Source organism: Mycolicibacterium pallens, from assembly GCF_019456675.1.
In the GTDB taxonomy this organism is placed as follows: Bacteria; Actinomycetota; Actinomycetes; order Mycobacteriales; family Mycobacteriaceae; genus Mycobacterium; species Mycobacterium crocinum.
This window is the reverse complement of record NZ_CP080333.1, coordinates 5753643-5810604: the sequence shown is the minus strand read 5'-3', so window position 1 is coordinate 5810604 and position 56962 is coordinate 5753643. Positions and strand designations below refer to the sequence as shown.

The window sequence follows — 56962 nt, the reverse complement described above, 5'->3', positions numbered from 1 at the left end:
CCGAGCGTCGTGACCCGCCGACCCGACTGCTCAAGCTGGCGCTCGACATCGGCTGCGACTTCTCGATCGACACCGACGCCCACGCGCCGGGACAGCTAGACTTCCTCGGCTACGGCGCGCAGCGTGCGCTCGACAGCGATGTCCCCGTCGAACGGATCGTCAACACGTGGCCGGTCGAGAAGCTGTTGCGTTGGGCCGCAAGCTAGTTGCCGACCGGCACCAACTCGCGCTCCCGGCTCGGCCACGGTTGCGGCACCGGGCGCGGACGCACCCGCTGGGGCCACCAGAACCAGCGACCGAGCAGCGCCGCCAGCGACGGTGTCATCAATGATCGCACCACCAGGGTGTCGAACAGCAGGCCCAGACCGATCGTCGTGCCCACCTGACCGATCACGATCATGTCGCTGACCGCCATCGAGATCATCGTGAAGGCGAACACCAAGCCGGCCGATGTCACCACCGATCCGGTTCCGGCCATCGAGCGGATGATGCCGGTCTTGAGCCCGGCGTGGAACTCCTCCTTCATCCGGGACACCAGCAGCAGGTTGTAATCCGCGCCGACTGCGAGCAGCACGATCACCGACATCGGCAGCACCATCCAGTGCAGCGGGATGCCGATCAGGTGCTGCCACAGCAGCACTGAAAGGCCGAAAGAGGCACCAAGACTGAGCACGACGGTGCCGACGATCACCGCCGCGGCGGCGATCGCACGGGTCAGCACCACCATGATCAGGAAGATCAGGATCAACGAGGCGACCGCGGCGATGAGCAGGTCATAGTCGGCACCGAGCTGCATGTCCTTGTTCATCGATGCGCTGCCGCCGACGTATACCGTCGAACCCTCCAACGGCGTGCCCTTGATGGCGTCGACAGCGGCGGTGCGCAGCGGCTCGATGTGCGACGTACCCTGCTCGCTGAGCGGGTCGCCCTGGTGATTGACCGTGAACCGCACCGCGTGACCGTCGGGCGAGATGAACAGCTTCATACCGCGCTGAAAGTCGGCTGTTCCGAACGCCTCTGGCGGAAGGTAGAACGTGTCGTCGTTGCGGGCGGCGTCGAAGGCCTGACCCATCGCCGTCGCGTTCTCCTGCTGGGCGATGTTCTGATCCTGCTGAGCCTTCTGCGCTTGATACTGGTTGAGCATCATTTGCTTCTGGTTCTTCATCGTCTGGATCTGCGCCGGGAGCACCGCGGCCATCTGGGGCGTCAGGTCGGCCATACGCTCGATGTCGGGCACCAGGTCCTGGAAGTCGTCCGACATCTTGCCGATTCCGTCGAGGCTGTCGAAGACCGACCGCAGCGCCCAGCACATCGGGATGTCGAAGCAGTGCGGCTCCCAGTAGAAGTAGTTGCGCAGCGGGCGGAACTGATCGTCGAAGTCGGCAAGGTGATCCCGAACGTCGGCGATATCGGCAGACGTGCCCTTCATCTTGTCCGCCATCCGCCGCGTGACTGCGGCCAACTCCAGTGTGATGCTGTACATCTGGCTCATCGAGTCGATGGAGACCTGCATGTCGTTGGCTTGTTTGAGCGTGTTCTCCAGGACCGTCTGCTGGTAGTCGTTGTTCATGAGTTGCCCTGTGCCGCTTTGACTCATCGTGTACGCGAGCGAGGCGTGTTCGATCGGCTTGCCGTCAGGGCGGGTGATGGTGGTGACCTGCGCGATGCCGTTCACCCGGGCCATGGCTTTGGCGATCTTGTCGATAACCAGGAAGTCCGCGGGATTTCGCAGATCGTGGTCGGCCTCCACCATGACGAGCTCCGGATTCATCTTGGCTTCGGAGAAGTGCCGATCCGCGGCCGCCTGCCCGACGTTGGCCGGGATGTCGGCAGGCAGGTAGATGCGGTCGTTGTAAGTGGTGTGATACCCGGGAAGCGCGAGCAGGCCGATGAGGCACAGCACGATGGCGAAGACCAGCACGGCCCCCGGCCAGCGCACGGTTGCCGCGCCGACCCGGCGCCAGCCACGAGCTCTTCTGTTGCCCTTGGGTTCCAGCACGCGGCCGAATCGGGTGACGATCGAGATGACGGCGGGCCCCAGGGTCAGACCCGCGGCGACCACGACGGTCATGCCGACCGCCAGCGGGATGCCCATGGTCTGGAAGTACGGCAGCCTGGTGAAGTGCAGGCACAGGGTTGCACCGGCGATCGTCATACCCGAGGCCAGCACCACGTGCGCGGTGCCGTGGTACATGTCGTAGTACGCCGACTCGCGGTCTTTGCCTTTTCGTCGCGCTTCTTGATACCGCCCGATCAGGAAGATCGCATAGTCGGTGGCCGCGGCAATCGCAAGTGTGACAACCATATTCGTTGCGAACGTGGTCAGCCCGAACACATTGTGGTAGCCGAGGAAGGCGACAGCACCCGTTGACGCCGACAGGCCGACAACGACCATGCCCAGCGTGATCACCGTCGTGATGATCGACCGGTAGATGAGCAGCAGCATGATCGCGATGACACCGAACGTCAGCGCCTCGATGGTCTCCATGCTGGCGTCACCGACGGCGTTCTGGTCCGTCGTCGTCGCCGACGGTCCTGCGACGTACGCCTTGACGCCCGGCGGCGCCGGCACGCTGCTGACGATCGTGCGGACGGCCTCCACCGATTCATTGGCGAGCGCCTCACCCTGATCACCACTGATGTACACCTGAACGTAAGAGGCTTTACCGTCGATACTTTGGGCGCCGGCAGCGGTCAGCGTGTCGCCCCAGAAGTCTTGGACGTGCTGCACATGTGCGGTGTCGGCGCGCAACTGGCGCACCATCTCGTCGTAGAACGCGTGGGCATCAGGGCCCAGGGGCTTCTCGCCCTCCAGCACGATCATCACCGAGCTGCTGGTGTTGTATTCCTTGAACACCTCGCCGACCCGTTTGGTGGCGATGAGTGACGGTGCGTCGTTGGGGCTCATCGACACCGCGCGCATCTTGCCCACCTCGGCGAGCTGCGGCACGGTGGTGGTCAGGAACGCGATCAGGGCGATCCAGGCCAGCACGATCGGGATCGCGAACATGCGGATAAACCGCGGCAGTGCAGGACGTTTCGCGTGCCGGGGTGTCGGGATGGTGTCGGTCTTGGCGTCATCGAGGGTGGCGCTCATGCGGCCTTCACCAAGCAGTACGTCGCGGCGTTCACGCCTTGGGCCGTCCTTTCGTCCTTGACCTCGTCGTCGACGAGTACGCGACAGCCGATCGACTGACCGTCACCTTGTGCCAGCAGGTTCGGCATGACCGAGGGGACCGTCGTCTCGAGCCGCAATGACCACGGCAGGCTGACTTCGCCTGTGCGCTGGGGCAATCCGTTGAGATCGGTGTAGTTGACGACGGCGGTGCTGCCCGTCCCGAACACCTCGTAGACGACGACTTTGGGGTTGAATTTGGCCGCGGTGTCCGAACCCACCGGCGTGACGACGGCCCCGTCGGAACCGAACACCGACCGCAGCTGGCTCACGGTCGCGACGCCGATCACGACGGCTACCACCATGAGGGTGGGCAACCAGACCCGTTTGAGTATCGCCATCACGGCCCAGGCCTTCCTGTGACAGCCGCAGGTCATCCGACGGCCAGCGATCTAGGTAGGCAATCTAAGCGGATAAGTGGATAGAGTCAATCCGGTTATTGGCTTACGTTAGGCACATCACTAAACTCGAGCAGATGATTGACAAACCGTGCCGAGGGCTGCGCAAAGATGCGGAGCGCAATCGGCAGCGGATCATCGAGGCCGCACGCGAACTGTTCGCCGTGCGCGGTCTCGAGGCGACGCTCAACGACGTGGCGCATCACGCAGGCGTCGGCGTCGGCACGGTGTATCGGCGGTTTGCGACCAAAGAGGAACTGCTCGATGCGATCTTCGTAGACGGCATCGACCAGGTGGTCTGCCTCGCGGAATCAGCTGCGCAGCAGAATAATTCGTGGGACGGCTTCGTCTGGTTCGTCGAGCAGCTCTGCGAGTTGACAGCCACCGACCGCGGGTTGCGACAGATGGTCTACAGCTCCGCGTACGGCGGTTACGGGGTCGAGTGCGCGCGGCTGCGTCTCACGCCGCCCATCTCCAAACTCGTCGAGCGGGCTCGCGATGACGGCCATCTTCGCCGCGACGCCGAGCCCACGGACATGCCAATCCTCGGGATGCTCGCCGGCACGGTCAGTGAGTGGGCCGGCCACGTCGAGCCCGAACTGTGGCGGCGGTATGTGGCACTGCTGCTCGAGGGCATGCGCAACCGGGATGGCCAGCAGCCGTTGCCGGTCGGCGCACTCGAGGACGATCAAATGGATGCAGCGATGCGGGGCTGGCACCCTGCCGGTTAGTCCGGCAGATGGGGCATTTCCAGGCCGGTGTCCCGGCCTACCAGCACGCCGCGGGTGAGTACCGCATTGCCGTAGCGCCGCCGGACCCGGTCGACCGCGGTGTCGAGGTCGAGTGTCTCGGGGCGTGCGCCGTCGAGTGGTAACTCCAATTGCTGTGCCCCGCCGGGGTCGATGTTGGACACCGCGAATCCGATCAGCGTGATCCCGCGTTCGGCGATCAGCGGTTCGGCCGCGGCGACCAGGCCACGTGCGGCGGCCAGTATCGGCTCGGTGGATCCGGTGGCCCTGGGCATCGTGTGTGAGCGGGTGACGCGCGTGAAGTCGTCGAAACGCAAGCGCAGCACAACTGTTCGCCCGGTGCGTTGCGCCGAGCGCATCCGCCGGGTGATTCGGTCGACAAGGCCGATCACCACGGCGTCCAGCTCCGCGGGTGTGATCCCCCGACGACCGAGTGCTCGCTGGGCGCCGACCGAGCGGCGGCGACGGCCGGTGTCGACGCGCCGCCGATCGATGTTGCGCGACAACGAATACAGCTGCCGGCCCATCGCCGGGCCGACCATCGACGCCAACATCGACTCTCCGAGCTCAGCGACCTGCGCGACGGTCTCGATGCCGTGCGCGTGCAACTTGTCGGCGGTCTTCGGGCCCACACCCCACAGCCGGCGCACCGGCAGCGGATGCAGGAATGCCAACTCGCCCTCGGGCGGCACCAGCAGTAGGCCGTCGGGCTTGGCCTCCTGGCTGGCGACCTTCGCCAAGAACTTCGTGCGGGCGATCCCCACGGTGATGGGCAGCCCGACCCGGTCGCGAACCTCCTCACGCAAACGCGCCCCGATCTGGACCGGGTCGCCGGCCAGTCGCTGCAACCCGGATACGTCGAGGAATGCCTCGTCGACCGAGAGCGGCTCGACCAGCGGCGTGGTGTCGCGGAAGACGGCGAAGACGTCGTCGCTGGCCTGGCTGTAGGCCGACATCCGCGGAGGGACGACGATCGCCGCGGGGCACAGCCTGCGGGCCTGGTGGCCGCCCATCGCCGTGCGCACTCCGTAGGCCTTGGCCTCATAGCTGGCGGCCAGCACGACGCCGCCGCCCACGATCACGGGGCGGCCACGCAGCGTCGGGTCATCGCGCTGCTCGACCGAAGCGTAGAACGAGTCGAGATCAGCGTGCAGGATGGTCGCCCCGCCGCCGGACACGAACATACGTTCGCATGGCAGTCCGACAACTGCCTACGGCGGCGGAGGAGCGTCGGCCGGCGGCGGGGGCGGTGGCGGCTCGGGTGCCGGCGGCGGGGGTGGCGGCGGCGCGGGCGGAGGGAACATCGGCAGCGTGATCGGCGGCAGCCCGGGGATGTTGATGACGTTGACGTCGGGCGGCGGAGCATCCGGCGGCGGGGGCGGTGGTTCCGGCGCGAGATCAGGCGGGGGAGCCGGTGGGATTCCATTGCTGGTGTTGATCGTGATGATCGAGCCCGGAATGGTCTTGCCCGACGGCGTGGTGCCGACGACTGATCCTCTCGATGAGAAGCTGTTGATCGGGGTGGGCAGGTCGGCGACCTGGAATCCGGCTTCGCGCAAGCGTTTTCGTGCGGCGTCGAAGCTCAGGCCGGTCACGCTGGGCACGGTGCTGCCGGAGCCGCCGTCGACATAACGCTTGTCGGTGGGCGGCAAGGCAATGGGGCCAAAGTCCGTCGCGACCGGTTTCATCGCCAGGAACCATGTCCGGGCCGGCTCGTTGCCGCCGTACAGGTTGCCGTATCCGCATTTGCGCAATGGAAATGAGCACAGGCCGCCGGGGTTGGTGGAGTCGTCGAAGATGTAGTTGGCCGCGGCGTACTGGTTGGTGAAGCCCAAAAAGCCTGAGGAGCGGTGCGATTCGGTGGTACCGGTCTTGCCCGACATCGGTAGGGTCCAGCCGACCGAGCCGGCCGAACCGGCCGCCGTGCCGCCGGTGGAGTCCTTGGACAACGCGTTGGCCAGAGTATTGGCCAGCCCCTCGGGTACCACCTGCTCGCAGGCCTGGGTTTCGACGGCGACCTCACGGCCGTTCCGGTCGAAGATCTTGTCCACCGGGCTCGGCGGGCACCACATGCCACCCGATGCCAAAGTGGCTGCCACGTTGGACAATTCGAGCGCATTCAGCTCGAACGGTCCCAGAGTGAACGAACCGAGGTTCTGGCGCTTGACGAAGTCGGCCAGGCTTTCGTTGCTGTTGGGCTGGTAGGCGCGCGCGGTGCCAGGCTCGGCGTAGGAGCGCAGTCCCAGCCGGACGGCCATGTCCACTGCACGGGTGACACCGATCTGCTGGATCAGTTTGGCGAACGCGGTGTTGGGTGATTGCGCCAGCGCGTCCGTCACGCTCATCGGGCTACGGTAGTTTCCGGCGTTCTTCACACACCAGGTCTCCTTCGGGCAACCCGGTGTGCTGCTGCTACCCAAACCCTTGCCCTGAAACGAGCCAGGCACATCGAGCTGAGCGTTGATGCCCATCCCCATCTCGAGGGCGGCGGCGGTGGTGAAGATTTTGAAGATCGAGCCGGCGCCGTCACCGGCCAGTGAGAACGGCTGCGGCTGAACAGTCTGGCCGGCGTCGAGCTGCAGGCCGTACCCGCGGTTGTCGCCCATGGCGAGCAGTTTGTGGCTGGTCTTGCCGGGCTGGATGACACTCATCACGCTGGCCACGCCGTCGAGCTTCGGGCTGGCGACGGTGTCGATCGCCTTCTTCACGCTGTTCTGCACGTTCGGGTCCAGGGTCGTGCGGATCAGATAGCCGTTGCGTGCGACGTCGTCTTTGGACAGCCCCGCGCGGGCCAGATACTGCAGCACGTAGTCGCAGAAGAAGCCGCGGTCCCCGGCGGCGATGCAGCCCTGCGGCAGCGAGTTCGGCTGCGGCAGGATGCCCAGCGGCTGCTGGCGGGCGGCGCGCAGTTCGTCGGACCGGTCCGGCAGGTTCTCGATCATGGTGTCGAGGACGACGTTGCGACGCGCGAGCGCGGCCTCGGGGTTGGTGTACGGGTTCAGCGCGCTCGTCGACTGCACGATCCCGGCCAGCAGCGCGGCCTGCTGCCAGTTCAGGTCGGTCGAGTTGATGCCGAAGTATGTCTTCGCCGCGTCCTGCACCCCGTAGGCGCCGTTGCCGAAGTACACCAGGTTCAGATACCGGGTCAGGATCTCCGGTTTGGAGATCGCCTTGTCCAGCGCCAGGGCCATTCGGATCTCGCGCAGTTTGCGCGCCGGCGTCGTCTCGACGGCCGCCCGCCGTTCGGCGTCGGTCTGGGCGTTGACCAACAGGTTGTAGTTCTTGACGTACTGCTGCTCGATCGTCGAGCCGCCCCGGGTGTCGAGGTCGCCTCTGAGATAACCGATCAGGCCGGTCAGGGTGCCCTGTACGTCGACACCGTTGTGGTCGGCGAAGCGCTTGTCCTCGATCGAGACGATCGCCAGCTTCATCGTGTCGGCGATCCGGTCGCTGGGCACCGGCCAGCGGCGCTGCGCATAGATCCAGGCGATCGGGTTACCGGCGGTGTCCACCATCGTGGTGACGGTGGGCACCTCGCCCGTCATCAGGTCGGCGGAATCCTGCGCCGCCACGTCGGAGGCGTGGTTGACGACGATGCCCACCCCGCCGGCGAGCGGAAATAGCATGGCCGCCACCAGGACACCGGCCAGCAGGCAGTACAACGCAAGCTTGCCAACGGTGGCACCCCTCCGTGGGTGTGGCTCGGACACCCCGCAAGACTAGGGCCAGCCGCGCGGGCGGCGAATTCAATATGCCAAGCCGGAATCAAACCGACGCCGCGGCCGCGCCGTAAATGCTGGTGATCCAGATGTGGGCCAGCGCCTCGAGCGCGGCTTGCTCCGGCAGTGTGGGCTTCTGGGTGAGCTGGGCAGCGAACAGAACCCGCTCATTCATCAGGTTCAGTGCAGTTGCCAGATCGTGTGCCGGGATGGTGTCAGGGGCGGCACCGCGCTCCCGTTCCCGCAGGATCAACCCGGCCGTGTAGTCGACCCAACTCGACATGTACGCCGTCCACATCTGTCGCAATTCGGCATTGGTCGCCATGGCGCCCAGACCGGCGAGCAGTACCGTCCGGTGCGGCCGCAGTGCGTCGAAAAAGGCATAGATGCCGGCATGCCAGGCCGTCTGCGGGTCCTCGGGCACTTCGACGCTCTGCAGCTGTCCAGCGCCGGAGGCGGTGATGGCGCGGTCAAACAGGCGCACAAGCACCGCGTCTTTGGAGGCGAAGTAGAAGTAGAACGTCGGGCGTGACAGGCCGGCGCCCTTGGCGAGGTCGTCCACCGAGATGTCGGCGAACGGCCGCTCGGCGAGCATGTCCTCCAGCGTGCCTAGGATCGCCGCTTCACGATCGTCGCCGGACGGGCGGGTGGCGCGGCGCCCACGAACGCGGGCCGGACTGACAGCTGACACGGCCATTACTTTACAGCGCGTTGGATTATTCAACACTGTGTTGACCTATTCAACACAGTGTTGATAGCGTCGCCGCCATGACAGAACACGTCGATGTAGTGATCGTGGGAGCCGGCATCTCCGGCATCAGCGCCGCCTGGCACCTGCAGGACCGCTGCCCGTCGAAGAGCTTCCTGATGCTGGAGCGCCGCGAGAATCTCGGCGGCACCTGGGACCTGTTCAAGTACCCCGGTATCCGCTCGGACTCCGACATGTTCACTCTGGGGTTCCGGTTCAAGCCGTGGACGTCGGAGAAGGCGATCGCCGACGGGCCCTCGATCATGGCGTACCTCAAAGACACGGTGCGCGAGTACGGCATCGACAAGCACATCCGTTACGGCCACCGGGTGGTCCGCGCCGAGTGGTCGACCGTCGACAACCGGTGGACCGTCCGCGTCGAAGCCAACGGTGAGCAGAAGGACATCACCTGTTCATTCCTGTTCGCCTGCAGCGGTTACTACAACTACGACGAGGGCTACTCGCCGGATTTCCCCGGCGCCGACGACTTCACCGGCACAATCGTGCACCCGCAACACTGGCCGGAGGATCTGGACTACACCGGCAAGCGCGTCGTGGTCATCGGCAGCGGCGCGACGGCCGTGACTCTCATTCCCGCCCTGGCCAATTCGGGTGTTGGGCACGTCACGATGCTGCAGCGCTCACCGACCTACATCGGCTCGCTGCCCGACGTCGATCCGTTCGCGGTGCGGATGAACAAGCTCCTTCCCGCCAAACCGGCCTACGTGGCCAACCGGTGGAAGAGCATCATCTTCCAGTCCGCGCAGTACCGGCTGGCTCGGCGATTCCCCAACTTCATGCGAAAGCAGCTGATGACGATGGCGCAGCGCCGGCTGCCCGAGGGCTACGACGTCAACAAGCACTTCGGGCCGAGCTATCGGGTGTGGGACGAGCGACTGTGCCTGGCGCCCAACGGTGATCTGTTCCGCACGATTCGCAAGGGTCAGGCCGAGGTGGTCACCGACACCATCGAGCGCTTTACCGCGACGGGCATCAAACTCACCTCGGGCCGGGAGTTGGACGCCGACATCATCGTCACCGCAACGGGTTTGAACCTGCAACTGTTCGGTGGCGCAGAGATCGTCAAAGACGGTGAGCCGCTGGACCTGAACACCACGATGGCCTACAAGGGCATGATGCTCTCCGGTGTGCCGAACGTGGCGTTCACCATCGGCTACACCAACGCGTCGTGGACGTTGAAGGCCGACCTGGTGTCCGAATTCGTCTGCCGCGTCCTCAACTACATGGATGCCCGGGGCTACGACCGGGTCGCCCCCGGCCAGCCGTCGGCCGATATCGAGGAGCGCCCGCTGATGGACTTCACGCCCGGCTACGTGCTGCGGGCGCTGGACCGGCTGCCCAAAGCAGGCTCGCGGGCGCCGTGGCGGCTCAAGCAGAATTACCTGCTGGACCTACGGCTGATCCGGCACGGCAAGGTTGACGACGAAGCGCTGAGGTTCACGAAAAACCGTGTCACAGTGGGTGTTTAGTCCGCTGCGGTGACGACGATTCCGTCGTCGTCACTGTAGGCGATGTCGCCGGGCACGAAGGTGACGCCGCCGAAGCTGACCGGAACATCACGCTCGCCGTCGCCGGTCTTGGTGCTCTTGCGCGGATTGGTGCCCAGCGCCTTGATGCCAATCTCAAGGGTGCGCAGCGTCGATGCGTCGCGCACCGCGCCGTGCACGATGAGCCCCGCCCAGCCATTGGAGCGCCCCAGCTCGGCGATCACATCTCCGACCAGGGCGGTGTGCACCGAGGCGTCGCCATCGATCACCAAGACCCGACCGTCGCCGGGTTCGGAGAGCACCGACTTCAGCAGCGCGTTGTCTTCAAAACACCGCACGGTGCTGATCGGTCCGGCGAACTCGGTGCGGGCGCCGAACTGGCGGAACTGCACATCGCAACTGCGGACGTCGGCGCCGATGTCGTCGACCAGGTCGGCGGTGGGGCGGAACGTGACGGCCATGCTCACTCGGCGTTCCTGGCGCGCCACCGGCGCACCAGCAGAGCGATCAGCACGGTCGCGGCGAAGGCGATCGCGAACGGCAACGGGGAACGCGAGGGCTGCGGAGCCGGCACGATCGCCGGGGTGGAGACCGGATCGGCGGCCTGCTCGACCGAGGCCTTGGCGCTGGCCGCGGCCGCGCGGGCACCCTCGGCCACTGGCGGAGAGCCGTTGCCTGCGGCCAGTGTGGCGGGAGCGGCGGGCGGCGCCGGCGGGACCTTCTTGGCGGGCGCCTTCTTGGCCGGGGCCTTCTTCGCGGCCTCGCCGGCCTTCGCGGGGGCCTTCTTGGCGGGAGTCTTCTTTACAGCCTTTTTGGCCGGCGCCTTTTTGGCCGGCTGCTTCTTGGCAACGGCCTTCTCCGGAGGCGGCGGCCCCGGCGGCGTGGCATCGCGACCCTCGTCGGGCCGGTCCTGCTCATCTGCCATCAGCTGCGCTCCTTTGCAATCTCTCGTCGCCGGCAGTCGCACCCATCATGCCAGGGTCACGAACGGCGACGTCGCGACCAGAGGAGCCCGATGGCGATCACCGCTGCGGCGCCGACGATGAACGGCCACACCGGCAGCGCCCGCTCGGCGGCCGGGGCCGACGCCGAGGCCGACGGACCGGGTGTGCCGCTGCCCGCGGCGGTCATGGTGAACGCCCACGATCCGGACACGACGTGGCCGTCGGTCGATGTCACCCGGTAATTCACGGTGTACGACCCGGCCGGGCCGAGCGGACGCATGCCGACACTGACCACCGCGCCCTGGACCTGCGGTGCCCCGTCCGACCACAGATTTCCGTCGGGACCCACCACGGTCATCGCGGCGAAATCGGTCTGCAACTGCTCGTTGAATGTGGCGCTGACCCGCGACGGTGCAGTGCTCAGGGTCGCGTCGGGCGATGGGTCGGCGGCCACCCGCACCGCATGCGCCCAGGCCACAGCCGTCCCGCCCAGTGCCATCGCGCACATCAACAGCACCGTGGTCAGCAGCCGCCGCAGCGTGGTCATGTCCGCCGGCGGGCCAGCGCAACGCCGACGCCGATCGCGGCCACCAGGAGCGCACTGCCGGCCAGGGCTCGGGCGGTGTTGTCGGAGCCGCCGTTCGCGGGGGGCTGCGCGTCGGCCGTCGGCGCGGCGCTGACCGAGGGCGCCGCGGTTGCCGGCGGAGTCGCGTGGTGTTCTTCCGGCTCGTGCGGTCCGGCCGTCAGCGGCAACACCGGGGCCGGGTACTCGGGTTCGCCGCCGCCGGGCAGCGGCGGCTGGTCCCAGTTCACTTTCGTGCCGTCGGCGTAGGTCTGCGTCACCGGAAACGACACCGAATCGGCGTCGGGCAATTTGATCGACAGGGGGAACAACTCGAACTGGGTGGCGCCGATGCCGGCGTTGGGCATCGCGGTGAAGGTGACGGACCGATACGCACCGCTCGCCGGATCGCGGTCGAGGGCGGCGGTCCACCCGGCCATCACATCGGTGCTCGCGGACGCGACGTTGGGCAGCGTGATCGTGACTTTGGTTGTCGGAACGCCTTTTTCGCTCTCATTGGGCACCTGGAACGTGACCAGTGCATAGTCGCCGCGTACGGCGTGATCGGCGTTGACGTGGACGTGCGCGCCGGCCGTGGCCGCGACCGTCCAGGATCCCAGGGTGAGCAGCGCCGCCAGGCTCAGCGCACGAGCCGGTACGTGATGGCCGGGCATCACAGCACGCCGAGGCGCGCCATCAGATCGGCGTCGATTCCGTCGAGCTGCTCGGCGATCGCGGCGTGCGCGTCGCGGCGGCGTTGCCCCGGCATGTTCTCCGCGGCGGGGATGGCCGCCGACAGGGCGTTCAGTCGTTCGGTGATCGCGGCGACGAACTGCTTGGTCTCGGCATCCTTGGGTTTCTTCTCGGCCACCAGCCGCAGTGAGTTCTCCGCGCCGGCGATCCGCGCGGACAGCTGGCCGCCCTGACCGGAGAACTGCCCGAGCTGGCTCAGCGGCACGCCGAGACGGTCGGCACGCCGTTCGTCGATGATGCCGCGTGCTGCGATCGCGGCGCGGTACGCCACCGGGACCACAACCGGGGCCAGCAGCCGGGAGACGGTCAGGGCCCGCCGCACCCGGGTGGGTGACAGGAGTTTGCCCTCTCGGACCGCCTTCAGTTGCGCCTCGGCAACCTTGACCGCGGCCCGGTCGGACTCGCGGGCGGCCTTCAGCTGCGCCTTGAGCACCTTGTTCTCCGAGCGCTCGGCGGCCTTGATGCGCTTGACCTCGTTGCGGGCCGACAGCTTGGCCTCGAGCTTGGCGCGCGCCTTGATCGCCCGAGCCTCCGCGCGACGCGTCGCACGGCTTTTGCGCTTGGTGAACAGGCCCATACCTGATGCCTCCCGAGTAGGTCGTCGGCGATCGGCGAGACACGCTCGCGACCGGGTCAGCTAACCCTATCGCCCGGCTCAACGGGGCCTATCACGACCTGCGGATATGCCACAATGATCCCGAACCGTCCGATGCGGCACCGACCTGCGCCGCTAACTCGAGGAACGTCGTGAACCGCTCGCCGATGAGTGCCGCAGCGATTAGCTGGGTGATCGCGTGTGGTTTGCTCTGCGGCGGCGCGACCATGCTCGTGGCCGCGCCGGCCGATGCCAGTCCCGGCACGATTGGTAACCGCGACGGCGGGCAGGAGGCGCACGGCGACCCGGGCAGCAACGACTCGCCGAATGACAAGCGGGAAGGCAGACGACGCCACAACGGCCCGCACAAGCCCCGCACCGAGGACACCTCCCCGGGCACGACCCGGCCGGATAGCGGTGTGGCGAGCGGCCCGCGCCGGTCGGCCGACTCGGCTGACGAAATGCCCTCCGGCGCTTGGCATCCCAGTTATCCCGACTGGCCGGATCCGGGCGGGGAGGATCCGGCGTGGCCGTGTCTGCCGTTACCGCACTTCCCGCCGATCGTGCTGCCGCCGCTACCGCCACTGCCACCGTTGCATTGGCCGCGGGCCGCGATCGGTGATGGTGTCGGCGTGCCCGCGCCGCCACAGACCGCGCGGATCGCCCCTCCACCGGAGGTGGCCGGTGGCGGAGGCGGCAGTGGCGGACTCATCGACGCTGCGCCGCGGACGGTTCCGCCGCCCGGTGAGCCGGGTGAGCCGGGTGAGCCACCGGTGGTCGGTGCGTCGACCGGCGCGGTCGGTCCCACCGGCATCGTGGCGCCGCCGATCACGATGCCGCCCCTGATCGGGCTGCCACCGGTCGAGGCGCCGATGCGCCCGCTCGGTCCGGGTGCCGAGCCGGGGCCGCGAAACGGACCCGGCCGGGAATCGTCACCGACGCGCGAACGTCCGCCGGCGACGTCCGCCGGAGCCGGTACAGAAGTGCCGCCGTCGTCTAGGGTGGGCTATCCGAAATACCTCCAAGATGCCAAGATCGGCGAGGTCGCGGCGGTGGCCCTACCTGGTTTTGCCGGCCTCCTCGCCCTGACCGGTCTCGGAGGATTTCTCGGGTACCGCCAAGCGAAGGCCGGCCACCTCGTGCGCGCCGCCGGGACGACGCGGTTCATGCAGTAGCGCAGTTCGCATCGCCACCGGCCGTCGGGGAAGGGGACAAGATGTCGGCCAGCCGTCGGGTCACGACTGCGGTCAACGACGTGCTCGACCTTGCGCCCCGTCACGGAGAGATCTCCCTGACCCGGCTGGTGGCCGCCGTCAGCGCGGACCGGGACCGCCCGATCGAGGTCACGATGGCCGACCTGCCCGCCGGCGTGTGCGGCCAGTGGCGCCAATACGAAGACCACGACGTCTTTCTCATCCAGAACGGCCTGCCGACCTGGGACCGCACGCTGGCCCACGAGCTCGGCCATCTGGTGCTCGGTCATTACGGCATTCCGGTCGCCGAGGCTGCGCGTGACGTCGCCGAGCTGGCGAGCGACGACCTGATCGGCTACATGCTCAATCAGCGCACCGGATGTATGGGTCCCGGGGGAGAGGACATCGAGCAGGAGGCCGAGGACTTCGCCGCACTGCTGCTGTACCGGCTCGGCCGCTCGCCGTCGGATCGGTCGTCGATCGTGCAAGTCCGCCTCGGAGAGGCGTTTGGTTGATCGTCTGGGTGATCGCCGGTCTGCTGGGAATGGCCACCGGGCTGCGCATCGGGTGGGCGTTGGTCAACAAGCAGTCGGTGGTCAGCTCGGCGATGATCCTCGCCCTGGGCAGCCTGGCCGCGGTCGCCGCGCTGAACTGGCCGCCGCTGACCCTGTTGATCGACAGCGCGCTGCACTGGTCGAACATCTCGATCGGGCTGAGCCAGGTGGCTCTGATCGGCTGCGCGGCAGGCAGCTGCGTGATGATCACCAGCGTCGCGTCGACCCGCAGTCCCGCCGCCATCCGCCGGATCGCCGCGGCCCAGTACACCGTTGCCGCGGTGATCGGAGTCGGCAGCCTGGTCTTGTTCTTCCTGTCCGGTCAGCAGCCGGAGATGTCGCCCGAGGAGTATCTGCGCCGCAACCTCGGCTCGACCAACACGTCGCTGCCGTGGTTGCTGCCGCTGCTCTACGTGATGCTGGCCTTCACATTGGTGCTGTGGGCGGGCATGCGCCATTCCAACCGGACCCGCCGTGGGCGCGCGCTGTTCGTGTTCACCCTCGGCGTCGCACTGTTGGTCGCCGCCACGGCCTTCTTCCTGATCCGCGCCGTGGGCACCTCGCATCTGGTGGGGGTGGGTACAGCGGCGACGCTGCTGGGCGCGGCGATGGCGATCGTCGCGGCGGGATCGCTGCTGCCCGCGATCGAGGACTGGTTCGGCGGGCGACGCGAACTGCGTCTCATCGACCCGCTGCTGACCGAACTCGAGCGGCGTCAGCCGGAAGTCGGGATCGGCGAACGGCCTCGCGGCCCGTTGGTTTTCCGGGTCGCCGAGCGGTTGTCCCTGATCTCTGACGCGTTGTACATGGAGGCCACGATGGCCGAGCATCTACGCGCCGGCGGGGCCGACGGCACCGCGGTGGACGTGCTGCCCGACCTTCAGCGCACTGGCGTCAGCCCCGACGCCCAGGCGATGGCGATCGCGAAGTGGATCCACGCCGGGAGGCGCACCCCGCGCGTGGCGCAGCCGGCCGGTCAGGGGCAGTTCCCCGGCATGAGCTGGCTCGGGCAGCCCGAAAGCTATTCGGACCGGGAATGGATCCTCGAAATCGCACGGCAGTACCGCGCGTTGGATCAGCGCAAGCCATCCGTTGCGCTGTGAAACAAATCTAACGTTGCCGAAAGGCCTGCGCCGGAGCCGGCGGGCTAATCGTCGAGGTGTTCCCGACGACGCAGCTCGTCGACCTTGGTGACGATGTCCTGCTGGGCTTCCGGCGAAAGCCCCACGGTGCGCGCGGCAATGCGGCGCACACCCTCGTCGCGCATGTTGGCGAGCCAGGTGAGTTCCTTGTCGAGCTTCTCGTAGTACTCGTCGTCGGTGAAGTAGGCCGGCTTGATCCGGAAGAAGTTGGCAAGCGCCGTCATGGTGGTGGCTGACGGGTTCGTCCGGTTGCCTGAACGCAGCTGAGACAGATACGGAGCCGACATGGTGATGCCCTCAGACTTCAACGCGGCGATCACTTCCGCGGAGGTATGAGGACCCCGGCCTGGCGGATACACCGTGTCGAACAGGCGATTCAGTCGCGCCGAGAACGTCGTGCTCATCTTCTTGACCTCCACATGCGGAAGAGCGGTCGTTTGCGTTGGCTTATTTGCTGATCATCGTAGCGACACATCCCCCGACAACCAAGTGCAAACTACTAGATAATTGATGCACGCGTGGTTTTTCGCGGAATTGGCAAACAATGGTGCGGATGATTCCCGAGGTGGGGACCCGCCCGGAGCATGCGCTGAGGCAAAGAAACACATGGTCGGACCCATCTTGGCACAGAGCGTGATCGATAATCGCTCGGTCAAGAACCTGGGATTACCCTGAGCAACCGAGCCTGTGGCGGCGGCTTGCCAAAATCTACTTTGCTGTAAGTGCGGTTATGTCGGCTCGCCGGGCGGTTGCGGCGTCGATCCGGGGCCGCGTTCGGCGCCGACCACCGATGACGCCGCCGTGGGGGAGCCGTCGGGCGCAGGTGTGGCCGCCGGTGTCGGACGCAGGACCGCCGGTCGCAGGCGGGGCGGCAGCGCCCGCAGGAGTGCTGCAATCAGCGCGACGACTGCGAGCGAGACTGCGCCGATGACGACGGCCGACGCGGCGGGGAAGGCACCTTCGATGAGCATCGACACACCGAACACCAGGAACAGTGCGGCGGCAGCCACCTGGATGAACCGCTCCGGAAGGTGCTTGCCTGCCAGTGCGCCCACCGCGATCGCCAGCGCGTCGGCGGCCACCATGCCGATGGTGGATCCGATCCAGACCCCGACCCAGTCATTGTCGGCAGCCAGCGTGATCGTCGCGAGCATCGTCTTGTCACCGAGCTCAGCCAGGAGGAACGCCGAGGTCACGGCGAAGAACGCCGGTGCCGTGTTGCGCTGCGCCTTGCTGGCCTCGTCATCGGACAGGGAGTCGCCGCGCAGCGTCCACAGGCCGAACAAGACGAAGGCGACGCCGGCCAGGATGCCCAGCAGGTGTGTCGGCAGCGCCGCGCCGAGGTAGTGGCCGACGGCGACCGAGATGAGGTGTACCGCCGTTGTTGCGAAGGTGATGCCGCTCAGCACGACCCACCAGCGGTGGCGCAGTGCGAACGTCATCGCCATCAGCTGTGACTTGTCGCCCAGCTCGGCGACGAAGATGACGGCGAAACTCAGGATCAGCGCGGCGAGCACCCGAAACTCCTCGATCGGGTGGCTGTCGTCAGGGGCGGTACAGATGCCTCCGGCCGACAACCACTAACGGTCTAACGGCCGAAGGTCTCGCCCACCGGAATCACGCCGGCCGGACAACCGGGCCCCGCAACGTGCACCAGGCCAGTATGTCGATTGTCCGATTGGGGGCTACTCCCCTTCGCTGGCGCCTACTCTACGTGCACCTTCGCGACGCCCGCAACTCGTGATCAGCGAAAGTCGAACCGCAGCAATAACTTTGGGACACCATTGCCGAAAGTTCGGGCACCCTCACAATCGCTAGGCGGCCAGCAGCATCGCCAGGATCGCGGTGTCGGGATGGCTGATCGGGTCGACGCCGACCCGGCTGACCATGCCCGTGATCGTGCCATCCGATTCCGCCTCGACCCACGCGGCGCGGTGCTCCAGTCCCAGATGCGGAATGCCCGGCAGCAGAACGCAACCCGAGGCGGCGCCGGAGCATTCCGGCAGTGACGGGGTGGTTTCCGACGGTGGGTGCAGCATCAGAAGTGCCGGCGGCTGCCGGTCGGCGAAATGCCCCGGCGGCACGGCTGATTCACCGACCACGGTGCCCTCGGCGAGGACGAGGCCGACCGTCCCCGGCTGCGGCTTGTCAGGCAGTTCTTCCCGAACACCGAAAATGGTTGTGGTGGAGAGCAATCCGGGCAGCGATGCGACGCGCACCGCGACCATCAGAAGCTGGGCCCACTCTTTTGTCGAGTTAGGCCAGCGGCCGGAGACCACGAAGCCCTTGAGGGCACCACGAGAATGAAAGGGAGCGATCTCGACCGAACGCCCGGAACCAGTTTCCATCTCGCCTCCACGACACTCGGTATGCCCGTGCGACTCGACAGTGGGTCGGTTCGATTCAGGATGCGGCACCCCATAGGTGGCACGCAAGAGGACACGAGTGCTAACGCGAGGGAAATCGGAGGGGTCGAGCGAACTACCGACGAACTCAGAACAGAACGATCAGCGCGAGGATGCCCAGCAGGACCAGGGCGATGACACCGGCCCTCAAGGCGGCCAGCATGTACGACCGGTTACACGTCGCAGATGTGGCATACCAATGCGACGGCTGCGACGCGGATCGCGCCCGGAATGACTAAGATGCCATCACACCGTCCTGACCAGCATGTTCAACTACCGCCCCCAGTGAAAATCGTCACAGGCCAACTGTGAGCGCGATCATAACCCCTTGGATAGCGCGAGGAAAATCGGCCCACCGCCTCGACCAGCCCGCAAAAAAACTTGTGTTTGGTGTTTCGCGTTCCGGGGTATTGAAGATCACAGTCGGCTCGGGGGTGTCGGCGTGTCGCTCGGCGCGTCGCCCGGGTCTTTCGGACGGTTAGCAATGCAACGGATTTCGCTCGCCGGCCATCAACTTGTTGATCAGCCCGCTCTGCGGCCGCGCGGTTATCCACAGATACGGCCCGTCTCCATGGCGAGATGGTGCGCTCAATGGCCATCCACCGGCGCAGACCCCTGTGGATAAACCTGTGGAAACTGTGGATAGCCGAGTCATTGCTGCATGTCCCGGATCGTCGAAGATGCACTGCGTGCCACAATCCGCGCCGGGTGGAGCAGTCGCGCATCGCGCCGAGCGGCGCGCGCGCTCGCTAGGCTGGTCCGCGTGATTCAGGTGTGCTCCCAATGTGGGACGCGGTGGAACGTGCGCGACCGCCAGCGCGCCTGGTGCCCCCGTTGCAACGGCGCCCTGATGGCACCCACCGGTCCGCCGGACCCGCGCTGGAGTCCCGGCGCCACCACGCATCCACCCACGCGTCCCGCTGCCCAGCAGGGCGCCGCGCCTCGACTGCCGTCCGGATTCCGCTGGATCGCCGTCCGGCCCGGGCCGCCCCCACCGCCGCGCCGCAAGCGTCGTCACCTGGGACCGACACCCCGCTATGCCTACATTCCGCGCTGGGGGCTTGGTGACAACCTCCCGCCCGCCCCGCCGGAAACCGAGGCAGCGGCCAAAGCAGGCCCGGCGCTCGTCACGGTCCGGGCCGCGCTGGTGTCGGCGATCGCCATCTTCGGGATCGCCGCGGCGATCCACATCGTTCGCTACGTGTTGCTGTTGATCAATCGGACGACACTGCTGCCGCCGCTGGTGGCCGGCGCGGCGCTCTGGCTCGGCGTGTTGGCCAGTTTGGCCGCCATCGTGTCGGTGATCCTGACTGCCGCCGTCGTCACCTGGTGGTTGATCACGCGCCGAGCGGCAGTCTTCGCACACCTCGGGCAGGACGACCCACGGCCGGCCTGGGCGCTCTGGGCCGGCTGCCTGGTACCGGTCGTCAACCTGGTGTGGGCCCCGGTGTACGTCGTCGAACTCGCCCATGCCGAGCAGTCGCAAGCCCGCCTGCGCGGACCGATCACCGCCTGGTGGATCGCCTGGGTCCTGTCGACCGCGGTCTCGATCTTCGCGATAGCCACCAGCTTCACCACCAAACCGCAGGGCATCGCCGACAACACCGTGACCGTGATCATCGCCTACCTGTTGGGCGCGGCGGTGCTCGTGCTGTTGTGGCAGGTCTTCACCGCGTTCGTTCGCAAGCCGGTGGAGCGCCCGCTGCACCGGTGGGTGATGGTCGGACAGGACGAGCCGAAGCCGGATCACCCGGAGCCCGCCGAATCCGAAACGCCGCCAGCGGTTGAGCCGGACCAACGGGAACCGGCAGCATAGGCGTATGCACTCGGCCGGCGAACCGCACGGCGGGCACCCCTTCGTGGTCGCCCACCGCGGTGCGTCGGCCGACCGCCCCGAGCACACCCTGGCCGCCTATGACCTCGCGCTGCGCGAAGGTGCAGACGGAGTCGAGTGCGATGTCCGCCTGACCCGCGACGGCCACCTCGTCTGCGTGCACGACCGCCGGGTCGACCGCACATCGACCGGCACCGGTCTGGTCAGCGAGATGACGCTGGCTGAACTCGAAAGGCTGGATTGGGGGGCGTGGCACAGCAGCGCAGGCGCCGAGAACCCGGCCGAGGGCACCGGCGTGCTCACCCTCGACGACCTGGTCCGCCTGGTTCTGGACTGGAACCGGCCGGTGAAGATGTTCATCGAGACCAAGCATCCGGTCCGCTACGGGGGCCTCGTGGAAAGCAAGGTGCTGGCCCTGCTGCACCGGTACGGCATCGCCGCGCCGGCGTCGGCTGATCTGTCCCGCGCGGTCGTGATGTCGTTCTCGGCCGCGGCGGTCTGGCGGATCCGGCGTGCCGCGCCGCTGCTGCCGACCGTCCTGCTCGGCGAGACATCGCGCTACCTCGGTGGCAGCGCCGCCACGACCGTCGGGGCCACGGCCGTCGGCCCGTCGATCACCACCCTGCGCGAACATCCCGAACTCGTCGACCGGGCCGCCGCGCAGGGCCGCGCCATGTACTGCTGGACCGTCGACCACTACGAGGACGTCGGATACTGCCGCGATCTCGGGGTCGGCTGGATCGCCACCAACCATCCGAAACGGACCAAGGCCTGGCTGGAGAACCCTCTGGCGGTCCCGGGCGACTGAGGCGCGCTAAGGCTGCGCGTCGATCACCGACTTCGGGATCGCGGAGTCGGTGCGCAGAGCCTGGAACAGTTGGTCGGCGGCCTCGGAATCCCACACCACCACCGAGCCCGAGTCGCTGCCGGTGAACTCACCGATCGGCACCGTGATCGCGGTGGTCGATCCGTGCAGTGCCCATCCCAGCTGCGCCAGGTCCCAGACATGGTCACCGCTGTCGACGGTCAGAGAGCCGACGGCGGCGTGGGGCACCGAGTACCAGCGCCACGGATTGACCCACACCAGGGGACTGCTGGCCCTGTGCATCACCGCGGCCATGAACTCGCGCTGATGGACCATGCGGTCCAGGTCGGCGCGCGGCGTGGCGCGGCTGCGCACATAGCCCAGTGCGGTGCGCCCGTCGAGGGTCTGGCAGCCCGCGGGAATGTTGATCCCGGCCAGCGGGTCGTCGATGGCGTCGGCCGGGCACACGTCGACCCCGCCGAGCGCGTCGACCACCACCGCGAAGCCGTCGAAACCCACTTCGGCGTAGTGGTCGAGGTGCAGACCCGTCGCCTCCTCGACGGTCTGGGCCAGCAGTGGCGCGCCGCCCTCCGCGAAGGCGGCGTTGATCTTGTCCTTACCGTGGCCGGGGATGTTCACATAGGAGTCGCGCGGCAGCGAGACCATCGTGGTCGGACCGCCGGAACCCAAGCCGGGGATGTGGACCACCAGGATCGTGTCGGTGCGGCCGTTGCCGAGGTCGCCGCCGGTCGTCAGCTCGGCCTGTTGCTCGGGGGTCAGTCCGGCCCTGCTGTCGGAGCCGACCAGCAGCCAGGTGGTGCCTGCACTCGCGGCCGGACGGCCGGAGTAGTCGAACACCGCAACCCGGTGCAGCGAGGTGTCGATCCAGACGGCGCCGCCGACCAACCCGCCGACCACCAGCAGGACGAGGATGACCAGGGTGGCGAAAATCCTTCGCCCCCAACGCTTTTTACGCTTCGGTGGGACCGTCGCGGACGGCGGCGGGGCCGGCCGCCGTGGCGGCGGTGGCGGCGGAGCCTGGCGCTGAGGTGGCGGAGGCGGTGGCGTCGGTGGAGCCTGGCGCTGAGGTGGCTGCCGAGGTGGCGCCTGCCTCGGCGGCGATGGTGGTGGGGGTGGCGGCGGCCGGTAACCGGGCTCGCGGCGGATCACCTGCGACGGCTCACGCCGAGGCGGCGGCGCGGAACGCGGTATCCGCTCGGTCGGCGGATCCGGCGCGGGTCGCCGCTGCCAGTCGTCGCTCACCAGGTCAATTTACGTGCCAGGCTCACTTGAGCCAGCCAAGATGACCGGCGAGTGCGACGTAACCCACGAATGCCACGGTGTCGATGACGCCGTGTGCGATCACCAGCGGCCACAACCGCCCAGTGCGGCACCAGGCGTACCCGAACACCAGCCCCATCGCGAGGTTGCCCAGCCCCGCTCCGAAGCCCTGATAGAGGTGGTACAGCCCGCGCAGCGCGCTGGACGCCAGGATCGCCCGGTTCTGGCTCAGCCCCAATTGCTTCAACCGGGTGATCAGATAGCCCACGACCACGACCTCCTCGGCGAAGCCGTTGGCGAACGCGGAGAAGATCAGCACCGGGATGCGCCACCAACTGTCGTGCAGTGCCGTGGGTTCGACTTGGGCGTTCATCCCCAGCCAGCGGGCTGCCAGGTATAGCAGCAGGCCCGGGATCCCGATCAGTGCCGCCAGTCCCAGGCCGCCGAGTACGTCGGCGCGCCACCGCATCCGGCCGAGCCCGAGCCGCGTCGGGCTGGTTCCACTGCGCCACAACAGATACAGGCCGAGGGCACCCCAGGCCACCAGCTGCGCCACCGAGGCCAGATTCAGGCCGAGGTTGATGAGGTCATAGCGAGATAGGTTGGGATTCAACCGAACTCGACGCCCGGCCAATCCGGACAGCACGCCGTCGATGAGTTGCAGGACCGCGGTGACGGCACTGACGCCGAAGGTGACCGCGAGCATGACACCGATTTCGATGCGCAGTCCCCGCCGATCGGTGGCGAGGAAATCGTCGCGGGACGCGGTCACCCCGACACGGTAACGGCCCTACATGCGCCGTGCGCGCAGCCCGTTGACGAAGGGACAGCCCATCAGCACCCGGATCGCACGGCCCAGCGCGGGGACGTCGTGAACCGGAGCGCCGAACGGCAGCCGCACGTCGTGATCGCCGTCGGTGCTCTCCACCCGCAACCGCACTCCGTAGCGGTCCAGGCCCAGCGGGCGCACGCGGCCCCGTCGCAACGGAGCGGGCAGCTTGCCGGCCAACCGTGCGAGGACCTCGGGATGATCGTTGTCCAGGTGACGCAGCCAGGCCGACTCGAACTCGCAGAACGGGTCCGGCTGGGCGGTCAGCAGTTCATGCACTCCGACGGTCTCGGCGCCTGCGGCGTCGGCCACGACGACGGACTCGACCTCGAGCAGGAACAGCTCTTGCCCCGACCCTATGTCCAGCAGGGCCGGGTTCGGATGGTCGGTCGCGATCATGTCGGCCATCGTCCGCACCGCGTGGTCGGGCACGCACTGGACCCGGCCGCGGATCCAGACCAGCGACCGCACGGGTTCCCGCAGGGGCAGTGGGGCGTAGTCGGTGAGCTCGAGGACCCCGGCGATGCCGTCGGTGCCGGCTGCCCGGGCCCGCACGGCCAGCGCTGATTCGCTGGCCAGGCTGACGGCGAAGGATCCGCCGGGCAACAGGTGGTGCAGCGGAGTGGTGACCGGGGCGACGTCGTCGGCGACCAGCATCGCGCCGGCCGCCCGCGCACAGGCACTGCGGACGCGTTCGGCGGTGGTCGGCGTTTCGAGCGTCGTGGGTGTCATCGCGCACCTTCCGGGTTAGTGAGGTAAGCCTAAGTTAACTAGGCGTGGAAGGTCGCGCAAGGCTTTCCGGTGGCGGTGACCCGATAGGGTTGAACCGTGGCCCGCATCGCCTACCTCGGTCCCGAGGGCACGTTCACCGAAGCGGCACTGCTCAAGATGTGCGCTGCCGGTGTGATTCCGGGTGACGGCGGCATCCATCCCGAGCCGACGGACAGCACTCCGGCGGCCCTGGCCGCCGTCCGGGACGGCACGGCCGACTTCGCGTGCGTTCCGATCGAAAACTCCATCGAGGGAAGCGTTCTACCCACCCTCGACAGCCTGGCCAGCGGCGACCCCCTGCAGATCTACGCCGAGCTGACCCTCGACGTCGCGTTCAGCATCGTCGTGCGCGACGGCACCAACGGCGAAGCGGTACGCACGGTCGCGGCGTTTCCGATCGCCGCGGCGCAGGTGCGCCGATGGCTGGCCGAGCACCTGCCCGACGCGGGACTGGTGCCGGCCAACTCGAATGCCGCTGCCGCTCAGGAGGTGGCCGCCGGACGCGCCGATGCCGGCGTCAGCACGGCCCTGGCCGCCCAGCGGTACGGACTGGCGACCCTAGCCGACGGGGTGGTCGACGAGGCCAACGCCCGGACACGGTTCGTCCTCGTCGGCAAGCCCGGCCCACCGCCGGCGCGCACCGGGGCCGACCGCACCTCGGTGGTGCTGCGGCTGGACAACACTCCCGGCGCGCTGGTGTCGGCGATGACCGAGTTCAGCATTCGTGACATCGACCTGACCCGCATCGAATCCCGGCCCACCCGAATCGAATTGGGCACGTACGTGTTCTTCCTGGATTGCGTCGGCCACATCGACGACTCCGCGGTTGCCGAGGCTCTCAAGGCCTTGCACCGCCGCTGCACCGACGTGCGGTACCTGGGTTCGTGGCCGACCGAATCCGCGACCGGTGCGACACCGCCGCAGCCCGATGAAGCCGACCACTGGCTGATGCGACTCAAAGGCGACCCGGCATGAGCGGACGGCTGATTCTGCTGCGCCACGGGCAGTCGCACGGCAACGTCGAGCGCCGCCTCGACACCCGTCCGCCCGGCGCGGACCTGACCGATCTCGGCCGCGAACAGGCGCGCGGTTTCGCGCTGTCCCGCACCCGCCGGCCCGGGCTCCTGGTGCACTCGATCGCCCGGCGCGCCGCCCAGACCGCCGAAGAGATCGGCGCCCAATTGCGGCTGCCCGCGGAGGAATTCGAGGGCATCCACGAGGTGCAGGCCGGCGAATTGGAAAACCGCAACGACGACGACGCGATCGCCGAGTTCAACGCGATCTACCAGCGCTGGCACCAGGGCGAGTTGAAGCTGCCCATGCCCGGTGGGGAGAGCGCCGACGACGTGCTGGAGCGCTACCTGCCGACGATCACCGATCTACGGCTGCGCTACCTGGACAATCACGCGTGGACCGACGACATCGTCGTGGTCAGTCACGGCGCCGCGATCCGGTTGATCGCGGCCACCCTCGCCGGCGTGGAAAGCAGTTTCGTGCTCGACCATCATCTGGCCAACACCGAGTCGGTGATTTTGGCACCGATCACTGACGGCCGGTGGAGTTGCGTGCAGTGGGGATCGCTCAGCCCACCGTTCTATCCCGAACCCGACGCCCACCCGGTCGAGGACGCGCTGGAATCCGTCGACCCGATGGGGTGAGAAGACCTCACACAGCCAACGAGTGAGTCGTTTGCTGAGAGCAGGCACATCCGACGGCTTCGCAATCGATCACCAACGTGTGAAGTACCAGCTCGGGACCTTCGCAGTCCGGCTCCGTGCACTCGCCGCGATGCAGCGCGTGGAGGATCAGGGTACCGTGGCAATGTGCCAGGCCAGCGGTGCATTCTCGGCAGCTCGGTTCCATGGTTCGTTCATAGCACTACGGCCCGACGGAGTGCCGTTGCCACGCTGGCGCCAGCAAGCTCATTTTCGCCCGTCGCGAAATTAGCTATGCAATAGCTGGTGTGGTGAGATATCTTGAGTGTCCTCGGCCCTTCGGGGGTGGGCTGGTTAACTGCCGGGCCAGCCAGCAATTCAGGAATCAACCCCGGCATACGAAGTAAGGACTGATCATGATGTCAGGTCGTTTGACTCGGCAGATTGCGCTTTTTGCTGGCGGCCTCGCGATTGTCGGTATGGGCACGCTGACCGCCTGCGGTAAGTCGAAGGAAAAGGCACCGGAGAGCACCACGCCGACCACGACGACGAGCGCTCCCGCTCCGTCGCCGACTGAGAAGGCCGTGTCGCCCGGTGGCCCCAACTCCTTCACGCCGACGGTCAAGGCTCCGCCGGCTCCGACCGCGCTGCCCGGCAACGTCATCACCGGCGGCAACTAAGCCGCTCGGTCAGCATCCGTCCACAGCCCGCCACCGACAGTGATCGGGGTTCAACGCCTCCGCGTGCTGTCCGCGGTCGGGCTGTCGGCGATGCTGACCGCCGCTGTACTATTGGTCGCTGATCTGCACCGTTCGCCGGCACCCGCCGCCGACGGTGCGATCAGCGGCCCGTATGCGTCTCTACTGGCGAGCTCCGTCGACCTCGGTCCGGCACGCACCGATCACGTTCAGCTGACTGCTGCGCTGCGTGACGATTCGCGTCCGGACCTTCTGATGGGATGGGCTGTCCAACAAGGTCTTTCCGTGCGATGGCGTCCGGGCGACAGCTGGGCGATCCTGGAAGGTGCGCCCAGCGCGGTGTCCGGCGCCTTCGATGTGGATGTTCACGACTACCGCGGTAAGCGCGGCCAGGTGTTCTACGCCTCGCCCCAACAGCCGTCGGTCCCGCAGTCGCTCAACGTCGAGGTGGCCGGCCTCGGCCGCATCCTCGGCTACACCCCGCACCGCGAATCCAAGACCTGGATGCTGCCGCTGGAGGTGCCCGATCAAGGGCTGAGCCCCAGCGCGCTCCTGCGCACCTACAACGCAATGCCGTTGCACGACAAGGGTTATAAGGGCAAGGGCACGACGGTCGTCGTCTTCGCGTTCGACGGATTCGATCAGGCCGACCTCGACACCTTCGCCACGAGCTTCACCCTGCCGAAATTCACGCCCGACGTCGTCGGCGGCATGCCACCCGCGCGCCGCGGCGAGGCGACCATGGACCTCGAGGCCATTCACGCGATCGCCCCCGACGCCAAGAAGGTCCTCGTCAACGCGCGGTCCACGGTCGAGGGCGACGGCTCGTACGAGAAGATCGCCAAGCTGATGGAGGACACCGAACGCACGTATCCGGGTGCGGTGTGGAGCTTTTCGATCGGCTGGGGATGCGACAAACTCATCACCGCCGCCGACCTGGTGCCGGTGCGGGCGGCGCTGTCGGCCGCGCACCGCTCGGGGACGACGGCGTACGACGCGAGCGGCGACCTGGCCGGGCTCGACTGCAAGGGCGGCGACGAATGGTCGGCTCCACCCAGCGACAACGACGTCGGGCTGGACGCGGTGGCCTCGATGCCGGAGATGACGGACGTCGGCGGCACGACGGTGTCCACCGACGACAAGGGCGACTGGCTGGCCGAGCAGTCCTGGTTCGATCCGCCGCTGTCGCAGGGCACCGGCGGGGGTGTGTCAGCCCTCTTCGAGCGCCCCGACTGGCAGCAGCACCTCACCGCCCCCAAGGGTGACGGCAAGCGGTTGACCCCGGATATCGCGGCGGTCGCCGACCCGTTCACCGGTGTGCAGATCGTGTTCAACCAGCAGGTCATCGTCGGGGGCGGCACCTCGCTGGCCGCACCCATCTGGGCCGGACTGACCGCGTTGATGAACCAGTACGTGGTCGACAAGGGCGGCTCGCTGATCGGCAACATCAACCCGGTGCTGTACACCATCGCCCAGGGCACGCCGTTGCCCGCGTTTCGCGATGTCGTCCTCGGCGGTAACGCCGTGGCCAACGCCGCACCCGGGTACGACCTGGTGACGGGGCTGGGTACTCCGAATGTGGAGAACCTCGCGCAGAATATTCTCGTGACCCAGAAGGTGGCCGGATGAGCTCGCCGGAAAACGGGACCGATGAAGTCCCGACGATGGAGTGCTCGGTCTGCCAAATCGACGTCCCGGCCGGAGCGTTCTGCGGCTACTGCGGTGCACACGCCACCGACGAACACCGGCGGGGACCCAACTGGCTGGCGCGGCTGCGCGGCGACACATTCGGCGCCTCGCCCGGCGAAAGCGTGTTGCTACCGGCGGTCGCCAGCTCGCTGTTCCCGCATCTGCCGCAGCGTTCGCGCACCCCGTTCCGGATAGGGCTGGCGCTCATCCTTCTCGGCCTCGTCGTCTTCGCCCTCGTGAAGATGCCTGCCGCGCTGATCACCGTTGCGGCCCTGGGCCTGCCGCTGCTGTTCGTGCTGTATCTCGCCGAATCGGCGGTCTATCGCGACATGTCCCCGTGGTCTTTGGTGTTGGCCGGCACGCTGGGCGCGGCCCTGGGTGTGGGTTGGACGTTGTTGACCGGCCAGATGGTCGCCCGCGCCTACGGCGTCCCGATGGCCGCGGGTATGGCGATTCATCACCTCCTGCGTGAAGGCATCATCATTCCGGCCGGCGGCATGGTGCTCATGCTGGTGCCCATCGTCCTCGTGCGCCTGTTGCGGCCCAACTCGCGAGAGTCGTTGGACGGCTTCGTCGTTGGTGCGCTGACGGCGCTGACGTTCGCCGCCGGTGCCACGTTGACCCGGCTGGCGCCGCAGTTCGCCACCGGACTCTTGGCGCGCAGCCGACCCATCAAGGGCCTGATCGTCGAGGCGCTGCTGTGCGGGGTGACGATTCCACTCACCGCCGCGGCGGCCGGCGGCATGATCGGTATCGCCCTGTGGTTCAAGGGCCAAGACACCAACCCCCACGAGCGTCCGCGCCGGATCCGCACCATGCTGTTTGTGCTGGCGGTCGTGGTGGTGCTCATCCACACCGGGGTCGCGGTCACCGACATCATGGGGATGCCGCAACTTCGGATGCTCACGGTCCATCTCGTCATGACCGCGGTGGTGCTGGTGCTGTTGCGAATCGGGTTGCAACTGGCGCTGCTTCACGAGGCGCACGATCCGGTCGAGCAACACGAGCCGATACTGTGCATCCACTGCCAGCATGTGGTGCCCGACATGGCGTTCTGTCCGGCCTGCGGTGTGGCGACCAGGGCGTCGTCGCGAGCGTCACGACATGAGCGGCGTGAGGTGCGCCCGGTGCGGCAGGTCGCCACGGAGGGGTCGTGACCACACCCTCGGCTGCTTCCGACGCGGAGCAGTTCGTCGGCTACGCACTGCCGGCGGGCATGTATGTCGCCCCGGAAGTGCGGCGTCCGCGGCTGCGCCGCACGATCGGGTTGTGGATGGCCGGCATCGTCGCCGTCGCCCTGATTCTGGTCGGGGTGTCGTTGACGGTCACCAAGAAGGTCCCGCGTTACATGTGCCCCCCGGAATGCGGCGCGCCGCCGATGGGCACACCGGTGACGGGCCTGCCCCGCTTCACCGCGGCCGACGGCTCGTTCTCGGTGTCGTATCCGACCGCCGGCTCGGCCTACGAGGTCTCCACCCAGGGCAACGGGGTGACCGCGAAGTTCACCGGCGGCGATACCGGTGTGCTGCAACTGTTTTCCGAGCCGGCCAGAGGCCGCGACCCGCAGACCATCGCCCGCGACCTGCTGAAGCAGAAGTTCCCCGACGCCAAGATCGCCTACGAGATTCCCAATGCGATGGTCGGCTACCAGCCCGGGTACGGCGAGGTTGCCGACACCTGGCCGCAGGGCACGTCGAACAGCTACATCCGTCTTCGCACCGTGCTGTTGGTGGCGGTCAAGAACGATCTGGCGTTGGTCGCCGGCGCGGTCGGCCCATACCACGCCTTCGGTCCGGATTTCGGTCCAGGACTGCCGTCGGGCGCCAACCTGCAGATCGCCCAGGACATGGGCAAGTACGTCAACAGCTTCACCTGGCAGGGTGACCCGCCGCGCTGACGTCGTTCAGCCCCAACCCAATTCGTGCAGTCGATCGTCGTCGATGCCGAAATGATGTGCGATCTCGTGGATTACGGTGATCGCGACCTCCTCGACCACCTCGGTTTCGGTGTCGCACATGTCGAGCAGCGGCTCTCGATAGATCGTGACGGTATCGGGCAGTGATCCGGCATAGCTCGAATCACGCTCGGTGAGCGCGACTCCCTCGTAGAGACCCAGCAGATCCGGATCCTCCGGGTGATGATCCTCGACCATGATCACGACGTTGTCGATCGCTTTGGCCAGCCCGGGCGGAATGAGATCCAGTGCGTCGCCGACCAATTCCTCGAACCGCGCCGGGTCCATCCGGACGGGCACTAGGCGGGCGGCGGAACGGGTGCGTCGGCCGGCCCGGGCGGCGGGCCCGCGGGCGGCGGAGAGTCCATGGGCGGCGCATCGGATGCCGGCGGCGGGCCGGCGGGCACCGGCTGCCCGTTGACGACGTTGCCGTCGGCCGGCGGCACCGCGGCGGCCGTGGTGGGTGCCGCGGTCGACGTCGGCGCCTGCGTCTGCTGCGTCTGCTGCTGCGGCAGGTGCTGAGTCTGGGTCGAATCGGTGGACTGGCTCGACCCACTGCCGCTGCTGCTGTCGGTCGACGGCGAGTATTGCGTCGTCGGCATCGATGGCAGCAGCGGGATCGAGGGCAGGCTCAACCTCTCCTGGGGGATGTCAGGCGGCGGGACCGGGGGCATGCCGTTGATCAGCAGCGCACCCTTGGCCGGGTTGATCAGCGTCGCCCAGCCGCCGTTGCCGAGGGTGGCGCCGATGCTGCAGGCCACCTGGTGGCTGCCTGCGGTCCAGCTGGGCAGCGAGATCGTGCTGTAGATGAGAGTCAGCGTCGTCGACCGGAGTTGCAGCGGCGTCAGGTAGGCGTCGGTCATCCGGGTGCAGGCGTCCTTGATGAAAGCGTCCTGATCGGCATCCGAGGGCAACCCGGCGGAGAACTTCTCCTCCAGGTTCACCGCACCGGTGACCTCCATGGCGTGCGGGGCGCCGCAGTCGACCGGGATGTCGGTCGGCTGGTTGGTCGGCGGATCGATGCCGAGGCAGGTGCCGGCCGGCCAGACCTTGGACTGGTCGATCTCGGCCACCCGGCCCTTGAAGGCCGTCTGCTGGTTGTCGGTGCCTGGCAGTTGCAGGCCGCACAGCATGCGCCGCTCGCCGTCCTGCTTCCACGCCTTGTCACCGGACCACAGCATGCTGATCGAGAACTTGCTGTTCGGGTCGTACTTGGCGCCGAGGTACCGCTCGACGGCCGGCTGGCACTGCTCCAGGCTGATCTGCTGGATGCGCGCGGCGCTCGGCGGGGCGGCGTTGGGGCCGTATTCGGTTCCCGGATAGGTGCGCATGTCGACGGATTCAGCGACCTCGAACTTGTGGTCACCCTTGCAGTCCACGATGGTGGCCGCGTCGGGGCTCTTGTCCGGCCAGTTCAGGCAGCTACCCGATTTGGCGTTGGCGAACGCCGCCGTTCCCTTTGCTCCCGACAGCGGATCGGAGCCGGCGTACCCCGCGAGCCGATTGTTGTAGCCGATCGGCAGGGCGGTGACGACACCGGCGATCAACAGGCCGCCGAGCGCGGTCAGCAACAGGGCCCGCCGGGTCGACGTGGCCTGGAAAGTGCCTAGGAACGTCCGCCTCGGTGCGCCCGATTGGGGCAGCTCAGGCGTGACGTCCTCGTGCTCGGATAACTGCAGCATCGCCTCTATTGTGGCAGCCGCGCCGAGGCGTGTGACAAGTGATGCAGTTGTAATGTTATGGGGTTGTGCTGTGCCGTCGGCCGGAGGGGCCGACGCGGTGGCTGGGGCCAGTGGCTAGGGTTGCGGGCGTGATCGACCTGAAACTGCTGCGCGACGACCCCGATGCGGTGCGGCGGTCCCAGCTCAGCCGTGGTGAGGACCCGGGCCTCGTCGACGCCCTTCTGGACGCCGACAGCGCACGCCGGGCGGCCATCTCGAAGGCCGATTCACTGCGGGCCGAGCAGAAGGCCGCCAGTAAGAAGGTCGGTTCGGCGTCCCCCGACGAGCGGCCCGCGCTGCTCGAACACGCCAAAGAGCTTGCTGCGCAGGTCAAATCGGCCGAGGCCGAGCAGGCCCAGGCCGAAGCGGCGTTCACCAGCGCGCACATGGCCATTCAGAACGTCATCATCCCCGGTGTTCCCTCCGGCGGCGAGGACGATTTCGTCGTGCTCGACGTGGTGGGCCAGCCGCGGGAGATCGAGAACCCGAAGGATCACCTCGAACTCGGCGAGTCGCTCGGCCTGATCGACATGGAGCGCGGCGCCAAGGTGTCCGGCTCGCGGTTCTACTTCCTGACCGGCCGCGGTGCCCTCCTGCAACTCGGTCTGCTGCAACTGGCGGTTCGGGTGGCGACCGACAACGGTTTCACGCTGATGATCCCGCCGGTCCTGGTGCGCCCCGAGGTGATGGCCGGCACCGGATTCCTCGGTGCCCATGCTGACGAGATCTATCACCTGGAGGACGACGACCTCTATCTGGTCGGTACCTCCGAGGTGCCCCTGGCCGGCTATCACTCCGACGAGATCCTCGACCTCTCGAGCGGCCCGCTGCGCTACGCCGGGTGGTCGTCCTGCTTCCGGCGCGAGGCCGGCAGTTACGGCAAGGACACCCGGGGCATCATCCGCGTGCACCAGTTCGACAAGGTGGAGGGCTTCGTCTACTGCCGTCCCGAGGACGCCGAGGCCGAACATCAGCGGCTGCTCGGCTGGCAGCGGCAGATGCTCGAGCTCATCGACGTGCCGTACCGGGTGATCGATGTGGCCGCCGGTGACCTCGGCTCGTCCGCGGCGCGCAAGTTCGATTGTGAGGCATGGGTTCCCACCCAGCAGGCCTACCGCGAGCTGACCTCGACGTCGAATTGCACGACGTTCCAGGCCCGCCGGCTGGCCACCCGCTATCGCGACGAGAACGGCAAGCCGCAGATCGCGGCGACGCTCAACGGGACGCTTGCTACGACGCGGTGGCTGGTCGCGATCCTGGAAAACCATCAGCAGCCTGACGGCAGTGTGCGTATTCCCGCCGCCCTGGTGCCTTATGTGGGGACGGAGGTCCTGCAACCGTGATCGAACTCGACCTCGATGAAGTCAAAAGCTGGTTCGGCTTCGGTGTGGCCGGAAACTTCGCCGGCCACCTCGAACAGGCCGGTGAGGCAGTTGATTTCGTCAACGTCGCCAGCGAGGGTGTCGCACCCAAGGGGATCTTTCCGTGGTATGCGCCCGGACACGACAGCTTCCTGGGGGAGTTCCCACTGTCCCACGACGCGCTGATGGTGCCGGAGACGACGGAGGCCGACGGGCCGCTGAATCTGCAGATCGAGCCCGAGGTCGGGTTGGCCTGCGACGTCGTCTGGGAGGGCGACACCGTGGTCACGTTGCGGCCGTTTGCGCTTGGCGCGTTCAACGACTGCTCGATCCGTCGCCCCAACGCAGCCAAGATCAGTCACAAGAAGAACTGGGGGCCCTCCTCGAAAGGCGTTGCGCACCAGTTCTTCGACATCAGCGACCTCACCCCGGACGGCCCGACAGCAACCCTGCGACTGCTGTGCCATCTGCGCACCGCCGACGGTAAGCACCACGAGTACGGGGTGGACAGTCCGCTGCTGGGCTACTCGTACTACGGCGAGGTGCTGCTGGACTGGATCGTCGAACGGCTGGCCAACCAAAAGGGTTCTCCCGACACGCCTTTGGAGGATGTCGGCGCACTGATGGTGGCGTCGGGACGCCCGGAGCGAGTGCTCATCGGCATCGGCGCGACGCGTTACACCAAGCTGGGGGAGTCGACCTACCTGCAGCCGGGTGACGAGGCCATCGTGCGGGTCTACGACACCGAGAGCGATGCCGCATCCGAACTGCGCCAGCTGGTCTGGCAGCCTTAAATTCTGCGCCCAAACCGACATTTGGCCGCGAAAGTGCGAGTAGATCGCAGCATTTCGTCGATCTCGGCGTGGGATCTTGAGCGGACTCAGCGCGCAATGCGGGTAGGGCGGGGATTGACCAGTCGTCCGCGGGAAACCACCGATCCGTGTTGTTTGAGGCGTTGAGTGCGGATGTTCACCTCGTAGCCGAGGACCTCCTCTATCTTGCCGAGTTGCTCACTGAGATAACGGTATAGATCGCCGGCGTCTCGGCAGATGGCGATCGCCACCACGTTCCTTGACCCACTCGTAGCGCCGGCGAAGGCGATCTGGTCGTGCGCTGCGATGCCTTCGCCTACCCGGTGTACGTCCTTGGGTGCGACTGTCAGCCACAGCATCGCGCTGAGGTGGTGGCCGAGTCGCTCGGGTAGCACATCGACGTCGTAGTACAACGCGCCGCAGGCTTCCAACGCCGCGAGCCGCCGGCCCACTCGTGCCACCGACCAGCCCGAGAGGGCTGCGAGTTTCGACTGTGGCGTGCGCCCGTCTTCGGCCAGCGCCTCCAAGACGGGCGCGTCCTCTGGGCTGACCTTGCACGGTCGGTCCCATGATTCCGGGACTGCCCGTTCGGCCACGATCTCTTCAGCCTGCTGGGCGTTGAGTGCATGCCCGTAGCCCGTCCACGGCGCTCGGGCGGGGTCGCCGAACGTGTGCAGCAGCAGGTCGATGGTGATATCGGTGACCGACGTCGTTCGTGGCAGCAGCTGCAGAAGATCCTCGCGACCTTCGATCAGCGGGGCGCGGATGACGCAGACCAGATCAGTCCATCCCGCCAACACGTTGGCGTGGGACACATCCGGTCTGCGGATTAGTGCGTCGGCGATCTTCGGTATGTGCTCGGGGGCGGCGCGCATTCGGCACAACCAGCTCGCTTCACCGTCCACCCAGCGGTTCTGTATCCCGACAACACGCACCACCCCGTCTCGGCGCAAGCGATGGTAGCGCCGGGCGACGGTCGCCTCGGTGGACTCGACGACGGCGGCGATCCGGCGAAACGACACCCGAGGCGCCAACTGAAGGGCATGCAGAATCTGTGCATCCAGATCGTCGATCACAGCGAATACTATGCGCCTGAGCCGCCTTAGCTGACGACTTCTTATCAATTCGGCCTGAGCAATCATCATTTCGATGGCATCGCTGTCAGCCTGGAACGCGTCGAACTGACGGGCGCCCTCGCGACGCGCCGCCCAGGACGGCCAGTACGACGACATGTTCGCAGCAGTAACCGTTGAGGAGACTTCACCATGGACATCGGTATCGGACTGCCCAGCCACATCGCGCACGTGCGGGGGACGCTGACCGCCCAGTGGGCGCATCACGCCGAACGGCGCGGCTTCGCTGAACTCGCGGTGATCGACCGACTGGTCTATGAAAGCCTCGACTCCCTCGTTGCGTTATCGGTGGCCGCGGGCGCCACCACCACCATCGGCTTGATGACGAATGTGCTGCTGGCTCCGCTGTATCCGGCGGTGCTGCTGGCCAAGCAGGCCACCACACTCGCCGCGGCATCTGGCGGCCGACTCACGCTGGGCCTGGGTGTCGGAAGCCGACCCGACGACTACACCGCCGTCGCGGTGGACTATCGGCGCCGCGGCCGCATCCTCGACCAGACCGTGTCCGTGCTACGCGATACGTGCGATGGCCAGGTTGTCGGCGGCGACAAGGCGATCTGTGCTGCCCCAGTGAGGATTCCGCTGCTTTTTGGTGGACGGGCCGACGTGACGTTCCACCGCGCCGCGACGATCGGCGATGGCTGGACGGCAGGCGCAGTCCGCCAGTACGCCGAACAATCTATGAGCGCCGACCGAGTGCGCGCGGCGTGGGCAGAGGCGAATCGCGCGGGGCGCCCCCGGCTCCAGGCCAGCGTCAACTTCACATTCGGCGACGCCCAAACTGTCGCCGCCGGTCGCGCCCACCTGCAGAGCTACTACGGATTCAAACCCGATTACGCCGCCATCAATGTCGCCGACATGGTCACCTCGCCCGACGAGGCAGCGGCGACCGTACGCGCCTATGAGGACCTGGGCTTCGACGGTCTCGTGTTCTACCCATGCGTCGCTGACATCGACCAAGTCGACCGCCTAGCCGACGCGGTCCTGTGACGACTGCTGACTAGTCGACCTTGAGTAGCTCGTCCAACACCTTCATGAACTCCCGCGGCTTGACCGGGGTAAACGCCGGGCTGGGATTTGTGCCTGGCACGTCGAGCGTGACCAGGGTCGACTTGATCGGACGGTAGATGTCCAGTGGCAGCCAGCGCCGCAGATCCGAACTTCCCCACAGTCGGAACCGTTGCATCCACATACCCAGCGGCTCCGCCTTGTATCCCCGGATAGACTGCAGCGGAATGACTTTGGAGGTTCCCGACGGAAAGTGATAGCGCCGCAAGGTCAACGCGTAACGGTCCAGTTGCACCAGGCCGTCGTCGTAGTGCTGCTGCGGCGGGGCGCTCATTGTTTCGAACACCGCAACTCGTGGCCCTTGGTGGTCAGGCATCGTCCGTTCTCCAGATTCCATTGCCAGCCGTGCAGATTGCACGTCAAGGTCGAGCCTTCCACCACACCGAATTTCGACAGGTCGGCCTTCAGGTGGGGACAGCGGCGCTGAATCGTGTAGCCACCCAACTCCACGTCGCTGGTGTCGTCGTGTGTCTCGGCGAACCAGCCGTCCGCGTAGGCGATCCGCTCGTCGGTGAGGCACTTGAAGAAGGTGTACAGGTACTCGTTGTAGCCACCGACCCGCCACGCCCGGAACCGGGTGGACAGGAAGATCGTGTTGACCCAGTCCGGCTCGTTGTCCCGCAACACCGTCCGGACCAACTCCGGAGCGATCTCGAATCCGTACCGGAACTTCTCGTCAGCAATCGGCTCGCGCACAGCACGTTTCGGGAAATCCAGCACGACCGTCTCTGGCCCGACGCGCAGCTCCACCGCATAGCCGATGCCATCACAGATCTGATCGCTCTGCAGCATGATCGGCTCGAACTTCGCGCGCAGCGGTTCCAGCAGCGACTCACCTGTCGCCGGCGCCCACCGTGCCTTCTCGGCGGCGAGCACCGGTGCCATCCGTTCGGCGTACTCGGCGATGTAGTCGGCCTTGCCGGTGGTGAAGATCGCCTCGACCTCAGCTGTCGGAACCGGATGGGTAAGCGAATTCAGTTGCTTCCCAGTGAAATCGGCGACCGAACCGGGGATCATCAGCAGGCCGCCGTCGTTGCCGTTCTGACGCATCTGGTCGAGGAACACCATCTGGTCGGGGAAGATGTTGGCTGGGTCACCGTGGTCGTCGTTGAGGTAACGCAGGTCGGGATCCAGGAAGCACGGCGGCCCGGCCGACGGGATCACCCACGTCGCATCGACATCGGCGATGAACTGCCGACAGCGGTCCATTCCACGCTGACGTTTCTGGGTGCCGAAGGACTGCTTGGCGCGCTCGGGCATGTCGTAGACCATCGGGTACCAGATCGCGCCCGAGTACTGCAGCATGTGCACGTCGATGTGGCCGAACGCATCGGCCAGCACGTCCACCGCCAGCGGCCGCGAGTCGTTCATGTTGAACACCGTGGTGGTGCCGTCGGAGACGATCAGCCCGGAGTCGCCGATCGGCCCGTCGGCCGGGGCGCGCAGCGACACGATCATCACGTCGAGCTCGCCCTTGGGCCCGCTGATGCGGTGCTTGACGGAGTCGGTGGTCTCGTAGAAGCGGTGGAAGCCGAGCGCCTCGAGTTCGCGCTTGAGGTCGGGCACCGGGAAGTCCGGCAGCAGGACCATCGCGTCCTTGTTGACGTACTCGGTGAGCAGCTGGGGGTCGAAGTGGTCCTTGTGCAGGTGCGAGACGTAGAGATAGTCGCAGTCACCCAGGGCGGCCCAGTCCAGGCCGCTGTTGTCGGGGAAGACGAACCACGAGCCGAAGTAGGCAGGGTTCAGCCAGGGGTCGCACAGGATGCTTCCCGCCTGGGTGTCGATCCGAAAACCGGCGTGGCCGATGCTTGTGACCTGCACAAATCCCCTTTTCCGTGGTAGCTGCACCCTCCACGAGCTTAGCTGCCGGCGGTTCGCGAGATAGGCTGACCGCTGTGGAACCGGTATACGGCACAGTCATTCAGCTCGCCCGCCTGACGTGGCGTGCGCAGGGCTTGAAGTTCACCGTCACCGGCGTCGAGAACCTGCCCACGACCGGCGGGGCGGTCGTGGCGATCAACCACACCAGCTACTTCGACTTCACCTTTGCCGGGCTGCCCGCCTATCTGCAGGGCCGCGGCCGCAAGGTCCGTTTCATGGCCAAACAAGAGGTCTTCGACTCTCACGTCACCGGCCCGATCATGCGCAGCCTGCGTCACATTCCGGTGGACCGGGCCAGCGGCGCCGCCTCGTTCGACGCGGCGTGCCTGGCGCTGAAGGCCGGCGAGCTGGTCGGTGTGTACCCCGAGGCGACGATCAGCCGCAGCTTCGAGCTCAAGGAGTTCAAGTCGGGTGCGGCGCGCATGGCCATCGCCGCCGACGTGCCGATCATCCCGCACATCGTGTGGGGCGCTCAGCGCATCTGGACCAAGGGGCACCCACGCAAGATGTGGCGTCCCAAGGTGCCGATCGCGATCGCGGTCGGCGAGCCCATCGAGCCGACGCTGCCTGCCAACGAGTTGACCGCGTTGCTGCACTCGCGCATGCAGCATCTGCTCGAACAGGTGCAGGACGCCTACGGCCCTCACCCGGCCGGAGAATTCTGGGTTCCCCGCCGACTCGGCGGGAGTGCCCCGACGCTGGCCGAGGCATCCGCGATGGACGCCGCCGAGGCCGCCGAGAAAGCCGCGAGGCGGGCCGAGCGCCCAGACCCGCCAGGGTCGCCGGGGTAGCCCGTATGGAACCCGTTTTCCGCACCCTGGAGATCGTCGCCTCGATCGTGGTCCGGGCGGCGGGGACCAAGATCACGTTCGAAGGTCTCGACAACATCCCTGCCGACGGCGGTGCCGTGGTCGCGATCAACCACACCAGCTACGTCGACTTCCTCCCCGCCGCGTTGGGCACCCGCCGCCGCAGGCGCCGCATCCGGTTCATGATCAAGGCCGAGATGCAGAACGTGCGGGTGGTCAACTTCCTGATCAGACACACGGGCACCATCCCGGTGAACCGGCAGGCCGGCGCGAACGCCTACGCCGAAGCGGTGCGTCAGCTCAAGGCCGGTGAGCTGGTTGGTGTCTATCCCGAGGCCACGATCAGCCGGGCCTTCGTTCTGAAGGACTTCAAGAGCGGCGCGGCACGCATGGCGCTGGAGGCTCAGGTTCCGATCGTGCCCTGCATCGTCTGGGGTGCCCATCGGGTGTGGACCAAGGACCACCCGAAACAGTTGCGCCGCAACAAGATCCCGTTCGCCGTGCGCTACGGTCGGCCACTGCCGCCGGCGGGGACGGCCGTCGAGCTGGAAGACCGGCTCAGGACCCAGATGAGCACGATCCTGCGGGAGGTGCAGACGGCGTATCCGCATCCGCCGGGCGAGCACTGGGTGCCCGCGGAGCTCGGCGGTGCCGCCCCGACCCTGGAGCAGGCCAAGAAGCTCGACGAGGCCGAGTTGGCCGAACGTGCCCGTCGCGCAACGGAACACCGTTGATGTTGCCCCTGATGATCGCCACCGATGTGGATGGCACCCTTCTCGACGAGGACGAGCACGTCACACCGCGCACCCGCAGCGCGGTGCAGGCCGCAGTGGCCTCCGGCGTTCAGTTCGTGCTGGCGACGGGCCGCCCGCCGCGATGGATTACGCCGGTCGTCGATGAACTGGGGTTCGCGCCGATGGCGGTGTGTGCCAACGGAGCCGTGATCTACGACCCCGAACAGGACCGCATCATCTCCGCGCGCACGTTGAGCGTTGACGTCCTCACCGAACTCGCCGATATCGCCACCCGGGTGATCCCGGGTGCCGGCCTGGCCGTCGAGCGGGTGGGTCGCAGCGCGCACGACTCGGCGACACCACAGTTCGTCAGCTCACCGGGTTACGAGCACGCCTGGCTCAACCCGGACAACACCGAGGTCGCGATCGAGGACCTGCTCAGCGCGCCCGCAGTGAAGCTGCTGATCCGCAAGGCCGGTGCCCGCAGTTCGCAGATGGCCGCCGAACTCGCCAAACATCTTGGCTCACAGGGAGATATCACCTACTCCACCAACAACGGCCTGATCGAGATCAACCCGACCGGGACCAGCAAGGCGACGGGCGTCGAACACCTCGCCCGGCCGCTGGGGATCGCCGCCGAGGACGTCATCGCGTTCGGCGACATGCCCAACGACGTGCCGATGCTGCGCTGGGCCGGCCTGGGTGTCGCGATGGGCAACGCTCACCCGGAGGCGGTCGCTGCTGCCAATGAGGTGACCGGGCCGAACTCCGACGACGGCTTGGCCCGGGTGCTCGAACGCTGGTGGCTCTAGTCAGGTCACCGGATTGGTGATGCGGCTGAACCGCTCCAGCTGCACCGGCGGCCCGTCGGCAGGAGGCGGTGGCATCACCAGGGTCAGCCCGTCGACCACCCGCAGGACGTTGTGGGTCTGCCGGTCGAAGTTGAGGGTGCCGTGCTGGAAGTTCTGCACGATCCACTCGGGTTCCTGGATCTCGCCGCTGGTCGGCAGGCCCAGCGCGCCGCGCTCATAACCCAGCGATGCCCAGGCTTCGTAGATCGCACCGGTGAGCGGCTGCGCGTCGGTGGTCGGCGACCAGTAGATGGCGCCGTGCTCGAACGTCACGTACCGCGCATTGCCGTCGGCGGCCGCCTCCGGCGTGATCGGCATGCCGAGCGGACTGTCCTTGCCGCCCATGGCTTCCCACTTGGTCAGGATCGCGCCGCCGCGCAGCGAGTCCATCAGGTCCGGTGGCCGGTTGAATCGCGATGCGATGTCCCGGATCTGGTTCAGCGCCGCATAACCGGCGTTGCCCGGGCATGCGGTGTTGCCGACGTCGCGGTGGGCGAAGATCGTCGGCAGCGTGGGCGTCGCCCCGGCGGGGAAGAAGGTGTAGTCGCCGCCGGCCGACCGCAGCATCACGGTGCCCGTTGGGTTGACGTGGTCCAAGCCCAGCCGCCAGCCGAGCAGCCTGCCGACGGTGCGGACCAGGATGTCGGTGGGTGGCACGTCCTCGAAGTCACCGATCATGGACACGCCCCACACGTCCGTGTTGAAACCGCCTGTGTGCGAGCCCAATACGTCCTTGGTGATGCCGCCGGCGCGGCCCTCGAAGACCTGGCCGTACTTGTCCACCAGTGCGTTGTAGGCGATGTCGCACCAGCCCAGAGTGCGGGTGTGATAGGCGTAGATCGAGCGCACGATCTCCGCCGAGTCCTCGGGCGCGTAGTCGTTGCTGCCCGCGGTGTGGTGGACCACTGCGGCTCGAATCCCGTTGCCATACGCGGTGTTACCGCAACGGATGTGCTCATCGGCACCCCACTGGGCGCGGCTGATGATGTTAGGTGGCTGACCCGGTCCCAGCGCTGCCGTCGGCGGCTGCCACTGTGAATCGACCGGCGCCTTGGGCGGGGTGATCAACACCGCCGAAATGTTCTGCGCGAAGGTGTGTTCGGCGGTCGCGGGCACATAGCCGAGTTCCTTGCCGGCATCCAGGCCGGTCTCGGGTGGGGCGGTGGTGACCGGGGCGTTGGGCGGCCGGGTCACCGCGATCTGTACCGACGTGGTGGTGCCGACGAACACCGGGTCGGTGCCGCGCGGACCGCCGTGCTGGCTGTCGTCGGCGTTGGACTCCAGGGTGTCGGCGTCGTACCACGGGCCCCACGAGCCGTCCGGTCGCTTCGCGCGCACCCGTGCCGAGGTCCCGGTGAGGTCAGTACCTGTCAGCGCGACCAAGGAGAACGGCGTCGGCTGGCTGATCTCGCGGACCGTCACCCCGCCGCCGACTCCGGTGAGCGGTTGCTGGGCGAGAACGGTGTCAGCGGCCTTCGGCCCGTCCGGACGCTCGGACCCCGGCACGCCGGTGATCGCCCACGGCAGGATGACGACGGTCGTCGCGATCGCGGTGAACACAAGCGTCGGCGCAGGTCGGCGGGACAGCACAAGGCGATGTTACGTATGTGCCCTCTGATACCAGTGTTTCGACACGGACCAGTGTGAAGAAAGTGATACTGGAAGCCTGCAACGGCACCGCAGGGGCCTCTCCGGGTTCACTGACCTAGCGGCCTGACCCACCCTGCGGTGCCGTTCCGACGCAGGCTTCCTATTAACCGGCCGGAGCTGGGGCTGCCGCCGGCGCGGCGGCAGCGGCGGCCGATGCACCCTGCATGGCCTGGGTGATCGACGGCATGACGACTCCCTTGAGCAGGTCGATCGCCTGGCCGACGCCGAGCTGGTTGGCGGCGCTGCTCAGATCGCTGATGATCCCGCCGGACTGTGCGGGCGCTGCGCTGGGCATCGCCAGCGAGGGATCACCGAGGATCGGATAGGTGCCGTTGACCGGGCCCAGCGGAGCGCTGATCGGCTGCTCGTTGGGCAGGCCGAGGCCGGTCGCGGACGGGCTGGTCAAGCCGGGCGTCGCCAGCGACGGCGTGCCTGCGCCGAGCTGAGGGGTCGTGAGCGCCGGGTTGGTCAGCCCGGGATCGGTCAGCGACGCCGACGCCGAGGGCACGGTGGCCCCGGGCGTGGTCAGGCTCGGCGTGGTCAAGCCGGGCGTGGTCAGACTCGGCGTGGTGAGACCCGGCGTGCTGACGCTCGGTGTGGTCAGACCGGGAGTGGTCAGACCCGGCGTGGTGAGCCCCGGTGTGGTCAGGCTCGGCGTCGTCAGTCCGGGCGTGGTCAGGCTCGGAGTGGTGAGACCGGGCGTGGTGAGGCTGGGCGTGGTCAACCCCGGTGCGGTCAGGCTCGGGGTGGTGAGGCCGGGCGTGCCCAGACTCGGGGTGGTGAGCGTCGGTCCCGCCTGCGCCGGCTGGGCGCCGGCCGGGCTCAAGCCCGTCGGCAGCGGGGGCAGGTTGATCCCGAACTGCGACAGACCCTGCTGCAGCGCAGACATCAACTCGTTGGGCAGATCGGTCACCACCGCGGCGCGGACGAACTCGCGCTGCTCGGGGGCCTTCTGCGGGGTAGCGGTCAGTTCGACCACACCAATAGCGGCAATAGGACTTGCGACGGCCAATGCGGCGACTGCGCTCATGGCTGTCGAGAGCTTGCGTCGACGGCTGTTAGGCACGGAAGTCTCCTCAATATCTAGACAACGTTCGTGTCTGAATTACTTCGTGAGCCCCGAAAGCGGCCGTGCGCCGCGATTGAAGCCAACGTGATCGATGTTAAGGGTGTGACTGCTGTGTCTAGAGTGACGATGCGGAATCGTGAGCCAATTGCGACCTTGAATCGTTAGGAGCGCACGTGAATTCCTGTCGGCGCCCGGGCTTGCGATGCGGGTCACACCGCCAGGGTCCGATAACCTAGGCGCCGATGAGCTCTTCTAATTCCGGGATCGTCTCAGGCCCCTTCGACCTCTTCGTCGTCGGTTCCGGCTTCTTCGGCCTGACCGTCGCCGAGCGGGTGGCCAGCCAGCTCGGCAAGCGGGTGCTGGTCGTCGAACGCCGGTCGCACATCGGTGGCAATGCCTACTCCGAGCCCGAGCCGCAGACCGGCATCGAGATCCACAAGTACGGCGCGCACCTGTTCCACACCTCCAACAAGCGGGTGTGGGATTACGTCCGGCAGTTCACCGACTTCACCGGATACCAGCACCGGGTGTTCGCGATGCACGCCGGGCAGGCCTACCAGTTCCCGATGGGGCTGGGTTTGGTGGCGCAGTTCTTCGGCAAGTACTTCACCCCCGACGAGGCCCGCCAGCTGATTCAGGAGCAGGCCGCCGAGTTCAAGACCGAGGAGGCTGCCAACCTCGAGGAGAAGGCCATCTCACTGATCGGCCGCCCGCTCTACGAAGCGTTCGTCAAGGGCTACACCGCCAAGCAGTGGCAGACCGACCCCGTCGAACTACCGGCAGCCGTCATCAGCCGCCTGCCGGTGCGCTACACCTTCGACAACCGCTACTTCAACGACACCTACGAGGGCCTGCCCGTCGACGGCTATACGAAGTGGCTGGAGAACATGGCCGCCGACGACCGGATCGAGGTCCGGCTCGACACCGATTGGTTCGAGGTTCGCGACGAACTTCGGGCCGCCAGCCCCGACGCCCCCGTGGTGTACACCGGGCCGCTGGACCGCTACTTCGACTACGCCGACGGCCGGCTGGGCTGGCGCACGCTGGACTTCGAGCTGGAAGTGCTCCCGACGGGCGACTTCCAGGGCACCCCGGTGATGAACTACAACGACCTCGACGTGCCCTACACCCGCATCCACGAGTTCCGGCACTTCCACCCCGAGCGCGACTACCCGACCGACAAGACGGTCATCATGCGCGAGTACTCCCGGTTCGCCGCCGACGAGGACGAGCCGTACTACCCGATCAACACCGACGCCGACCGCGCACTGCTCGCCTCCTACCGGGAACGAGCCCGGCAGGAGACGTCCGCGGAGAAGGTGCTCTTCGGTGGCAGGCTGGGCACGTACCAATACCTCGACATGCACATGGCGATCGCCAGCGCGCTGAACATGTACGACAACATCCTGGCGCCACACCTGCGCGACGGGACTCCGCTGACCGAAAGCAGCACAGAATGAGCGAGATTCCGTCCGGCCCGATCGAGGCCGGCGAAACCAAGGCCGTCAGCCTCCTGTCCCGGGTGATACTCCCGCGCCCCGGCGAACCGCTCGACGTCCGCAAGCTGTATATCGAAGAGTCCGATACCAACGCACGCCGGGCGCACGCGCCCACCCGGACCACGCTGGAGATCGGCGCGGAATCCGAGGTCTCGTTCGCGACCTACTTCAACGCGTTCCCGGCCAGCTATTGGCGCCGCTGGTCGACGCTCGAGTCGGTGGTGCTGCGCGTGGAGATCACCGGCTCGGCCCGCGTCGACGTCTACCGCTCCAAGGCCACCGGAGCCCGAATCACCGTGGGCGGCACCGAGATCAGCAGCCCCGATGCGACGACGCCGACCGCCGCGGAGTTCGAGATCGGCTTGGACCCGTTCGAAGACGGTGGGTGGATCTGGTTCGACATCACCACCGACAGCAAGACGACCGTGCACAGCGCAGGCTGGTACGCCTCGATGCCCGCGCCGGGCCGGGCCAGCGTTGCCGTCGGTATCCCGACGTTCAACCGGCCCGCGGACTGCGTCAACGCGCTTGCGGCGCTGACCTCGGATCCGTTGGTGGACAACGTGATCACCGCGGTCATCGTCACCGACCAGGGCACCTCGAAGGCCAAGGACCATCCAGGTTTCGCGGCGGCCGCCGAACGGCTCGGCGACCGGTTGTCCATCCACAACCAGCCGAACCTCGGCGGCTCAGGCGGCTACAGCCGGGTGATGTACGAGGCGCTGAAGAACACCGACTGCGAACAGATCCTGTTCATGGACGACGACATCCGCATCGAGCCCGATTCGGTGCTGCGGGCGTTGGCGCTCAACCGGTTTGCCAAGTCGCCGACCCTGGTCGGCGGTCAGATGCTGAACCTGCAGGAGCCGTCGCACCTGCACGTGATGGGCGAGATGGTCGACTCGCAGAACTTCATGTGGACCAACGCGGTCAATACCGAATACGACCACAACTTCGCCAAGTACCCGCTCAACGACGAAGAGGAATACCGCAGCAAGCTGCTGCACCGCCGCATCGACGTCGACTACAACGGCTGGTGGATGTGCATGATCCCGCGGCAGGTGGCCGAGGAGCTCGGCCAGCCACTGCCGCTGTTCATCAAGTGGGACGACGCCGACTACGGCCTGCGCGCTGGGGAACACGGCTACCCCACCGTCACGCTGCCCGGCGCGGCGATCTGGCACATGGCGTGGAGCGACAAGGACGACGCCATCGACTGGCAGGCCTACTTCCACCTGCGCAACCGGTTGGTGGTGGCCGCCCTGCACTGGGATGGCAACGTTCGCGGCCTGATCGCCAGCCATATGAAGGCGACACTCAAACACCTTCTGTGCCTTGAGTATTCGACGGTCGCGATTCAGAACAGGGCGATGGACGACTTCCTCGCCGGCCCGGAGCACATCTTCTCGATCCTCGAGGTCGCGCTGCCCGAAGTGCGCCAGCTGCGCTCGCAGTACCCCGACGCCGTGGTGCTGCCCAGCGCCACCGCGCTGCCGACTCCGTCGGACAAGCGGTGGCGCAAGAAGGTGAGCATCCCGACGAATCCGCTGTCGATCTCGGTGCGGCTCGCCCGCGGGGTGGCCCACCAGCTCAAGCCGCACGACCCCGTGCACCACGAGCGTCCGCAGATCAACGTCGCGACTCAGGACGCCCGGTGGTTCTCGCTGTCGCGGGTCGACGGGGTCACCGTGACCACCGCCGACGGCCGCGGCGTGGTCTACCGCCAGCGCGACCGCGCGAAAATGTTTGCGCTGCTTCGTGCTTCGACCCGTCGCCAGCTGCGACTGGCCCGCAAGTTCAACCGCATGCGCAAGGTGTACCGAGACGCTCTGCCGGTCCTGTCCAGCAAGGAGAAGTGGGAAACGGTGCTGCTCGAGAACTCCTCCACCCATGCCTGACCTCGAACCCGTCGCGCCGCCGGCCAGCGGCGAGGTCGCTGCTCTGGTCGCTGTGCAGTCCACGATCGGTACGCCACAGGTCATCGAGGTGGCCCGGGCGATGTCGCATTTCGGCGAGCACGCCCAGGGCTGGGTCGCAGTGTCCGCACTCGGCGCGCTGGCGATGCCGAAGCGGCGCCGCGAGTGGGTTCTGGTCGGCGTCGGTGCCGTTGCCGCGCATGCCGCCGCGATCGCGATCAAGCTGGTCGTGCGTCGCGCCCGGCCCAATCACCCGGCGGTGGCGGTCAACGTCGGCACGCCCAGCGCGCTGAGCTTCCCGTCGGCGCACGCCACGTCCAGCACGGCCGCGGCTATGCTGCTGAGCCGGGCCACCCGCTCGCGACTGCCATTGGTGGTCGTGCCCGCGATGGCCCTGTCGCGGCTGGTGCTCGGCGTGCACTACCCGACTGACGTCCTCGCCGGGGCGGCCGTCGGCGCCGTTGTCGCGAAGACGGCCGGTTGTTTCGCCTCGTCGCAGGAGGAGAAGCGGAGATGAACGCCCATGAGTGAGGACGCGGTTACCGGCAAACCGCCGAGCAACCTGTTCACCGGGATCATCAAGGCCATCCGTCCGCGCCAGTGGGTCAAGAACCTGCTCGTGCTGCTCGCCCCGATCGCGGCGCTCGGCGGCAACATCCACTACGACTACGACCAGGTCGCGATCAAGATCGTGATCGCCTTCGCCTCCTTCTCGCTGGCGGCCTCGTGCATCTACCTGGTGAACGACTCGCGTGACGTCGAGGCCGACCGTCAGCATCCGACTAAGCGGTTCCGCCCGATCGCGGCGGGCGTCGTCCCGCAATGGCTGGCCTACACACTGGCCGTCGTGCTGGGCGTCGGTGCGCTCGCGCTCTCCCTGCTGGCCTCGGTGAATCTGCTGATCGTGATCGCGGTCTACATCGCCATGCAGCTCGCCTACTGCTTCGGGCTCAAACATCAAGCGGTGCTGGACATTTGCATCGTGTCATCGGCGTACCTGATTCGGGCCATCGCCGGTGGTGCGGCAGCGGGCATCCCGCTGTCGCAGTGGTTCCTGCTGGTGATGACATTCGGCTCGCTGTTCATGGTGGCCGGAAAACGTTATGCCGAACTGCAACTCGCCGAACGTACCGGTGCCAAGATCCGCAAGTCTCTGGAGAGCTATACCGCCTCCTACCTCCGGTTCGTCTGGACGGTGGCGGCCACCGCGATGGTGGTCTGCTACAGCCTGTGGGCCTTTGAGCGGGACGGGGCGAACGCGTCGTGGTACGCGGTCACGATCATTCCCATCACCATCGCGATCCTGCGCTACGCCGTCGACGTCGACGGTGGACTGGCCGGTGAACCCGAGGACATCGCGCTGAAGGATCGGGTGCTGCAGCTGCTGTTGCTGGCGTGGATCGGGACCATCGGTGCAGCGATCGCCTTCAGTTGAGCTGACTTCCGAACCGGTGTCGGCGCGGGTCCCGCGTCGTTCGCCTGCGCGCATCAGCCTGTGGGTGAGTGTCGTTGTGGTCGCGGCACTGTGGACGTGGGGAGCGTGGCAGCGCCGCTGGATCGCCGACGACGGCTTGATCGTGCTGCGCACCGTGCGCAACCTGCTGGCCGGCAACGGGCCGGTGTTCAATGCCGGCGAGCGGGTGGAATCCAACACCTCCACGCTGTGGACCTACCTGAACTATGTCGGTGCGCTGATCGCCGGTCCGGTGCAGCTGGAGTACGTGGCGCTTGCCCTCGCGCTGAGTTTGTCGGTGGCCGGTGTGGTGCTCATAATGCTCGGCACCGCACGGCTATTCGCGCCCGGCCTGCCGGGTGGCCGGGCGCTGCTGCTGCCCGCAGGCGCGCTGGTGTACATCGCGATCCCGCCCGCGCGCGACTTCGCCACCTCGGGTCTGGAGAACGGCCTGGTGCTGGCCTGGATCGGGCTGCTGTGGTGGATGATGGTCGCCTGGTCGCAGCAGCCGCGGCTGCAGCGCGGCGGACCGATCTTCACCGCCACACTGGCCTTTGTCGCAGGCCTGAGCGTGCTGGTCCGGCCCGAGCTCGCCCTGATCGGCGGACTGGCGCTGGTGATGATGCTGATTGCCGCCCGGGACTGGATCACCCGGTTGCTCATTCTCGTCGCCGGCGGGTTGTTCCCGGTGGGCTATCAGATCTTCCGAATGGGTTACTACGGGCTGCTTTTCCCGCAGACCGCGCTGGCCAAGGATGCCTCGGGAGACAAATGGGGCCAGGGTCTGATCTATCTGGCCAACTTCAACCGGCCCTACGCGCTGTGGCTGGCGGCCCTGCTGGTGATCGCGCTGGGTGCGGTGGTGGTGGCTGCCCGCCGGGCCACGGTGGCCGCCCCGCCGGATGTTCGCGGTACCTCCGGCCGGCTGGCTCGCCGAATCCAAACCCCCACTGCCGTCGTGATTTTCATGCTTGTCAGCGGTCTGCTGCAGGCGGTGTACTGGATCCGGCAGGGCGGCGACTTCATGCACGGCCGGGTGTTGCTGACGCCGGTGTTCTGCCTGCTGACTCCGGTCGCGGTGATTCCCGTCGTGCTGCCCGACACCGTCACGTTCACCCGGGACCGCGCCACGATGCTGGCCGGCGCGACGGTGGCCCTGTGGCTTGGCCTGGTCGGCTGGTGGCTATGGGCTGCGAATTCGCCGGGTATGGGTGCCGACGCAACCCGGGTCACTTATTCGGGCATCGTCGATGAGCGGCGGTTCTATTCGCAGGCCACCGGTCATGCACATCCGCTGACCGCGGCCGACTACCTGGACTATCCGCGGATGCGCGCGGTGCTCACCGCGATCAACAACACCCCCGACGGTGCGCTGTTGCTGCCGTCCGGGAATTACGACCAATGGGATGTGGTGCCCGCCTATCCGCCGCCGCCTCCGCCGCCCGGTGTCTCGATGGACAGCTGGCGTCGTCAAATAGCCCCGCACACAGTCTTTTTCACGAACCTGGGCATGCTCGGGATGAACGTCGGGCTCAACGTCAGGGTGATCGACCAGATCGGTCTGGCGAACCCGATCGCCGCTCACACCGCGCGGCTCGAAGACGGCCGCATCGGGCACGACAAGAACCTGTTCCCGGACTGGGCCGTTGCCGAGGGGCCCTGGCTCAAGGAGCATCCGTACGTTCCGCCGTATCTCGATGAGGGCTGGATCGCCGAGGCCGGGGTGGCGCTTGGTTGCCCGGAGACCGACGCGATGCTGAACTCCATTCGCGGCCCGCTCGGGATTCGCCGCTTCGTGTCAAATGTGTTGCACGCACTCGATTTCACGCGCTACCGCATCGATCGCGTACCGCAGTACGAACTGCAGCGTTGCAACCTCCCCGAGCCGCCGCTGAAGGGAACGCCCTACACCGGCTTGCCGGCCACCGGCCCGTAACACCACCTTCACTGACTGTCCCGTCAGTTTCGGTGACCCACGCGCCCGCATCTGTGGCCAAAGTGGGCCAAGTGCAAGATGTTACGTGCGACACACTGCGCGGCACCCCGGACGTCCAGCGGGTTTTCCGAATCCCCGGCCGAGCCGGTAGCTTTGTTTGCCAGCCGGGTTCTAGCCGGTAACGCTGCGGTCAGTTTGCGGCGATACACAGGTCAAGTGTGAGAGCGCTTGGCAAGACCAATGTCAGTGTCGACAGCGGTTCTGCCGTGCCGTGAACGAATGAGTTGAGCAACCGATGGTTCGTGCCGTGAGAGCCTCCCTCACCGCCGTCCTGCTGATGACCGCACTGGCGACGGTCCTCGGTGTGGTTCCGCACGCCAAAGCGTTCTCGCGAGAAGGCCTTCCGGTGGAGTACCTCGATGTGTACTCGCCGTCGATGGGCCGCAACATCCGCGTCGAGTTCCAAGGTGCAGCACCGGGCGCGAAAGCCGTGTACCTGCTCGACGGTCTGCGCGCCCAGGACGACTACAGCGGCTGGGACATCAACACCCCGGCGTTCGAGTGGTTCTACAACTCGGGTGTCTCGGTGGTGATGCCCGTCGGTGGGCAGTCCAGCTTCTACAGCGACTGGTATTCGCCGTCGAGCTTCAACAAGCAGGCCTACACCTACAAGTGGGAGACGTTCCTCACCAGCGAGCTGCCGCAGTGGTTGGCCGCCAACAAGCAGGTGTCGTCGACCGGCAACGCCGTCGTCGGGCTGTCGATGTCGGGCGGTGCCGCGCTGATTCTGTCGGCTTACCATCCGCAGCAGTTCGTCTACGCGGCATCGCTGTCGGGCTTCCTGAATCCCTCCGCACTGCTGATGCAGCAAGCCATTCGGGTGGCCATGCTCGACGCCGGAAGCTACAACGTCGACAACATGTGGGGACCGCCGTGGGATCCGGCGTGGAAGCGCAACGACCCCGTCGTCCAGGCCGCCACGATCGCGCACAACGGCACCCGGCTGTGGATCTACTGCGCGCCTGGTGGGCAGACCGATCTCGACGTCGGCGCGGACCCGGGCGCGGCATTGAGCGCCACCAGCCTGGAGTCGATGGCGATCAAGAGCAACAAGGACTTCCAAGCGGCCTACACCGCGGCCGGCGGCAGTAACGCGACGTTCGAATTCCCGGCATCGGGCAACCATTCGTGGCCCTACTGGGGAGCCCAACTCGCGGCACTGAAACCCGACCTCATCGCCACGATCAACCGGTGAGAGGGCGGTCACGACAACATCGCTGAAGAGGAACGATCACGACACATGTGGTTGACTACCAGGGCACGGCTGCGTGGATCGCATGCGGTGCGGCCCCCGAAAAAGGATGGAAATACATGAAGTTCGTTGAGAAGTTGCGCGGCGTTTGGCTGCGCCGGCTGACGGTCGCCGCGGCGGCTGCTGCCGTGCTGCCCGGCCTGATCGGCGTCGTCGGCGGCTCTGCAACGGCGGGAGCTTTCTCCAAGCCCGGCCTCCCGGTCGAGTACCTCCAGGTGCCGTCCGCAGGCATGGGACGCGATATCAAGATTCAGTTCCAGAGCGGTGGACCGAACTCGCCCGCCGTCTACCTGCTCGACGGTCTGCGCGCGCAGGACGACTTCAACGGCTGGGACATCAACACCCCGGCGTTCGAGTGGTACTACCAGTCGGGCCTGTCGGTGGTCATGCCCGTCGGCGGCCAGTCCAGCTTCTACTCCGACTGGTACAAGCCGGCGTGTGGCAAGGCCGGTTGCCAGACCTACAAGTGGGAGACCTTCCTGACTCAGGAACTGCCCGCTTACCTGGCCACCCAGAAGCAGGTCAAGCCGACCGGTAGTGCCGCCGTCGGTCTCTCGATGGCCGGTTCGGCCGCGCTGACCCTGGCGATCTATCACCCCGAGCAGTTCCCCTACGCGGGCGCGCTCTCGGGCTTCCTGAACCTGTCCGAGGGTTGGTGGCCGATGCTGGTGAACCTCTCGATGGGTGACGCCGGTGGCTTCAAGGCCAACGACATGTGGGGCCCGACCGAGGACCCGAACAGCGCCTGGAAGCGCAACGATCCGATGGTGAACATCCAGAAGCTGATCGACAACAACACCCGCATCTGGATCTACTGCGGTGACGGCAAGCCGTCCGATCTGGACGCCGGTACCAGCAGCGGCAACCTGTTCAACGCGAAGTTCCTGGAGAGCTTCACGCTGCGGACGAACAAGACGTTCCGTGACACCTACCTGGCCAACGGTGGCACCAACGGGGTGTTCAACTTCCCCGCCAACGGCACCCACCAGTGGAACTACTGGGGTCAGCAGCTGCAGCAGATGAAGCCCGACATCCAGCGCGTGCTCGGCGCCACGCCGACCGCCTGATCGTCCGGAGTCGACAACGACCAACGGCGGCGACCTCAGGGTCGTCGCCGTTGGCGTATCCGGAACCAACCGACTAAGCAGTGTGATTCACTCATGTGCGGTGGGGCGGGGCTGTTATGTGACGAGTCGACATTGAGGTGACCATGAAGAGTCTGTCGGGCCTATTCCGGGGTGTGTGCGCCGCTGTTCTGGCGCTCGGCCTCATGAGTGCTACCGCACCGAGCGGCCATGCGGCCGACGTTGAGTATTTGATGGTGCCGTCGCCGGCCATGGGTCGCGACATTCCGGTGGCATTCATGGGCGGCGGCCCGCACGCCGTCGTTCTGCTGGATGCGTTCAACGCCGGCGAGACCGTCAGCAACTGGGTCACCGCGGGCAACGCGATGAACACGCTGGCCGGTAAGGGCATCTCGGTGGTGGCGCCCGCCAGCGGTGCGTTCACCCTATATACGAACTGGGAGGCCGACGGCACCCGGCAGTGGGAGACGTTCCTGTCCGACGAGCTGCCCAGCTGGCTGGCGGCCAACAAGGGCCTGGCGCCCGGCGGGCATGCGATTGTCGGCGCCGCGCAGGGCGGCACCGGCGCGCTGATGGAGGCGACCTTTCACCCCGACCGCTACCGCTACGCCGGCTCGATGTCGGGCTTCCTGACTCCGTCGAACACGTTCATGAACGGCGCGATCACGGCCGGCATGAACGAATTCGGCGGCGTGAACACCCAAGCCATGTGGGGTGCCGCACAGCTTGGTCGGTGGAAGTGGCATGACCCCGAGGTGCACGTACAGCTCGTGGTCGACAACAACACCCGGCTCTGGGTCTTCAGCCCCCAGACGGTGACCTGCACCGACGTGCCCGCCATGATCGGCTACTGCGACCAGGCCCAGGGCAGCAACCGCACCTACTACGCGCACTACCGCGCCGTGGGCGGCCGCAACGGCCACTTCGACTTCCCGGCCGGTGGCAACCACGACTGGGGCACCTGGTCGGCGCAGCTCGCGGCGATGTCGGGAGACGTTGCGGCAGCGATCAAATAGCGCTTACTGACGCCCAGAGAAATTTGAACTGTTAACTTTCCGCAATCTTGCGGTGCTCTGGGCGACACTGCGCCAGCCGGTACCGTGGAGACGTGCAGCGCTCGGACCATCTGTTGAGCGGCGGGGGCGTGAACGGCAACGCTGCCGCCGCCGCCCGGCATGCACTGCTGATGACCGGACTGCTCGGCTCGGCGGCCGTGCTCTTGGTGGCCTGCAGTTCCGGCGAGGACCTGGTGACCACCGCCGTGCCGCCAACCGCCCAGACCCTGGGCGTCCACGGTCACGGTGTTCCGCTACCGGCGGACGCCGACCTGCAGTCCGCCAAGTTCAACGTCACACCGGCGCAGCGGGGGTTCCTCGACGCGCTCACCGCCGCCGGTGTACATCCATCGAGCGAACTGGAAGCACTGAGCATCGGTTCCCACGTCTGCCAGGCCCACGCGGCCGGTCAGAGCGACCAGGCGGTCTGGGACTACATTGCTCCGATGGTGCGCAGTGACGTCGTCGACGCGGGATCGACGCCGCACACTGCCCCCGATCCGCAGGTGACTGAGGCCACGGCCGACTACATCCGGATCGCCACCCAGCGGCTCTGCTAACAGGAAGACCCTTCTCTCTCAATGGCTCGAAAATCCCGAACCACCGCCCAGCGCAAACGTCACCGCATTCTCGCCTTGATCGCTGCCGGCGCCATGGCCGTCGCGGTGGCGCTGGTTGTCGCGATCATCGTGATCGTCGTGCGCCGGCCCGAAGCGCCCCCGACCGCAGTACCGCCGACCGCGCTCCCGCCGACCAGTTCGCCGGGCCAGCACAAGCCGCGGCCGGAATTCCAGGACGCCAGCTGCCCTGACGTTCAGATGATTGCGATCCCAGGCACGTGGGAGTCGTCGCCGACCGACGATCCGTTCAACCCCACCCAGTTCCCGCTGTCGCTGATCGGCAATGTGACGCGTCCGCTGGTCGGTCAGTTCGGCGGCGATCGGTTGCAGGTGTACACCGTTCCCTACACCGCGCAGTTCCACAATCCGCTGTCGCAGGACAACCAGATGTCCTACAACGACAGTCGCGCCGAGGGCACGCGCAACGCGGTCAAGGCCATGACCGACATGAACAACCGTTGCCCGCTGACCAGTTACGTCATCGCCGGCTTCTCGCAGGGCGCGGTGATCGGCGGTGACATCGCCAGCGATATCGGCAACGGGCGCGGACCGGTCGACGAGGACCTGGTGCTGGGTGTGACGTTGATCGCCGACGGCCGCCGCCAGACTGCTGTCGGTCAGGACATCGGGCCCAACCCGCCGGGGCAGGGTGCCGAGATCACGTTGCACGAGGTTCCCGTGCTGTCCGCGATGGGCCTGACCATGACGGGGGAGCGCCCCGGTGGCTTCGGTGCGCTGAACAACCGCACCAACGAGATTTGTGCCGCCGGTGATTTGATCTGCGCTGCACCCTCCGAAGCGTTCAACATCACCAATCTGCCGAGCACGCTCGACGTGCTGGCCGGCGGCGCCGGGCAGCCGGTGCACGCGTTGTACAACACGCCGCAGTTCTGGAACCTCGACGGTCAAACCTCGACGCAGTGGACACTGAATTGGGCGCGCGATCTGATCGAGAACGCGCCACATCCGAAACACGGGTGACGTGGGAGCTTCGTCGGCTGACGGATTTGGCCGCCGCCGCGACTACGCCTAACATTAAGAAGAAAATAAGACTGCACGCGTGAGCGGCCCACAGGGCCATCGAGGTCCCGGATGGACCTGGGATGGATCTGTACGATCTGTGAGGTTTGGGGGTCCGAGACGCAGGGCGACCGGTGGCGCGATGTCACGCGCGGCCGCGGCGGGGGCCGACACAGATGTGTTCTGACAGGAGATTGGTATGCCGTTCCACAACCCGTTCATCAAGAACGGCCTGATCACCTTCCCCGAGGGCGCCAGTGTGGTCAAGCACGTGGAGCGCTGGGCCAAGGTTCGCGGCGACAAGACCGCCTACCGCTTCCTTGATTTCTCCGTCGAACGTGACGGTGTTGTTCGCGAACTGACCTGGGCCGACTTCGGCGCTCGGAACCGCGCCGTCGCCGCCCGGCTTCAGCAGGTGACCCAGCCCGGTGACCGCGTCGCCATCCTGTGCCCGCAGAACCTCGACTACCTCGTCGCGTTCTTCGGCACCATGTACTCCGGCCGCATCGCGGTACCGCTGTTCGACCCGGCCGAGCCCGGCCACGTCGGCCGCTTGCACGCCGTGCTCGACGACTGCGGTGCGTCGGCGATCCTCACCACCACCGACTCCGCCGAGGGTGTGCGCAAGTTCTTCCGCAGCCGACCGGCCAAGGAGCGCCCCCGCGTAATCGCCGTCGACGCGGTCCCCAACGAGGTCGGCGCCACCTGGGAGCCGTTCGACGCCGTCGACGAACACACCATCGCCTATCTGCAGTACACCTCCGGTTCCACCCGGATCCCCAGCGGCGTGCAGATCACCCACCTGAACATGGCCACAAATGTGGTGCAGGTGATCGAGGCCCTCGAGGGCGAGGAGGGCGACCGCGGTGTTTCGTGGCTGCCGTTCTTCCACGACATGGGTCTGGTGACCGCGCTCCTGCCGGCGATGATCGGCCACTACTTCACGTTCATGACGCCCGCGGCCTTCGTCCGCCGTCCCGGACGCTGGATCCGCGAGCTCGCCTACCGCGAAGGTGACACCGGCGGCGCCATCTCGGTGGCCCCGAACTTCGCGTTCGACCACGCCGCCGCGCGCGGTGTGCCCAAGGATGACGAAGAGCCGCTGGACCTGTCCCACGTGAAGGCCATCCTCAACGGCAGCGAGCCGATCTCGGCTGCCACCGTGCAGCGCTTCAACGACGCGTTCCGGCCCTTCGGCTTCCAGCCCAGGGCCATCAAGCCCTCCTACGGCCTGGCCGAGGCGACCCTGTTCGTGTCCACCACACCGTCGGCCGAGGAGCCCAAGATCCTCTCGGTCGACCGTGACGAACTCAACGCGGGCCGCTTCATCGTCGTGCCCGATGATTCGCCGAAGGCTGTCGCTCAGGCCTCGGCAGGCAAGGTCGGCGTCGCCGAGTGGGCGGTGATCGTCGACAACGAGACCGCTACCGAGCTGCCCGATGGCCAGATCGGCGAGATCTGGATCAGCGGCCAGAACATGGGCACCGGCTACTGGAACAAGCCGGAGGAGACGGTCGCGACCTTCCAGAACATCCTCAAGTCGCGGACCAGCCCGTCGCATGCGGAAGGCGCCACCGATGACGCCACCTGGGTGCGCACCGGCGACCTCGGCGCGTTCTACGACGGCGACCTCTACATCACCGGCCGCGTCAAGGATCTGGTGATCATCGACGGCCGCAACCATTACCCGCAGGATTTGGAGTACTCCGCGCAGGAGGCCACCAAGGCCGTGCGGACCGGATTCGTCGCCGCCTTCTCGGTGCCGGCGAACCAGCTGCCCGACGAGGTGTTCGACAACGCCCACGCCGGGCTCAAGCGTGACGCCAGCGACAGCTCCGAGCAGCTGGTGATCGTCGCAGAACGCGCGCCCGGTTCGCACAAGATGGAGTTGGGGCCGATCTCCGACGACATCCGCGCGGCGATCGCCGTGCGCCACGGCGTCACGGTCCGCGACGTGCTGCTGACTCCCGCCGGTGCGATCCCGCGTACCTCCAGCGGCAAGATCGGCCGGCGCGC

55 protein-coding genes (2 of these 55 only partly in view) are annotated in these 56962 nt (G+C 67.0%); 31 read left to right on the top strand and 24 right to left on the bottom strand.

Features of this window, described 5'->3' with window-relative positions:
- Positions 1-206, top strand: partial view of a PHP domain-containing protein gene (locus tag K0O64_RS28420; protein WP_220045886.1) — the 3' portion only. It extends 799 nt beyond the left edge of the window; only the last 206 of its 1005 coding nucleotides appear in the window; the start codon falls outside the window, past its left edge; the stop codon is at positions 204-206.
- Here the strand turns inward: K0O64_RS28420 and K0O64_RS28415 are convergent.
- Complete coding sequence (locus tag K0O64_RS28415) at positions 203-3097, bottom strand: MMPL/RND family transporter (protein ID WP_220045885.1); 2895 nt, start codon at positions 3095-3097, stop codon at positions 203-205. The two genes, K0O64_RS28420 and K0O64_RS28415, sit on opposite strands and share 4 nt — an antisense overlap.
- A complete protein-coding gene (locus K0O64_RS28410) occupies positions 3094-3516 on the bottom strand; it encodes an MmpS family transport accessory protein (RefSeq protein WP_276041267.1) in 423 nt (140 codons plus the stop codon). Before K0O64_RS28410 ends, K0O64_RS28415 begins: the two co-directional genes overlap by 4 nt.
- A 134-nt stretch (positions 3517-3650) precedes the next feature.
- On the opposite strand from K0O64_RS28410, the gene K0O64_RS28405 reads away from it, so the two are divergent.
- Positions 3651-4304, top strand: a complete 654-nt coding sequence (locus K0O64_RS28405; RefSeq protein WP_096312543.1) for a TetR/AcrR family transcriptional regulator — start codon at positions 3651-3653, stop codon at positions 4302-4304.
- Here the strand turns inward: K0O64_RS28405 and dinB are convergent.
- The 3 genes from dinB to K0O64_RS28390 are packed head-to-tail and all read right to left on the bottom strand — an operon-like array spanning position 4301 to position 8738.
- Positions 4301-5506 (bottom strand): DNA polymerase IV, encoded by a 1206-nt coding sequence (gene dinB, locus K0O64_RS28400; protein WP_096312542.1) that lies wholly within the window; start codon positions 5504-5506, stop codon positions 4301-4303. The two genes, K0O64_RS28405 and dinB, sit on opposite strands and share 4 nt — an antisense overlap.
- Before the next feature lie 27 nt (positions 5507-5533).
- Positions 5534-8032: a transglycosylase/D,D-transpeptidase PonA2 gene (ponA2, locus tag K0O64_RS28395; protein WP_164520158.1), complete on the bottom strand. Its 2499-nt coding sequence runs from the start codon at positions 8030-8032 to the stop codon at positions 5534-5536.
- A 55-nt stretch (positions 8033-8087) separates the two neighbouring features.
- Positions 8088-8738 carry a TetR/AcrR family transcriptional regulator gene (locus K0O64_RS28390; protein ID WP_071948578.1) on the bottom strand — a complete coding sequence of 217 codons (651 nt, stop codon included), beginning with the start codon at positions 8736-8738 and terminating at the stop codon, positions 8088-8090.
- A gap of 71 nt (positions 8739-8809) precedes the next feature.
- Between K0O64_RS28390 and K0O64_RS28385 the strand changes: the two genes are divergently transcribed.
- On the top strand, positions 8810-10279 hold the full coding sequence (locus K0O64_RS28385; protein ID WP_096312540.1) for a flavin-containing monooxygenase: 1470 nt from the start codon (positions 8810-8812) through the stop codon (positions 10277-10279).
- Here the strand turns inward: K0O64_RS28385 and rraA are convergent.
- Genes rraA through K0O64_RS28360 form a run of 5 tightly spaced genes read right to left on the bottom strand, consistent with a single transcriptional unit; the run spans position 10276 to position 13133 of the window.
- Positions 10276-10758, bottom strand: coding sequence for a ribonuclease E activity regulator RraA (rraA, locus tag K0O64_RS28380; protein ID WP_096312539.1), 483 nt, complete (start codon positions 10756-10758; stop codon positions 10276-10278). The genes K0O64_RS28385 and rraA overlap by 4 nt on opposite strands.
- Positions 10759-10760: 2 nt before the next feature.
- Positions 10761-11222, bottom strand: a complete 462-nt coding sequence (locus tag K0O64_RS28375) for a hypothetical protein (RefSeq protein WP_096312538.1) — start codon at positions 11220-11222, stop codon at positions 10761-10763.
- 56 nt (positions 11223-11278) lie between these two features.
- Positions 11279-11788: a copper resistance CopC family protein gene (locus K0O64_RS28370; RefSeq protein ID WP_071948582.1), complete on the bottom strand. Its 510-nt coding sequence runs from the start codon at positions 11786-11788 to the stop codon at positions 11279-11281.
- On the bottom strand, positions 11785-12477 hold the full coding sequence (locus K0O64_RS28365) for a YcnI family protein (protein WP_071948583.1): 693 nt from the start codon (positions 12475-12477) through the stop codon (positions 11785-11787). Before K0O64_RS28365 ends, K0O64_RS28370 begins: the two co-directional genes overlap by 4 nt.
- Positions 12477-13133, bottom strand: a complete 657-nt coding sequence (locus tag K0O64_RS28360; protein WP_071948584.1) for a DUF6474 family protein — start codon at positions 13131-13133, stop codon at positions 12477-12479. Before K0O64_RS28360 ends, K0O64_RS28365 begins: the two co-directional genes overlap by 1 nt.
- A 170-nt stretch (positions 13134-13303) precedes the next feature.
- Here K0O64_RS28360 and K0O64_RS28355 point away from each other — a divergent pair, with 170 nt between their 5' ends.
- The 3 genes from K0O64_RS28355 to K0O64_RS28345 are packed head-to-tail and all read left to right on the top strand — an operon-like array spanning position 13304 to position 16001.
- Positions 13304-14326 carry a hypothetical protein gene (locus tag K0O64_RS28355; RefSeq protein WP_156909868.1) on the top strand — a complete coding sequence of 341 codons (1023 nt, stop codon included), beginning with the start codon at positions 13304-13306 and terminating at the stop codon, positions 14324-14326.
- A gap of 41 nt (positions 14327-14367) precedes the next feature.
- A complete protein-coding gene (locus tag K0O64_RS28350) occupies positions 14368-14859 on the top strand; it encodes an ImmA/IrrE family metallo-endopeptidase (protein ID WP_071948586.1) in 492 nt (163 codons plus the stop codon).
- A complete protein-coding gene (locus K0O64_RS28345) occupies positions 14856-16001 on the top strand; it encodes a hypothetical protein (RefSeq protein ID WP_071948587.1) in 1146 nt (381 codons plus the stop codon). The genes K0O64_RS28350 and K0O64_RS28345 overlap by 4 nt, the downstream gene beginning before the upstream one ends.
- Before the next feature lie 44 nt (positions 16002-16045).
- Here the strand turns inward: K0O64_RS28345 and K0O64_RS28340 are convergent, their stop codons facing one another.
- The 3 genes from K0O64_RS28340 to K0O64_RS28330 all read right to left on the bottom strand — a co-directional run bounded on the left by K0O64_RS28340 (position 16046) and on the right by K0O64_RS28330 (position 18388).
- A complete protein-coding gene (locus K0O64_RS28340; protein WP_047333880.1) occupies positions 16046-16444 on the bottom strand; it encodes a secretion protein EspR in 399 nt (132 codons plus the stop codon).
- Positions 16445-16768: 324 nt separating this feature from the next.
- Positions 16769-17557, bottom strand: a complete 789-nt coding sequence (locus K0O64_RS28335; RefSeq protein WP_071950230.1) for a TMEM165/GDT1 family protein — start codon at positions 17555-17557, stop codon at positions 16769-16771.
- A 297-nt stretch (positions 17558-17854) separates the two neighbouring features.
- Positions 17855-18388: a peptidase gene (locus K0O64_RS28330; protein WP_071948588.1), complete on the bottom strand. Its 534-nt coding sequence runs from the start codon at positions 18386-18388 to the stop codon at positions 17855-17857.
- Between the two features lie 820 nt (positions 18389-19208).
- Between K0O64_RS28330 and K0O64_RS28325 the strand changes: the two genes are divergently transcribed.
- Together K0O64_RS28325 and K0O64_RS28320 are read left to right on the top strand one after the other, a co-directional pair.
- A complete protein-coding gene (locus K0O64_RS28325) occupies positions 19209-20261 on the top strand; it encodes a DUF4328 domain-containing protein (RefSeq protein ID WP_220045884.1) in 1053 nt (350 codons plus the stop codon).
- 4 nt (positions 20262-20265) lie between these two features.
- Complete coding sequence (locus K0O64_RS28320; RefSeq protein WP_220045883.1) at positions 20266-21087, top strand: glycerophosphodiester phosphodiesterase; 822 nt, start codon at positions 20266-20268, stop codon at positions 21085-21087.
- 6 nt (positions 21088-21093) lie between these two features.
- Here K0O64_RS28320 and K0O64_RS28315 read toward each other — a convergent pair whose 3' ends face one another.
- The 3 genes from K0O64_RS28315 to K0O64_RS28305 all read right to left on the bottom strand — a co-directional run bounded on the left by K0O64_RS28315 (position 21094) and on the right by K0O64_RS28305 (position 23926).
- Entirely contained in the window at positions 21094-22254 is a 1161-nt protein-coding gene (locus tag K0O64_RS28315) for an LCP family protein (protein ID WP_220046547.1), read from the bottom strand.
- Positions 22255-22369: 115 nt separating this feature from the next.
- Positions 22370-23137: a CPBP family intramembrane glutamic endopeptidase gene (locus K0O64_RS28310; protein WP_225933565.1), complete on the bottom strand. Its 768-nt coding sequence runs from the start codon at positions 23135-23137 to the stop codon at positions 22370-22372.
- Positions 23138-23155: 18 nt separating this feature from the next.
- A complete protein-coding gene (locus tag K0O64_RS28305; RefSeq protein WP_220045882.1) occupies positions 23156-23926 on the bottom strand; it encodes a DUF2470 domain-containing protein in 771 nt (256 codons plus the stop codon).
- Positions 23927-24022: 96 nt separating this feature from the next.
- On the opposite strand from K0O64_RS28305, the gene pheA reads away from it, so the two are divergent.
- Both pheA and K0O64_RS28295 read left to right on the top strand, forming a co-directional pair.
- On the top strand, positions 24023-24940 hold the full coding sequence (gene pheA, locus K0O64_RS28300; RefSeq protein ID WP_220045881.1) for a prephenate dehydratase: 918 nt from the start codon (positions 24023-24025) through the stop codon (positions 24938-24940).
- Positions 24937-25623, top strand: a complete 687-nt coding sequence (locus tag K0O64_RS28295) for a histidine phosphatase family protein (RefSeq protein WP_071948594.1) — start codon at positions 24937-24939, stop codon at positions 25621-25623. Before pheA ends, K0O64_RS28295 begins: the two co-directional genes overlap by 4 nt.
- A gap of 7 nt (positions 25624-25630) precedes the next feature.
- Here K0O64_RS28295 and K0O64_RS30010 read toward each other — a convergent pair whose 3' ends face one another.
- On the bottom strand, positions 25631-25828 hold the full coding sequence (locus K0O64_RS30010; RefSeq protein WP_071948595.1) for a hypothetical protein: 198 nt from the start codon (positions 25826-25828) through the stop codon (positions 25631-25633).
- Positions 25829-26099: 271 nt separating this feature from the next.
- Between K0O64_RS30010 and K0O64_RS28290 the strand changes: the two genes are divergently transcribed.
- From K0O64_RS28290 to K0O64_RS28275, 4 genes are all read left to right on the top strand, one after another.
- Positions 26100-26300: a hypothetical protein gene (locus tag K0O64_RS28290; protein WP_372507875.1), complete on the top strand. Its 201-nt coding sequence runs from the start codon at positions 26100-26102 to the stop codon at positions 26298-26300.
- 90 nt (positions 26301-26390) lie between these two features.
- A complete protein-coding gene (locus tag K0O64_RS28285; RefSeq protein WP_220046545.1) occupies positions 26391-27947 on the top strand; it encodes a S53 family peptidase in 1557 nt (518 codons plus the stop codon).
- Positions 27944-29164 carry a zinc ribbon domain-containing protein gene (locus K0O64_RS28280; RefSeq protein WP_071948597.1) on the top strand — a complete coding sequence of 407 codons (1221 nt, stop codon included), beginning with the start codon at positions 27944-27946 and terminating at the stop codon, positions 29162-29164. Before K0O64_RS28285 ends, K0O64_RS28280 begins: the two co-directional genes overlap by 4 nt.
- Before the next feature lie 59 nt (positions 29165-29223).
- Complete coding sequence (locus K0O64_RS28275; protein ID WP_071950232.1) at positions 29224-29904, top strand: hypothetical protein; 681 nt, start codon at positions 29224-29226, stop codon at positions 29902-29904.
- Positions 29905-29910: 6 nt separating this feature from the next.
- Here the strand turns inward: K0O64_RS28275 and K0O64_RS28270 are convergent, their stop codons facing one another.
- Positions 29911-30261 (bottom strand): metallopeptidase family protein, encoded by a 351-nt coding sequence (locus K0O64_RS28270; RefSeq protein ID WP_071948598.1) that lies wholly within the window; start codon positions 30259-30261, stop codon positions 29911-29913.
- Positions 30261-31652: a septum formation family protein gene (locus K0O64_RS28265; RefSeq protein ID WP_225933792.1), complete on the bottom strand. Its 1392-nt coding sequence runs from the start codon at positions 31650-31652 to the stop codon at positions 30261-30263. Before K0O64_RS28265 ends, K0O64_RS28270 begins: the two co-directional genes overlap by 1 nt.
- 119 nt (positions 31653-31771) lie before the next feature.
- Here K0O64_RS28265 and serS point away from each other — a divergent pair, with 119 nt between their 5' ends.
- Entirely contained in the window at positions 31772-33025 is a 1254-nt protein-coding gene (gene serS / locus K0O64_RS28260) for a serine--tRNA ligase (RefSeq protein WP_071948600.1), read from the top strand.
- Positions 33022-33837: a DUF5718 family protein gene (locus K0O64_RS28255; protein ID WP_071948601.1), complete on the top strand. Its 816-nt coding sequence runs from the start codon at positions 33022-33024 to the stop codon at positions 33835-33837. Before serS ends, K0O64_RS28255 begins: the two co-directional genes overlap by 4 nt.
- An 86-nt stretch (positions 33838-33923) precedes the next feature.
- On the opposite strand, the gene K0O64_RS28250 is transcribed toward K0O64_RS28255, so the two are convergent.
- Positions 33924-34997 carry an Lrp/AsnC family transcriptional regulator gene (locus K0O64_RS28250; protein ID WP_083542978.1) on the bottom strand — a complete coding sequence of 358 codons (1074 nt, stop codon included), beginning with the start codon at positions 34995-34997 and terminating at the stop codon, positions 33924-33926.
- A gap of 123 nt (positions 34998-35120) precedes the next feature.
- Here K0O64_RS28250 and K0O64_RS28245 point away from each other — a divergent pair, with 123 nt between their 5' ends.
- Positions 35121-35978 (top strand): LLM class flavin-dependent oxidoreductase, encoded by an 858-nt coding sequence (locus tag K0O64_RS28245; protein WP_071948603.1) that lies wholly within the window; start codon positions 35121-35123, stop codon positions 35976-35978.
- 10 nt (positions 35979-35988) lie between these two features.
- Here K0O64_RS28245 and K0O64_RS28240 read toward each other — a convergent pair whose 3' ends face one another.
- Both K0O64_RS28240 and K0O64_RS28235 read right to left on the bottom strand, forming a co-directional pair.
- Entirely contained in the window at positions 35989-36330 is a 342-nt protein-coding gene (locus K0O64_RS28240; protein ID WP_071948604.1) for a hypothetical protein, read from the bottom strand.
- Positions 36327-37877 carry an MBL fold metallo-hydrolase gene (locus K0O64_RS28235; protein ID WP_071948605.1) on the bottom strand — a complete coding sequence of 517 codons (1551 nt, stop codon included), beginning with the start codon at positions 37875-37877 and terminating at the stop codon, positions 36327-36329. The genes K0O64_RS28240 and K0O64_RS28235 overlap by 4 nt, the downstream gene beginning before the upstream one ends.
- A gap of 74 nt (positions 37878-37951) precedes the next feature.
- On the opposite strand from K0O64_RS28235, the gene K0O64_RS28230 reads away from it, so the two are divergent.
- From K0O64_RS28230 to K0O64_RS28220, 3 genes are read left to right on the top strand one after another with little or no spacing between them, the layout of a single operon-like run.
- Positions 37952-38728, top strand: coding sequence for a lysophospholipid acyltransferase family protein (locus K0O64_RS28230; RefSeq protein ID WP_071948606.1), 777 nt, complete (start codon positions 37952-37954; stop codon positions 38726-38728).
- A 5-nt stretch (positions 38729-38733) separates the two neighbouring features.
- Complete coding sequence (locus K0O64_RS28225; protein ID WP_071948607.1) at positions 38734-39480, top strand: lysophospholipid acyltransferase family protein; 747 nt, start codon at positions 38734-38736, stop codon at positions 39478-39480.
- On the top strand, positions 39480-40292 hold the full coding sequence (locus K0O64_RS28220) for a Cof-type HAD-IIB family hydrolase (protein ID WP_083542797.1): 813 nt from the start codon (positions 39480-39482) through the stop codon (positions 40290-40292). Before K0O64_RS28225 ends, K0O64_RS28220 begins: the two co-directional genes overlap by 1 nt.
- On the opposite strand, the gene K0O64_RS28215 is transcribed toward K0O64_RS28220, so the two are convergent.
- Positions 40293-41921 (bottom strand): N-acetylmuramoyl-L-alanine amidase, encoded by a 1629-nt coding sequence (locus K0O64_RS28215; RefSeq protein WP_071948609.1) that lies wholly within the window; start codon positions 41919-41921, stop codon positions 40293-40295.
- A 163-nt stretch (positions 41922-42084) separates the two neighbouring features.
- Positions 42085-43047 (bottom strand): hypothetical protein, encoded by a 963-nt coding sequence (locus K0O64_RS28210; RefSeq protein WP_071948610.1) that lies wholly within the window; start codon positions 43045-43047, stop codon positions 42085-42087.
- Between the two features lie 245 nt (positions 43048-43292).
- Between K0O64_RS28210 and glf the strand changes: the two genes are divergently transcribed.
- The 11 genes from glf to fadD32 form a co-directional block, all read left to right on the top strand.
- Complete coding sequence (gene glf, locus K0O64_RS28205; protein ID WP_071948611.1) at positions 43293-44510, top strand: UDP-galactopyranose mutase; 1218 nt, start codon at positions 43293-43295, stop codon at positions 44508-44510.
- Complete coding sequence (locus K0O64_RS28200; protein ID WP_071948612.1) at positions 44507-46447, top strand: glycosyltransferase; 1941 nt, start codon at positions 44507-44509, stop codon at positions 46445-46447. The genes glf and K0O64_RS28200 overlap by 4 nt, the downstream gene beginning before the upstream one ends.
- Positions 46440-46982: a phosphatase PAP2 family protein gene (locus K0O64_RS28195; RefSeq protein WP_071948613.1), complete on the top strand. Its 543-nt coding sequence runs from the start codon at positions 46440-46442 to the stop codon at positions 46980-46982. The genes K0O64_RS28200 and K0O64_RS28195 overlap by 8 nt, the downstream gene beginning before the upstream one ends.
- A gap of 6 nt (positions 46983-46988) precedes the next feature.
- Positions 46989-47900: a decaprenyl-phosphate phosphoribosyltransferase gene (locus K0O64_RS28190; protein WP_071948614.1), complete on the top strand. Its 912-nt coding sequence runs from the start codon at positions 46989-46991 to the stop codon at positions 47898-47900.
- Between the two features lies 1 nt (position 47901).
- Entirely contained in the window at positions 47902-49854 is a 1953-nt protein-coding gene (gene aftB / locus K0O64_RS28185) for a terminal beta-(1->2)-arabinofuranosyltransferase (protein WP_225933791.1), read from the top strand.
- Between the two features lie 337 nt (positions 49855-50191).
- Complete coding sequence (locus K0O64_RS28180) at positions 50192-51109, top strand: esterase family protein (protein ID WP_225933790.1); 918 nt, start codon at positions 50192-50194, stop codon at positions 51107-51109.
- A gap of 116 nt (positions 51110-51225) precedes the next feature.
- Positions 51226-52233 (top strand): esterase family protein, encoded by a 1008-nt coding sequence (locus K0O64_RS28175; protein ID WP_071948617.1) that lies wholly within the window; start codon positions 51226-51228, stop codon positions 52231-52233.
- A 203-nt stretch (positions 52234-52436) separates the two neighbouring features.
- A complete protein-coding gene (locus tag K0O64_RS28170; RefSeq protein WP_225933563.1) occupies positions 52437-53267 on the top strand; it encodes an alpha/beta hydrolase-fold protein in 831 nt (276 codons plus the stop codon).
- A gap of 92 nt (positions 53268-53359) precedes the next feature.
- Positions 53360-53866: a DUF732 domain-containing protein gene (locus tag K0O64_RS28165; RefSeq protein WP_225933562.1), complete on the top strand. Its 507-nt coding sequence runs from the start codon at positions 53360-53362 to the stop codon at positions 53864-53866.
- 21 nt (positions 53867-53887) lie between these two features.
- Positions 53888-54907 (top strand): carboxylesterase Culp6, encoded by a 1020-nt coding sequence (culp6, locus tag K0O64_RS28160; protein ID WP_071948618.1) that lies wholly within the window; start codon positions 53888-53890, stop codon positions 54905-54907.
- Positions 54908-55145: 238 nt separating this feature from the next.
- On the top strand, positions 55146-56962 hold the 5' portion of the coding sequence (gene fadD32 / locus K0O64_RS28155; RefSeq protein WP_096312534.1) for a long-chain-fatty-acid--AMP ligase FadD32. Its footprint extends 76 nt past the window's final position; the window shows 1817 of its 1893 coding nt (coding positions 1-1817); its start codon is at positions 55146-55148; its stop codon lies off the right edge, out of view.

Bases quoted from the DNA above. Each gene is read 5' to 3' on its own strand.
- K0O64_RS28220 (WP_083542797.1), top strand. From the start codon at position 39,480: ATGTTGCCCCTGATGATCGCCACCGATGTGGATGGCACCCTTCTCGAC.
- K0O64_RS28410 (WP_276041267.1), bottom strand. From the start codon at position 3,516: ATGGCGATACTCAAACGGGTCTGGTTGCCCACCCTCATGGTGGTAGCC.
- K0O64_RS28370 (WP_071948582.1), bottom strand. From the start codon at position 11,788: ATGACCACGCTGCGGCGGCTGCTGACCACGGTGCTGTTGATGTGCGCG.
- K0O64_RS28390 (WP_071948578.1), bottom strand. From the start codon at position 8,738: ATGGCCGTGTCAGCTGTCAGTCCGGCCCGCGTTCGTGGGCGCCGCGCC.
- K0O64_RS28305 (WP_220045882.1), bottom strand. From the start codon at position 23,926: ATGACACCCACGACGCTCGAAACGCCGACCACCGCCGAACGCGTCCGC.
- K0O64_RS28375 (WP_096312538.1), bottom strand. From the start codon at position 11,222: ATGGCAGATGAGCAGGACCGGCCCGACGAGGGTCGCGATGCCACGCCG.
- K0O64_RS28340 (WP_047333880.1), bottom strand. From the start codon at position 16,444: ATGAGCACGACGTTCTCGGCGCGACTGAATCGCCTGTTCGACACGGTG.
- K0O64_RS30010 (WP_071948595.1), bottom strand. From the start codon at position 25,828: ATGGAACCGAGCTGCCGAGAATGCACCGCTGGCCTGGCACATTGCCAC.
- K0O64_RS28190 (WP_071948614.1), top strand. From the start codon at position 46,989: ATGAGTGAGGACGCGGTTACCGGCAAACCGCCGAGCAACCTGTTCACC.
- K0O64_RS28250 (WP_083542978.1), bottom strand. From the start codon at position 34,997: ATGATTGCTCAGGCCGAATTGATAAGAAGTCGTCAGCTAAGGCGGCTC.
- K0O64_RS28170 (WP_225933563.1), top strand. From the start codon at position 52,437: ATGAGTGCTACCGCACCGAGCGGCCATGCGGCCGACGTTGAGTATTTG.
- K0O64_RS28350 (WP_071948586.1), top strand. From the start codon at position 14,368: ATGTCGGCCAGCCGTCGGGTCACGACTGCGGTCAACGACGTGCTCGAC.
- rraA (WP_096312539.1), bottom strand. From the start codon at position 10,758: ATGGCCGTCACGTTCCGCCCCACCGCCGACCTGGTCGACGACATCGGC.
- K0O64_RS28295 (WP_071948594.1), top strand. From the start codon at position 24,937: ATGAGCGGACGGCTGATTCTGCTGCGCCACGGGCAGTCGCACGGCAAC.
- K0O64_RS28320 (WP_220045883.1), top strand. From the start codon at position 20,266: ATGCACTCGGCCGGCGAACCGCACGGCGGGCACCCCTTCGTGGTCGCC.
- K0O64_RS28180 (WP_225933790.1), top strand. From the start codon at position 50,192: ATGACCGCACTGGCGACGGTCCTCGGTGTGGTTCCGCACGCCAAAGCG.
- culp6 (WP_071948618.1), top strand. From the start codon at position 53,888: ATGGCTCGAAAATCCCGAACCACCGCCCAGCGCAAACGTCACCGCATT.
- K0O64_RS28200 (WP_071948612.1), top strand. From the start codon at position 44,507: ATGAGCGAGATTCCGTCCGGCCCGATCGAGGCCGGCGAAACCAAGGCC.
- K0O64_RS28275 (WP_071950232.1), top strand. From the start codon at position 29,224: ATGTATGTCGCCCCGGAAGTGCGGCGTCCGCGGCTGCGCCGCACGATC.
- K0O64_RS28360 (WP_071948584.1), bottom strand. From the start codon at position 13,133: ATGGGCCTGTTCACCAAGCGCAAAAGCCGTGCGACGCGTCGCGCGGAG.
- K0O64_RS28280 (WP_071948597.1), top strand. From the start codon at position 27,944: ATGAGCTCGCCGGAAAACGGGACCGATGAAGTCCCGACGATGGAGTGC.
- K0O64_RS28175 (WP_071948617.1), top strand. From the start codon at position 51,226: ATGAAGTTCGTTGAGAAGTTGCGCGGCGTTTGGCTGCGCCGGCTGACG.
- K0O64_RS28290 (WP_372507875.1), top strand. From the start codon at position 26,100: ATGGGCACGCTGACCGCCTGCGGTAAGTCGAAGGAAAAGGCACCGGAG.
- K0O64_RS28415 (WP_220045885.1), bottom strand. From the start codon at position 3,097: ATGAGCGCCACCCTCGATGACGCCAAGACCGACACCATCCCGACACCC.
- K0O64_RS28240 (WP_071948604.1), bottom strand. From the start codon at position 36,330: ATGAGCGCCCCGCCGCAGCAGCACTACGACGACGGCCTGGTGCAACTG.
- K0O64_RS28225 (WP_071948607.1), top strand. From the start codon at position 38,734: ATGGAACCCGTTTTCCGCACCCTGGAGATCGTCGCCTCGATCGTGGTC.
- K0O64_RS28385 (WP_096312540.1), top strand. From the start codon at position 8,810: ATGACAGAACACGTCGATGTAGTGATCGTGGGAGCCGGCATCTCCGGC.
- K0O64_RS28405 (WP_096312543.1), top strand. From the start codon at position 3,651: ATGATTGACAAACCGTGCCGAGGGCTGCGCAAAGATGCGGAGCGCAAT.
- glf (WP_071948611.1), top strand. From the start codon at position 43,293: ATGAGCTCTTCTAATTCCGGGATCGTCTCAGGCCCCTTCGACCTCTTC.
- K0O64_RS28195 (WP_071948613.1), top strand. From the start codon at position 46,440: ATGCCTGACCTCGAACCCGTCGCGCCGCCGGCCAGCGGCGAGGTCGCT.
- K0O64_RS28285 (WP_220046545.1), top strand. From the start codon at position 26,391: ATGCTGACCGCCGCTGTACTATTGGTCGCTGATCTGCACCGTTCGCCG.
- K0O64_RS28245 (WP_071948603.1), top strand. From the start codon at position 35,121: ATGGACATCGGTATCGGACTGCCCAGCCACATCGCGCACGTGCGGGGG.
- dinB (WP_096312542.1), bottom strand. From the start codon at position 5,506: ATGTTCGTGTCCGGCGGCGGGGCGACCATCCTGCACGCTGATCTCGAC.
- K0O64_RS28365 (WP_071948583.1), bottom strand. From the start codon at position 12,477: ATGCCCGGCCATCACGTACCGGCTCGTGCGCTGAGCCTGGCGGCGCTG.
- K0O64_RS28330 (WP_071948588.1), bottom strand. From the start codon at position 18,388: ATGGAAACTGGTTCCGGGCGTTCGGTCGAGATCGCTCCCTTTCATTCT.